Raw genomic sequence first — 57,671 nt, 5'->3', positions numbered from 1 at the left:
CGCTCATTTGAGTGGTACTGTTGGTATAACCGATTACAGAGTGCGTTAATACACCGGCCAGATATTTTTTATAAAGTAATACTTCTTTGTTTCCGGCCAGATCCATTGAACTGTAAATACTTCTGTAATCCGCATTAAGGAGATATTTACCAGTCATTAATTTTTCGCAGGCATCTTTACCCTGTGTTAAAAATTTATCTGCATCTGGCAATGCTAATTCGGTATGATAAACCCTGTAAGAACCTTCAAAAAGACAGATCCTGGCTTTCAAAGCCAAGGCAACATCGCGGTTTACAACGTTATCGCCGTCGTTAACACGGATATTTTCTACAGCATAATTAATATCACTTAAAACACTGTCCATTACCAATTGACGGCTATCGCGGGGTTTGTAAATTACATCGGTTTGAGAAATATCCAACGATTTACCGATGTAAGGCACACCACCAAAAGTTTTAACTTTACTGAAGTAATCCATCGCCCTAAAAAATTTAGCAATCCCGTTCCAGTGTTTTTTCGCTTCATCGCTCATCGGCACCTTGCTGGTACGTTCTAGCATAATATTGGCTTTGCGCACGTAGGTCCAGTCCCAATCGGCTGAAGTAGTTGGTGCTGTTAATGCAAAATTTTGAAAGGTTGCCGCATCCTGATCATCCGTTAAGGTAGAAAAATAAAAATCGGCGGTTGTACCTGTTCCAAAACCGGTAAACAGGGCATAAAAACCCCAGTTATAGGTACGCACATTATTTTCACTTGTCCAGAAGTTATCATCAGAAAACTGATCTGGTGTATCTATATTTAAGTCTTTAGAACAGCTAATGCCCAGAATTGCAATAAATGATAGATATAGTATTGATTTAGTTAATTTCATCGTTCTTATTATAATGTTAAGTTAACACCGAAAGAATATTGTCTGTTAAACGGAAAGGTACGGCCTGTGTAGCCAGCTTCTCCATCTGTCATTTCAGGATCTATTGGTGCACCCACGTTTGAAATTGTTGCCAGATTTTGTCCACTCACGTAAATTCTAAATTTCTCTACACCATATTTTTTCAACCAGTTATTTGGTAAGGTATAGCCTATGGTTACATTCTTTAAACGGGCATAAGCCAGGTTTAATAAATATTTAGATTGGGGGTAGAAGTTGTTTCCACTTGCAGGAAATTGAGCAATTTTGGTTGCACTATTGCCAATATATGGACGTGGATAAAATGCGTTTGGATTTGAAGGTGTCCAGAAGTCTAGTTGGTTAGCATACATAATATCGGCATTGCCATAAGCAGGGATAATCATGGTACCCAGACCCCAATAATCGCGCTTTCCTACGCCCTGAATATATACATCGATATCAAAGCCTTTAAAAGTTCCACCTAAACGGGCACTGTACTGATACCTGGGCTGACTATTGCCAATCACTTTTAAATCACCATGATCATCAGCTGTTCCCTTACCTTGGTTAATTACGCCATCGCCATTTAAATCTTTGTACTTAACATCACCCACCCCGTAAACAAAGTTTCCATTTTGCAAAGCCACCTGACTAGCAGAGTTTTTCACTTCGTCTGCAGATTGAAAAAAACCTTCTGTTTCGAATCCCCAGATTTCACCATATTGCTGCCCTACATAAAAACCAGCGTTCTGATAGTTTGGATTATTCTGATAAATTAAATTAGATGGGTTGTTCCATTTTGTAAATACTGTTTTATTATCTGCCAGGGTTAGGGTAGCATATAGGTTAAGATCCTGGCTAACCGGATAATTTAAATCTAAACTGATTTCGTAACCACGGTTTCTAAAATTTCCTGCATTAATTCTGGGGCCTGCAGATCCAAAAGTAGCCGGAACAGAAGACTGCTGCAACATGCCTTTGGTATCGCGTTGATAATAATCAACCGATAAACCAACAAGGTTTTTCAGTAAACGGATGTCGGTACCAAAATCAAGTGTTTGAATTTTCTCCCAGGTTAACGACTGGGCAACCGGAATGGGTGCTGCAATACCCGTAGTTAATGTTGTTCCAGTAGGCGTGATCCAATTAACACCTGATGCAGCCATTGACGGGATATAATACTGGCCACCAACATTTTGGTTACCAACCGAACCATAAGAGGCCCTAAATTTAACCTCATCAACATATGGCTTGATAAAGCTCATAAATTTTTCTTCGGTTAAACGGTAACCCGCAGAAGCAGAAGGGAAAAAGCCCCATCTATCCAATTTGGAAAATGCAGAAGAACCGTCGTATCTTCCATTTAACTCCAACAGGTATTTCCCTTTGTAATCGTAATTAAAACGGCCAAAATAACCTGCATATGCTCCAACAGGGTATGGAACACCATTAATTGTGCTGCCATGTATACCACTGGCCAGTTGCGTACCTACTGCTAAAGAAAGTTCTGGTCTTGTAGGGTCTAAAATGGTGTTTCTTGCCGCTGTAAACTGGACGTTGTCATAATTTTCGGAGTTTACACCAGCGGTAATTTTAATATTATGATCGGTAGCAAGAGTTTTTTGATAAGTGGCATAAGCATTTAGCGTATTCACCATATTTCTGGTTTCACCGTAACTCACCACATCCTGCGCTGCTGTTGCAATATTTGCCAGAAGCGGTGGTGTACCTGCTGTCCAAAAATCAATTGCATTAATTGGTCCACCAACTTCATGCCTTAATGCATTTGTTCTACCCAAGGTGTAATCAGCACGAATACTTAAATCTTTGGTAATTTTAATGGTTGCACCCAAATCTACCCGGCTATAATTTTCGGTAACACTAGATGTTTGCGCATTTGCCAGATAGGCAGGAGTATGCCTGAAATAGTTTCCGTTATATTTACCATAAGGAAAATAAGAACCCCAACGCCAAAAGTAATACCAGTAATTTTGGTATTGATATGGATAATCATATTTAAAGTTCCTGTATAAGAATTTAGCATCAACATCCAACCATTTGGTTGCCGCCACATTTATCGAACCGCTGATGTTGTATTTAGTAAGCTCATCAGGATTTAATTTGAAGATACCACCCTCATTTGCATAACCGCCAGATAAATAATAGCCGATTTTATCGCTTCCACCCTGTAAGCTTAAATTATGATTTGATTGAGCGGTATAATCTTTCAGCATTTCCTTTTTAGGATGCCACACCTTGTAGAAATAAACACGCCCATCTACGTAATCAAAATCCTGACCCAATATCATATCATTTCCAGTATTCGTAGCAGCATATTTATTTTGCCAGTTTGCAATACCATCCCTGAGCTTGGTTAACTGCATACCAAAAGTTTCGGGCGAAGTTGTACCTGCCCTAACCGATGCATCATAAAGGGCCTGCAATTCGTCAACAGGGTTGGCAAAATCGGCCAGTATCGTTGGTTTGTTCCACGAGAAGTTGTTGGTGTAAACTATTTTTGTCGGCTGGTTTTTCTTACCCGATTTGGTCTTGATTAAGACCACGCCAAATGCGGCCCTTGCTCCATAAATTGAAGTTGATGCCGCATCTTTTAATACAGAAACACTTTCAATGTCGGCCGGGTTAATAATCGAAAGATCAGGTGTTTCCACATTGTCTACAATAATCAATGGTTTGCTGGTTCCGTTTATTGATCCAACTCCCCTGATGTTGATGTTCGGTGAAGAGGTTAACCCACCGTTTCCATAAGTAATGGTTAAACCAGGAACGATACCCTGTAAGGCTTTTGTAGGATCGTTTAAGGGTTTACTGCCAAAAGTTTTGGTAACATCAACCGTTGTTACCGCCCCTGTTAAGTTTGCTTTTTTCTGCGTACCAAAAGCCACAACTACAACCTCTTGTAGTCCTTTCGACTCGGAAGCCAATGCCACATTAATGGTATTGCTGTCACTCACGGTTTTCTCCTGACTTACATAACCAATAAAAGAAAATACGAGGGTTTCGCCTTTGCTGGCTTTTATGGAATAAACTCCATTGCCATCAGTTTGTACTACTGTGGTTCCTGTTTTTATTTTAACAGAAACCCCTGGTATTGGTCCATCTTCTGATGTAACCTTACCCGTAATGGTGCTTTGTTGCGCAATGGCGTGAGCCACCAGCAAAAACACACCAAAAAAGATTGATAGTAATTTTTTTTTCATAAACACTAGTTAATGATGTTTGTTGTTAGTTCGGATTCATAAACACGCAGAATACCGCATATTCCTGAATTTTAAGTAAATATCATAATTGTTTTCCACTTATTTACAAATATTCAGAGGCTTTATATTGTAATTAGTTTGATATTATTGCAAAAAACCGCATAAAGGCGCAATTAAATAGGTTCTGATATCTTTAATAAAATTATTTTTAACAAAAAAAGCCACCGCTAAAATTTAGCGGTGGCTTAAACTAAATGAAAGAGAGAAAATTATCTTATCAAAAAGAAGGATACATAAGGCCTCCGCGGTGCAGTACTAATGCCATTGTAGCCACTCGCAAAAATGGTATAAACCCTTTGGTTTAAAAAGGTACTCGCACTGGTATAATTCGCCAGAACCGTTGCTGTGGTTACGGCTGCCCCTGCCGGCCTGATTTTCCAGGTTTTTGATTGCGCAGACCTTAGTTTAATCTCATTGGTAATGTTCAGATAATTTACATTCCCAGCAATCAGCGAGTCTTTTGTGTTATCAGTGGCACTGGTTCCATAATACAGATCTACCGATGGAACATTAGGCATCAGGTTGATAAACCTGTATTTACAATATGCCGTATCAGGCCTAACGAAACTTTCTTCTGTTAATACATTTTTAGTAAAAGCAGCTGTATCTGTGATGTGGGCAACATAGTTTTTGCCTGCCTGGATCTGAAACGTGGTGCTGTACAGTACCAGTGAATCTGTTCCGTCGTCTTTCTTTTTTGGAAGGATAATGGAGAGTTTCAAATTGCCTGGGTTTACCGCAAGAAAATCGGCAGTAGAACTCCCCCCTGTGTTGTACCCACCACCAGGAAATGGTGTACGGGCAGTAATTACGCTACTTACCCTTTTATCGTTAATTTTAATGGCTATGGCCCTGTTATTATAATAATAGGAGGCGTAATTTACCTTTAACAGTGCCTGATCGCTGGTCAACTTTTCGGTTTCGCCATAATCGAGTACATTTTTAGTACAACCTGTTAAAGCCATAGCAATAAACAGGCAGGCGAATAAATTAGAAAATATCTTCATGTTAATATGCTTTAAAATAAAACTTTACGGCTGACTAAACCAGGTTTCTTTAGTCATATAATCAATATCCAATCCACCCCACTTACGCAACTCTTCGGTATTCCATACATACTCGGAATTATAACGTGGCCTGAAACGGTAGGCATATTTGCCACCCAACAAAAGATCTGCTGCCGGAATCTGATAAAACTGCCTGAAAACATTGGCATCGTAATGATATTTCCGGAGGTCATTCCACTGCTCCAAACCTGCCCATCCCCATTGTGCAATGTATTTTTGTCCCATAATATCGGCTAGCGTTAATGTTGCAGCACTTTGCGCAACTTCAGTAGAAGTTAAATAGGTATTAATCTCTGCATCGGTAATTAGGGGATCAGGCGTTTTGGAAGAACGGCCATAGGTATTGCAAAAAACCATGTGCCCCGAAATCCCCTCTTTATATGCGGTATAGGCATCTGCGGTTTTCCCCTGTAAAAATAACGCCTCTGCTTTAGCAAAGCGCAATTGCGAATAAGTCATGATGGGATACCTTGCAGCATCGGCAAAAATATATTTTCCGTTATAAATCGTGGCACCTGCTGGGATTGATCCAAAAACAATTGGCAGCGCAGATGTACTGCTACCCTGGGTTGGAACACCGGCAATGTACCTGCCCAAAGTAGTGGCAGCTGTACTTGCAGGCAACATTCTGCTTAAACGCGGATCAAGCGAGCTTGTTGGGTTCACCGTAGGCGTTCCCTTCACTCCACCGGCAAGATAATTTAAGATGGTGGTGGAAATCCTTCCATAATAAGCTGAAGTTGTTCCGGCGGTGTTAATATAGCCCAATGTTGGACCAAAAGGATTGGTATCATCCTGACTGGCAGCCGAAAAATAAACCGTTGCTGATTCGGCCTCGTTGGCGAAAGATAAGTTAGTGTACTTAACCACGCTATCGGCATACATGGCTTTAAACTCAGGCTTGTTAATCAAATGGCTATACTGCAATGCATAAATGGCATATACAAATTTTCGCCATTTCGCCATGTCTCCTTTATAAATCCCATCTCCGGTAACACTGGCCAATTGCGTAGCATAGTTTAACGGACTTTTCATCACAGAATATTTTAGCGACTGCTCACAATAGAAACGCACTTTTGCATAAACTTCCGGTTGATCATGGTAAGGAAATTTTAACATCCCGGGCGTAAAAGCTTCATCTAAAATAATCGGGCCATGCAGATCCGTGGTTTGCTGATAGGCCCAGGCTTTAATGGCATAACCGATTGCCGCATATTCATATTTTTGATTAGCGACAGCATCATTAATTAAATTCTCGAGATTCAAGCCCAGATCGACATAGGTCATTCTCCAGATTACCCCTCCGTTATCGCTTGAACGGATGTAAGTGTGTTTTTCAAAAGCAATAGATCCATCATCAGTTGATGCCCCAATAAGATTTTGTGTAATTTTCCAAATAAAACGGTAATCCTGCGAGGTTCCGTTTGTCATCTGGAATAGAATCGGCGGAAGCAACAACTCTGCTTTACTGGTTTGTGGTACTGCAGGATTGGTATTGATATCGAGGTATTTTTTACATCCTCCGGCCATTAACAATATTGCCGCAGCAATATATAATTTATATAATCTTTTCATGTTATTCGCTATAATTTAACCCTAAATCCTACGTTGAAACCGATCGGCTTACCCACGTTACCATAATCAATACCGTAACCACCAATACCGCCCACACCCGGCGAATTTGAATTACTCTCCGGATCTCCACCAGAATAATTGGTAATCAAAATAGAATCGGTCACCGTAAAAAAGGCGCCAAAGCTTTGGATAAACCCGATACGCTTAACTAATGACGGCGGAAAATCGTAAGCCAAAGTAACATCCCTTAAACGGAGTGTTTTTATGTTTCTTTCCACAAACATCTCTGGTGCAACATTTGTAGAATAATAGTTAGAAGCATAATATGGTGTTACAGAAATGGTATTAACCGTTGGGTTTGCGGTATTCTGCAAACCATCGTTCAATACGCCTGTAATAATCCTGGGCACTTCCCTATCCAATGTCTTAATACTGATCCCTTTAATGTAAGAAGCATATTCGGTGCCGTTAACCACATCGCCACCATACCTGAAATCCCATAAGAAAGAGAGATTAAAGCCTTTATAGCTAAACCTGTTTACGAAACCCAAAGTAAATTTTGGATTCCTGTCGCCGATAGGATAAAACTGGGTATCAGTAACCGATGGTAAACCTGATGATGGATTGATCAGGATATCGCCCCTATCATTACGGGCAAACCTGGTACCGCTGATGGCACCTGTGCTGTAACCCGGATGCACTGCACTTCTAATGTCGCCAACCACCCAGGTATCAGACTCGTAAAGCTCAGGAAGTTCATTTGCCAATGATAATACCACACCACGGTTGCGGGTAAAATTTAAAGTAGTATTCCAGTTAAAGTCTTTTCCCTTGATCGGATTACCGGTTAGCTGCACCTCGATACCGCGGTTACGTACGGTCCCACCGTTCATCATCTCTAAAACGAAACCCGTACCATAACTTAAACGGGGATTAATGATTTGGTCTTTGCTCAGCAGATTGTAATAGTTAAAATCCAATCCGATGCGGTTTTTCAGGAACTGCATTTCAGTACCGATCTCGAAATTTTCTGACACCTCTGGCTTTAAGTTCGGGTTACCGCCATAGTAAGAATAGGCATAACCTCCTCCTGTAAACCTTTTGGCCTCATAGTTCGTACCAGTAGAATATTCCCTCCATGGCTCCTTACCCGTTAAGGCGTAAGAAGCTCTTAATTTACCATTATCCAACCAGGGCAGAGCTGTTTTAATACTGGCCAGATCAGTAAAATTAAAGGCTAAACTTGCAGATGGATAGGCAAAATATGGATTGTTCGGCATCAAGCGCGAAGCACCATCAACCCTGCCCGACAAGGTTAGATACAGTAATGTTTTATAACCCATAATGGCTTGTGCAAAAGCACCTACGGTACGGTAGCGGTTTACATAGGTTAATGTACGCTGTGTAGTTGGCAATGTATTGTTAATACTGTAAAAATTGGGATCGTACATGTTCGTACCACGCTGAGAATCGGTGGTAGAATTGTAATCGTTAAAAGTAGCACCAATTACATAAGTATTGTTAAAATCGCCGAATTTATGTTTGGCTGTAGCGGTTAACGATCCGTTAAATACTTTGGCCAGTTGATCATAAGTCATTACCGTACCGCCTGTTGGAGCTGAAGACGAACCCGAACCCCGGTAAGATTGCGCATGATATACCGATAAGCCTTTAGTATTGGCAATATCGGCACCAATGATCCCATTGATACGCAGCCATTTTAAAGGCGTCAGCTCTACATTGGTATTGGCAATCAAACGGTTAACTTTATCATTATTTACGTTTTTAATCACATCCCAAAGGGGATTATCAAACTCCGAATAAATGCTGGCCAGGTGCAAAAGCCGGTTTCCGTTAGCATCCTGATAATCCTGAACGTTATAAGCCGAACTAAAACGCATCAACTGCAATAGCGAACCATTAGCGCCTTTGTTAGCCTTATCATTATTGGAATTGATGTAATTGAAGGTAGTGGTTAGTTTTAAAACCGGCGAAATGGTACCAACAGCTGTTACTCTTGAGGAAATTCTGGTGTAACTTGTTGTGGGGATTGTTCCCTTCGAATCGGTATATTCATTAGACCAGCGATAAGAGAATTTATCGGTTCCACCTTCAAATGATAAATTGTGTTTTTGCGTAAATCCCGTCTCGAAAAAATTGTGGATGTTATCGTAAAGCGGTGTATTAGGCAAAAATGCAGGGCCAAAAAAGTTAGATGAACCACCATCGTAAACGCCGTTAGAAACCCCAGTGTTGTACTTGGTCTGTATTTCCGGAAATTTATTCAGTTGCTCTATCCTAAACGAGTTGCTGTAATTGATGCTTCCACGCCCCGCTTTGCCTTTTTTTGTAGTGATTAAAATCGCGCCGCTGGCACCCGCACTCCCGTATAATGCAGTAGCTTCGGGACCTTTCATAATCACATAACTTTCGATGTCGTTGGGATTGATATCCATCCCTCTGTTCGAATAATCCTGATCTCTGTTTGCTGCGCCCGAAACGAGTTCGCGGGTTTGGTTCAATGTACTGTTATTAATTGGTACCCCATCTACTACGATAAGCGCATTGTTATCGCCACTAATTGATACGAAACCACGCAGTACAATTTGCGCAGAAGCACCGGGGTTTCCATTGGTACTATTGATCGATAAACCCGGTACACGCCCCTGTAATCCACCAAAAAAATCGTTCCGCTGGGTTTCAGCTACTTCCGCTCCAGAAACTTTTGGGGTAGAATAACCCAGCGATTTAACATCGCGGTCAATCCCATAAGCCGTAACAACTACTTCATTCAGGTTGCCGGCATCGGCTAAAAGGGTAACATTAATGGCTGTGTTGGCGCCTACAGTACGCTCTACAGTTTTATACCCAACATAGGAGAACACCAATACATCGGTTTTTGATGCTTTAATGGAATAATTTCCGGTGTTGCTGGTTTGCGAAACGGTGCTGCCTCCTTTTACCCGGATGGAGACACCGGGAATTGGCCCGTCAGCAGAGCTGACTTTACCGGTAATAATTATCTGCTGCGCAAAAATTTGGGCAGACAGCATGATACCGATAAAACTAAAAAGTAGTTTTTTCATCATAATTAGTCAGTAAGAATTTAGTTACAGGTTGTTGTTTGTTTTCCGGCTAGTCAAAACACGCAAATTCACGCAGTTTTGATGTTAGTTAAGTAAATATGCTGAATGTTTTTGACAATAAGAACAAATGAAAAAGATTTATTGCGTTAACGCACAATATTTTATTGCAACAAAACGCAAAAACACGCAATATTTAAAAAATCTAAAAATCTTTTATACATTCGTTTAAAACCAAACACCTACTTATGCTGAAAAAAGAACGTCACGACTTCATCATGCGTCAGATTAATTTGCACAACCGCGTATTAACCTCTGATCTGGTCCAATTACTCAATGTTTCAGAAGATACCATCAGAAGAGATTTACAGGAACTTGTTGATGAAAACCTGCTTTATAAGGTACATGGAGGTGCTTTATCCAAATCGTACCACAGTTCTTTTGATGATAGTACGGTATACGCCAGAGACAGCAAAATAGCAATCGGTAAAAAAGCAGTTCAGCTAATAAAGGATGGCATGGTGGTTTTAACGGGTGGCGGAACAACGATTTTAGAGTTTGTAAAACTACTTCCACAGGGCTTAACGGCTACGTTTTTCACCATTAGTCCGCTGGTTGCGGTAGAGCTGGCTAAATACAATAATATTGAAGTGATTTTGATCGGCGGCCTGTTTTCTAAAAATTCGCAGGTTACTTACGGCGGACAGGTTATTACGCAGTTAGCAGAAATAAAGGCCGATTTATGTTTAATGGGCACCAGTGCCATCCACCCTGATGAAGGTTTAACAGATACTTACTGGGAAATTAACCAGCTTAAAAAAGCCATGCTGGCTTGTGCAAAAAGAACAGCCGTACTTTGTATTTCCGAGAAACTGGATATTGCGCTGAGGTTAAGGGTTTGCCCGATAGAAAGTATTAGCCATTTGATTACAGAGCTGGATTTAGGCCACGAATCGCTTTCGCGCTACCGCGAAAAAGAGCTGAATATTTTATAAAAAAAGGTCCCGAAATATCGGAACCTTTTTGGTTAATTTATTAAAAAGCAGGATCAGCAGGGGTATTGGTATTGTTATCCCGCTCCTGGAAAGGATAAGGGAAAAAATTCCGTTTACGATCTGTTAATGGCTGATTAAATCTTCTCATATCTTCGATTTTTAAGCCTGATGCATACAATTCAATCGAACGGTGTTTGTAAATCAGATCGAGCAATTGTTGTTGCGTGTAAGGCCCAACCAACGGAGGTAATGCAGCGGCCACCCCAAAAAGATCAGAGGTTTTGGTTACTACCTTATTCAGTTCAATTAATGAATTAATTAAATCCGGCTGCCTGGCAAGTGCTTCGGCTTTTATTAAAATAATCTCGCCTGGCAAATAAATCGGGAAGGGGCTTGCTGTTGCGGTCGCGAAACCACTCATACGCAAGGTTGCAGGCGATCCGGCCATTAAGGTATAAAAAGGAATTCTTTTATCGGTTGCGTCAGGAACATTTGCTCCGGTAAGGCCCAGGTTTGCATTTAAAGGCTGAAAAACATTATTGGAAGAAACAACGCTGAACAATGCATTTGGAGATGTAGCATCAAACTTAAAAAATGATGCTTTTGTTAAATCAACAGCTGTTGCTTCAGTTAATGCAAGTGTGTAATTCCCCGCAAATAATGCATACCTGGCCTTTAATGCATGTATCGTATTTACAATATTTACGTCAGTGGGTGCATTGCTTAAAAAACCGGCAGAAATTGGGTTTGCGGCAATAACAGTTAAAGCATTATCCAAAACGGCAATTGCTTTTACGAATCCGGCAGAACGGGTGATGTATGCTACATTTTTGCCCGTGCCATCAGGGATTTTTTCCCAGTATTGTGCCATATTGCCAATGGCCAGGGCTTTAAATATACTCGAATAGGCAATTAACCCTGAGGCATATCCCTTATCTCCCAAATTGCCGGCGTTAGCAATCACTAAATCAGCATCGTACACAATTTTATTGGCGCTTGCCCAAAGGTTAAACAAAATGGTATTTGTTCCATCTACAGCGCTTCCCCCGGTACTCAACTGCAATTCGGGAATATTCCCGGTGTTAAGCAACCTAAGCTCATTGGTTACAAAGCCATTTGCGGCAACAGAATTAAACACTACACCAGTTCTGCTTAAGGTATAAACACGTTGCAAACCAATGGCTACCGCAGTTAATCCTTGTTGAGAACCTAAAGCTACATCGGTTTTTGCCCTTGATGGATCCTGATATTCTTTTGTACACGAGGCTAAGCACAACGCTAACGAAAGTGTTAAACAGGTTATATTTGTCGAAATATTATTTTTTAAAATTTTCATAAAAATTCCTTTAACGATTATAATTTAACTTGTAAACCCAAACTGAAAGTGCGGGGAATGGGCACCGAACCAAAATCTATATTTCTCAATATAGTCGATTGTCCGCCCGAATTTAACTCCGGATCATAACCTTTGTAATTATCCCATGAGATCAAGTTTCTTCCGCTTACCGTTACGGTAAGGTCTCTTAAAAATTTCAGCTTACCAACGTTATAGCTTAATGAAATTTCTCTTAACTTAACAAAAGATCCATCATCAATCCTCCATTCTTCAATGGCATAAACACCGGCAACATATCCCCTTGGCAATTGCCCCATCTGTTCTTGCTCGGCTACTTTACCGTTTCCAACACCCTGGCGGGTTCTCCAGTCAGCATTCCAAACATCGCCTCCCTGTACCGCATCAAACTGCACATGTAAATTCAATCTTTTATAGGTAAAATCGTTCACAAATGACATGTTATAATCCGGATTTGGATTACCAATTACTTTACGCAGCGTGGTTCCTGTTGGCAGGCCATTCGCATCCCGCTGAGGGGTAAATGTGGTGGCCGTATTTTGAATTCCTTTTTCAATCTGAGGGATGCCCGCAGCATTGGTTAACAAACTGCCATCGGGGTTACGGGCAAAAAAAGTTCCATAGAAAACACCAATTGCTTCATCATTTATAATGGCTACCGGAGCACCCGGATTTGTGCTGAATAACCTTAAACCACCAACATTAAGTGCTGTATTTCTATTTCTGTTAAACACAACTGAAGTATTCCATTTAAAATCCTTTCCATTAACAGGTGTTCCGTTCAATACCAGCTCAATTCCTTTATTTCTTAACGAACCGATATTATCTAACAGGCTGGAAAATCCGGTTGAAGGAGCCTGTACGCTGGCAATTAATAAATCGCTTACTTTTTTATTGTACCAGTTAAACTGTATTCCAAACCTGTTTTTAAAAAATGATAAATCTGTTCCCAGTTCGAGTTCGCGCTGACGCTCTGGCTTAACATTTTCGTTTGCCAGAGTTGCGCTCGAAAACAGGGAGGCCCTGCCCAGGAAAGATTGTGTAGAATAAGCGTTTATCCTGTCATAAGCCCCAATACCGGTTAAATTACCCGATTCGCCATAAGCTGCCCTGATTTTAAAGGTATCCCACCAGCCGGAAACACCAAAACTTTTCCAGTAATCGGCCGACGAAAGCACATAACTTAAACTTCCTTTTAAATATTCCTGTGTACGGTTAGCAGATCCAAAAACAGAAGACTGATCTACCCTTAGGGCACCGGTAACAAATAAATGATCTTTGTACTTAAAGTTCTGTTGAACATAACCGCCACTAACCGAAAGTTCGGTTCTTCCATCAACACTTGGCAATTGTGTTGCCGCAGCATTTACCGTTTCGATTAATGGAGCCAAACCTCTGCCGTTTACCAGCTGATATTTGGTTTTTTCGTATTGAAACGAATAACCAACCTGAGTGGTTGATGAAATCAGATCGGATAATTTGGCCTGATAGGTTGCATTAAATTCATTATTAAATTGAAAGGCATTATTGGTTGCCGCACTTGCATAACCATTAAGGGTACCATCTAAGGCAGCACCTCCACCATAAAAATCGGGGTTTACGTTGTATGCAAACGGAGGAATATATGTTGAGCCGCTTTGTCCGGAGTTATCAACCCCCAAAGTAAAATCTAATGTCAGGTTTTTTACCGGATATAATTTTAAGTTCGCATTGGCAATAATGCGGTTGGTTTCCTGGCGTTGCTTAATATCTTCGATTACCGAAACAGGGTTTACCCTGCCGCGCTCGCCAACAGCAAGTAAATTGCCATTCGCATCTCTTGCAAAAATATCATGAAAATTACCAATAATGGTGACCGAATTCATGGGCGAAAAGAACGAGTTTCCGTCTGGCTTTTCGTTGGCTGAGCTGCGGATATAATTTAAACCAGCACTTAGTTTTGCCCATTCAGTAATTTTCTGATCGATGTTTGCCCTGAAATTATAGCGTGTAAAATCGGTATTTTTAATAATCCCCTGGTTACTAAAATAAGCAGCAGAAGTGTAATATTTGGTGTTTTCGTTACCACCAGAAACAGAAATTGTATTATCGGTACCTGTGGCCGATTGAAAAATATAATCCTGATAATTGTAACGGGTTACAGGGATGGTATTGGGCTGCAGAAATGGCGGATCGCCAACGGTTTGGATCACATCTTGTGTGGGCGCGTTTGTTGGCGTACCAAACCTTACCGGCGATTGGTTTACATCAATCTGTTTACGTAAATGGCTTAATGTTAAACTTGTACTAAAATTAACCTGAGCCGCACCGCTTACTCCTTTTTTGGTAAAAATCTGAATCACGCCTGAGTTTGCCCTCGATCCGTAAATGGCAGCAGCGGCAGCGCCGTTAAGTACTTCGATCCGCTCAATATCTGCCGGGTTAATATCAACCATTCTGTTTTGTCCGATACTGCCAACAAAGTTTCCACCGTCATAGTTGCTTGAAGTATTGGTAACCCTGGTTGTTGAATTGTTAACAATTACCCCATCAATAATGTAAAGCGGCTCTGATGAAGAGTTTACAGAGCTGATTCCTCTTAAACGAACCGATAATCCACCGGCAGGATCACCTGAGTTTTGGCTGATTTGTGCACCTGCCGTTTTTCCCTGCAGTGATGACAACACGTTTCCGCTAGGTGCTTTGTTCAGGTCATCGCCTTTAACAGTACTTACATAGCTTCCCAATTCTTTTCGGGTGGTTCCCTGTGATGTTCCGGTTACAATTACTTCATCCAAACCAACAGCATCGGCACTTAGGGCAGCACTTAACTGAACCTGATCGCTTGTACCAAGATCTACTGCCTGAACTTTACTTTTGTAACCTACGTAAGAAAACTGAACCTGGTATTTGCCGGGAGCTAAATCTACCGCAAAAGCATAGCCTCCGTTAGCATTGGTACTGGTTGCTAAACTTGTATTGAGGATTTTAACCACAACGCCAGGGATGGCTTCGTTATTTGAGGCATCACTTACTTTACCATTAATGGTATAGCGCTTATTCTGTGCCTGAGCCGTTTCTGTAAACAGAAGCAGCATAAATGGGATCAACAAAATCGCAAAAAATCCTGTTGACCATTTTAGGTAACTTTTTTCCATAAAATTTGGTTTTGTGTTAGAAGATTAGTGTTAAAACAAATTTAACAAAATACCACACAAAGAATGTTGAAAGGTTAGAATGTTGAAAAGTTCGAAGGTTGTAATGTTAAAAGTTGAAAAGCTGTAATGTTGAAAAGTAAATCTGGACTCAAAACTTGGGACTTTAGACTATGAACTATAGACTCAACTTTTACTCAGGCAAACTAATCTTACCCATACAAACAGAAGGCACCCCTTGCCTATCGCCAAAGTTGATCGGTTTGCCACAAAGCGTTTCATTGGCCAGTATAGCAAATAAAACAGCCTCTTTAGCATCGGGATTAATGTTTAAATCATCAGTAGTTAAGAAATTACAAAATGGCAATTTAGTTTGAAGCAATTTTACCAGTAAAGGATTATGCATCCCGCCTCCGCTCATAAAAACCTGCACACGGGCATCCATACCAAAACAGCGTTTTATGGCATTGGCAATGGTTTCTGCAGAAAAGTGACATAAGGTAGCCATTACATCTTCTTCACTCAAATTTGTCGTTAAAGATGCTTTCTGGGCTTTTATTAAATATTCAAGGTTAAATAATTCTGGTCCTGTGGTTTTAGGAAAATCAAGACCAAAGAAATTACAATCCAGCAAAGAGGATAAAAGTTGAGGATTTGCTTTGCCCGTTAAGGCCACAGCTGCATTTTTATCATAAAACAGATTAAAATGCTTTTGCATGTACTGATCCATCAAGGTATTACCCGGACCAACATCTGTCGAAAAAACCGCACTGGCATCCATACTGCCTGGCAGGTAAGTAAAATTTGCAATGCCCCCTATGTTCAGCATTACGCGGTCTTCACCAGCTTTCGAAAACATCAGGTAATCGCCATAAACTGCCAAAGGCGCACCTTCTCCTCCTGCTGCCAAATGTTTCTGCCTGAAATCAGAAAGGGTAATAATTCCTGTTTTTATGGCAATATGATCACCATCGCCTATCTGTAGCGTGCCGTTAGGATAATCGGCCAGTTGATGTAAAGATTTTGGCGCATGGAAAATGGTCTGTCCGTGACTGGCAATAAAGTCAACATCCTCATTTCGGATACCCCACACTAAAAGGGCTTCGTTTATGAGCGCAGCGTGTGTATTTGCAATATGTTCATTCATCAGGCAAACCAGCTGTAAATCAACTTCCTTTTTTGAAAAAACAGCCTTTATCTTTGCCCTGAAATCATCAGTATATTCGCCCGTTTTAAATTTCAGCAACTGGATATTTGTATCTGGTCCACTTCCTTTAACCGAACAGAGTGCAATATCCAATCCATCCATAGAAGTTCCGCTCATTAACCCAATAATAAAACGTTCTGGTTTTGCTGCTTTGCTATACAACTTTTGAATCTGTGCGTTCATATTGATTTTATGTTAAAAAGATCAAACGTTTGTCTGCCCCTTTAATCGAATTTTATGTAAATACTTCCAATAAAAGTAAATATCCTTTGTTACAAATCGCGTATAACTGTCTATATTTACTGCTCCGTACATTAAAATCCATATAAAAAACATGGCTAGATTAAATTTACTGGAGGAGACACGTTTCGAAAAATTACCCGTAAGCGTGTTCGAAAATCCAAAAATTGCTTCCATTAATGTAGCACACCGCATTGCCGGGCTCATTAAAACAAAACAAGCAAACAACGCACCTGCAGTACTGGGCTTAGCAACAGGTGTTACCCCAATTGCCGTTTATGCCGAACTGGTTAGACTGCACAAAGAAGAGGGTTTAAGTTTTAAAAACGTAATTACTTTCAACCTGGATGAATACTATCCAATGGCACCTACGGCCGTACAGAGTTACGTTACTTTTATGAACGAAAATCTTTTCGATCATATCGACATTGACAGAAAAAACGTTCACATTCCTGACGGAACACTTGCACTTGAGGATATCCCTGCATTTTGTTTGGAGTATGAAAAGAAAATCGGTGATCTTGGCGGACTTGATATCCAGATTTTGGGTATAGGACGTACCGGTCACATCGGATTTAACGAGCCGGGTTCTGCACCAAACTCGGGCACCCGTTTAGTTACTTTAGATGACCTTACCCGCCGTGATGCCGCACGCGATTTCGGTGGAAAAAGCTTTGTACCAACCAAAGCCATCACCATGGGTATTGGTACCATTTTTAAAGCAAGGGAAATTATATTAATGGCCTGGAGCCGTAAAAAAGCTTCGATCATTAAAAAAGCCGTTGAAGGCGAAATTTCGGGCGAAGTACCAGCAACTTACCTACAGCTTTCTGAAAATGTAGAATTTATCCTAGATGCTCCTGCAGCTTCAGAACTGACCCGTTTTGATACACCATGGCTGGTTAAAGATTGTGTTTGGACAGATGCATTGATCCGCAAAGCGGTAATCTGGTTGGCCAATACCCTTAAAAAACCGATCTTAAAATTAACGGAAGACGATTATAACAACAATGGTATGGCGCAACTGGCTACCGAAAAAGGGCCGGTTTACAACATCAACATTCATATTTTTAATAAATTACAGCACACCATTACGGGTTGGCCAGGTGGTAAACCAAATGCCGACGACTCTCAACGTCCGGAAAGAGCCGAACCAGCAAAAAAACGTGTAATTATCTTCTCTCCACACCCTGATGATGATGTAATTTCAATGGGCGGTACATTCTTGCGCCTGGTTGACCAGAAACATGATGTACACGTGGCTTACCAAACTTCGGGCAATACGGCAGTTTGGGATGATGATGCGCTGCGTTTTGTTGAATTCAACGTAGATTTTACCGAGAAAATGGGCATGGACAATACTCATTTAAAGGATCTGTACAATAAAATGAGAACCTTTATTGAGCACAAAAAGCCAAACCAGGTAGATACGCCAGAGATCCAAACGGTTAAAGGACTGATTAGAAAAGGAGAAGCTATTGCTGGGGCACGTTATTGCGGCTTAGAGGATGACCATATCCATTTCCAGGCACTTCCGTTTTACGAAAGTGGCAAAGTGCAGAAAAACCCGGTAACGGATGCTGATGTCGAACTTACGATAGAACTTTTACAAAAAGTTAAACCACATCAGATTTACGCAGCGGGCGATTTCGAAGATCCACACGGCACGCACATCGTTTGTTTCAATATTATACTTGCCGCATTAAAACGTTTACGCAAAACTGAAGCCTGGGCACAGGACTGTTGGTTATGGATGTACCGTGGTGCATGGCAAGAGTTCGAAACCTACGAAATCGAAATGGCTGTTCCAATTTCACCGCAGGAACTGGAACGCAAGAAATATGCAATTTTTAAACACCAAAGTCAAAAAGACAGAGCCGTTTTCCCAGGTGATGATGCAAGGGAATTCTGGCAACGTGCTGAAGACCGTAACCGTGATACGGCAAAGGCTTATGATGAACTTGGCCTTGCAGAGTACGAAGCGATGGAAGCTTTTGTACGCTGGAAGTTTGAAGACTAGTTTAAAATAAATATTAAACCTGCTTTGTTAACGCAAAGCAGGTTTTTTTTTGCCCACAAAGTTATCATGCTGAGCGTAGCACCCTCCCATTGGTTGGTTTCACACCAACCAACATAATTAAAGTCTAATTATCCAAAATCTCTTTTTTTGGAAAGCAGTGTCCGTGGTGCTTCGGTCCTTTTAGCCCTGCCCTTTGCTTAATCCTGATAAAAAACCGGTAAAACAAATTAATCTTAAATCGGGATAACGCTGTCGGTCAGGTTTATTGAACATAAGCCTTTGCCGTTGTGATCCAGGCCTTTCTTCAGGAAAATAATCTGGCTTAATCAAATCTCTTCGTGTTTTTGAGCATCCGTGGCAAAAAATAAAAATCTATACCCAGGCTGTCATGCTGAGGGGTAATTATTTATAAAAATCAATATAAATGACAGTAGAATATAATGGAAATAAATCTCCCAAGGGATCGTCATTGCTGAGAAGGCTTTTTCAGCGAACGAAGCAATCTTTATAGCAAGGATCACTAGCATGATAGATTGCTTCGTCGTTCCTCCTCGCAATGACGACCTTTTTTTGAATTCTGTCTATGGTAGCACAGCCTGTTAACGAAGAATCACTAACCACACTTAAAAAATATCATTCACGTTGTTCAGGATGACAGATCATTTGCGCCCCAACTTCTTATTTATTTCTCTTTCTAAAAACAATACTCTAAATTAGTTAGCTCAATCCAAACCAACTCACCATGACCGAACCTAAACAACGATTGCTATCTCTTGATTTTTTTAGGGGATTAACAGTAGCCGCAATGATTTTAGTGAACAATCCGGGCAGTTGGGGCCACATTTACGCACCTTTAGAGCATGCTGAATGGAACGGCTGCACCCCTACCGATTTGATCTTCCCTTTCTTTTTATGGATAGTGGGTGTATCAATCGCTTTTGCCATGAGCAGTAGCAAAGCAGATCCGGCTACACATCAAAAAACGATTATCAAAGCGGTTAAGCGGAGCATTATTTTATATCTGCTTGGTTTTTTCCTGGCTATTTTCGGTAAAATCATCAGCGCCATTATAGACGATAAATCCATTTGGGAAGCTTTCCAAACCGTCAGGCTATTGGGCGTTTTACAAAGAATAGGTATTGTATTTATCATCAGCAGCATTATTTTCATTAAAGTTTCTACCAAAAACATTTTTAGAGCATTAATTATAATACTTGCCGTTTATTGGGCATTAATGACGTTCATCCCAGTTCCAGGCGTAGGTTATCCCAACCTGGAAAAAGAAACCAATTTGGCCGCCTGGATTGACCGTGGAATTTTAACCGAAGCACATACCTGGGCATCTTCAAAAACATGGGACCCGGAAGGCATTTTAAGTACATTACCTGCAATAGGCACCTGCCTTTTTGGTATCCTGGTAGGGGTTTGGATGCGCAGAAAAGATGTAGACAATCCAACTAAGGTAGCCTGGCTTTTTACCACGGGAATTGCAGCAGTTATTTTAGGCTTGTTATGGGATTTACAATTTCCGATTAATAAGGCCCTGTGGACCAGTTCTTATGTATTGTACGCAGGTGGATTTGCTTCCATCGCGCTGGCGCTTTGTTATTGGATTATTGATGTTCAGGGTTATAAAAAATTTACCACTCCATTTGTGGTTTATGGGGTAAATGCCATCACGGTGTTCTTTCTGGCAGGATTGGCCCCCAGAGTACTCAACCTGATCCAGCTAACTAAACCAGATGGCACCAAAACCGGGTTACTGGTTAGGTTTTACGAAACTTGCTATACCCCATTTTTCAGCCCGATAAATGCTTCTTTGGTTTGGGCAATTACTTATGTACTGGGATTTTATATTTTACTGTATTTCATGTATAAAAAGAACATTATTATTAAGGTTTAGTAATTTTACCTGTTAATTTTGATGAATTTACCGACTAATTGAAAAAGAAAACCACTATATATGATATTGCTAATGCGCTTAACATTACGGTATCAACTGTTTCGAGGGCATTAAGTGGCTTCCCCGCAATAAGCGATACCACAAGAAAGGCCGTAGTAGAAATGGCCAAAAAGCTAAACTACAGCCCAAATAAACTTGCTTCTGCATTAAAATCCGGAAAAACCCACATTATCGGCGTAATTGTACCTAGTGTACAGGCCCATTTTTTTGCTTCCATTATTCATTGTATAGAAGATGGCCTGAAAGACAGCGGCTACAGGGTAATTATTTATCAATCAAATGAATCTGTAGAAAACGAAGTTAATGGCGTAAGAACGCTATTGGAGGCACAGGTAGATGGCATTATGGCCTCATTATCGTTAGAAACAAAAGATGTTTCCCACTTTGCCGAAATTATTGAACAGAATAAACCCCTTATCCTTTTCGACCGTGTAAATGCCGGTTTAAAAGTACCCACCATCACACTTGATGATTTTAAGGCAGGTTATATTGCCACTAAACATTTAATTGATAAAGGCTTTAAAAAAATTGCCTTTGTAACTACAGCACATCAGGTTAAAATCTTTAACGACCGTTTAGAGGGATACAAGGCAGCACTTGCGGACCATAAACTACCAGTTATAACGGATCATTTAATTTTTGGGGGACTGTCTATAAAAGATGGCCGTTTTGGCGCAGGTAAACTGATGCGCAACCATAAACCCGATGCCATTATAGCGGGAGACGATTTTACGGCCCTGGGTGTAATCCAAAAACTTAAAGAGATTGGTGAAACACCACCAGAAATTGGCGTAATCGGTTTTGCCAACGAGGCCTTTTCAGCCTACATCACACCCAGCTTATCAACCATTGATCAGCATGCTTCGCAAATGGGTAAAGAATGCGCCAAAATGTTCCTCAAAATGATCAGTCAGGAGAATCCTTATGCCAAAATGGAACATATTATACTTAACCCAAGTATTATAGAAAGAGAATCTACTGATAAAAAAGGTTGAAATGAGGCGACGTCATCTCGACTGAAACGCAGTGGAATGGAGAGAGCTATCAAGGCAGATTTCTCGACTACGTTGCGCTCCGCTCGAAATGATGGCCTCTAAGGGTAGTAAACCCGAGGTTCTTCTATTCTTTTGCCAAAGGCACTTCTACACCAACAGGTCCACTGGGTTCACCTTCATTTTTTAGACGATCAAGCGCAGTTACCAGATAGCTGTATCGCTTTCCACTTTCTACATTCGTATCGATAAAGGAGAGGTAATCTTCAAAGCTTATTTTGATGATATTTTTAGGGTCGAGTACCGAAATTTTCTCTCCTTCGCTAAACCGGTAAATTACAAAACCCGAAGCCGTTTCTCCGTCTTTAGCTTTTAATGGAAGTTGCCATTTTAAATGTACGCCATCCTTTAAAGCATCCGCAGTTAAGGCCTGCGGCTCGTTTGGTGGCACTTCATCCAACCAAGGCATCTGCGGCGGTAAAGCCGGATATTTATATAAATCGTTCTTTAACGAATCGCCAACTGCTTTGGCAACGGTACTTAAGGATTTAGAACTAAAAAATACGCTTCCCTGAATCCTGTTATTATCTCTGAGGTACCTGATCTGGTTGGGAATTTCACTCAGGTTTTTCCAGGCTGCTTCAGCTCTTGAGTTAACCAGGTAAGCACCCTGCCCAATGTACACGTGCCTGCCATAAGTATTATTGCTCCACCAATCAACCAAAACACCATATGGTGCCACTCTTCTGGTGAACGTAAAATAAATCTGCGGATTGATATAATCTACCCACCCTTCTCTTACCCATTTACGGCTATCGGCAAAAAGTTCGGCATAATTAGATAATCCACTGGTTGCAGAACCTTCGGGATCTTCGTATTTATTTTTCCAGATACCAAATGGGCTAATCCCGAATTTTACCCATTTCTTATAATGGTGGATGCTATCATCCAGTTCTTTAATCAACAAGTCGACATTATTACGTCTCCAGTCTTTAATATCCGAGAAGTTATTGGGGTATTTATAAAAGGTATTTCCATCGTTAATCGTCTGTCCTTCTACCTTATAGGGATAAAAATAATCATCGAAATGGATACCATCTACATCATATCCCTTTACCACATCTAAAATAACCTGCACAATGTACTCCCTCACCTCCGGAATGCCCGGATCGAACTGCTTTTTGCCTCCATAGGTAAAAAACCAATCAGGATGTTTGCGGTAAGCATGATCTTCACTTAATACAGCAGAGCTGCTCATACTTGCCCGGTATGGGTTAAACCAGGCATGCAGCTCCATACCCCTAAAATGGGCTTCTTTAATGGCAAAAGCCAATGGATCGTAACCAGGAGCAGGCGCTAAACCCTGCTTCCCCATCAACCACTGACTCCAGGGCTCGCGCGATTTTGCATAAAAAGCATCAGCTGCAGGTCTTACCTGCAAAATAATAGCATTCATGCCCTGGCTTTTATGTCGTTCTAAAATCCCGATGAGTTCTTGTTTTTGCTGATCAATGCTTAAACCGGGCTTGGATGGCCAGTCGATATTGGTAACCGTAGCTACCCATACACCTCTAAACTCCCTTTTTGGTGCAATTTTTGATAAAGGTTGTGCATTTAATATATAAGGTACTATAGTTAAAGATAAAAGTGCGTATAGGAAGTTTTTAAGCATTATTTCTGTCTTATTTTTTATTCAGGTTGTGTGTTTGTGTTAATTTGAATACAAATGAACATTAGCAAGTAAACGATTTTTTTTAAAAACTCTTATAAGTTTATTAAAAATTTTAATTTGCGCCCCTGCTAATTTAATTGTGTACCCCCATTTACCTATGGAAGAACAAAAGTATATTAATTTAAAGAAGATACAGCGTTATTAAAAATGGAACCACAAAAGATTAATAAGGGTGACAGAAACAAAATTTACTTCCTCGTCATCGTTATAGCGGCTTTAATCGGCACAAATGCTTACCTGTTTTTTAAAGACCGAAAGCAGAGCGAAAGATCTGTAAGCATTAGCGCAGAAAAGGATAAGCTGCGGCTTGAGGTAGAAAAGATTGAGGTTGAGCTAGATAAGGTAAACGCTTTAAACCTCGACCTGAACGATAAACTTGTTGATGAACAGAAACTGGCCCGTGTTAAAATTGAAGAGCTTAAGGCCGCTTTAGAAAAAGGCCAGCTTACACAAGTTGAACTCGACAAAGCCAATGCACAGATTAATGAGCTGAAAACATTTGTAAAAAAGTACAACGAGCAAATTATCCAGCTGCAAAAAGACAATATTTTTTTAAAGAATAGTCGCGATAGTTTACAAAATACCCTCAGGAATATTAGCAATAAGGCTTCGAACCTGGAGAACGAAAACTCGAATCTCAATGCAAAGGTTAAAACCGCAGCAGCATTAAAACTTCAAACGGCAGAAATTATCGCCTTCAGAACAAAATCGAGCGGCAAAAAAGTTGAAGTAACAAAATCGTCTACCGCCGAAAAATTAAGTGTCCGTTTCACCATCATCCCCAATCAACTGGCAGAAAAAGGTCACCACAACATCTATTTAAGAGTATTTGATCCTGCCGGAAACTTATTAGCCGATGAGGGCAACCGTTTTGAAGCCGATGGGCAGGACATGCAATACAGTCACTCTATCTTTATCAATTACAATAACGATGACAGCACCTATGTTATCGATTGGGCAAACCCAAAGCCTTTTATCAAAGGCATCTATACCGTAATTTTATATGCTGATGGGAATACCATGGGCAAGGCTCAGGTTGAACTGAGATAAAATTAAACGAATCCTGATTAAACGCCAACCTCATTTATTTCTTTATTAAGCCAGTGGAAAACTTAAATAGAAAGTAGTTCCAAAGCCATTTATTGAGGTAAATTTCACCGTTCCACCTGCATTTTCTACCGCCTGCTTTACAAAGGCAAGGCCTAAGCCTGTTCCCGATGTTTTGGTGGTAAAGTTAGGCACAAAGATCTTATCGTGCAGCGATGGAGGAATACCTTTTCCATTATCTTTAATTTCGATAAATGCATTTTGAGGATCTACATAAATAACAATGGTGATGCAGCACAAAGTTTCCTCGTCAATAGCTTCTATCGCATTTTTGAGCAGGTTATTAAAAGTTCTTAGCAACTGATCGTGATCGGCCATAATTTCAATATCACCAGTACTTTTGTTGATGATATCGATCGTAACATTTTCTGTACTTTTAAAAACCTCCCTTGCCCGCTCGATAACCGGAAGCAATGCAAGGCGCTCCAAATTGGTATCGGGCATTTTAGCAAAATTTGAGAACTCAGAAGCAATTTTTGAAAGACTATCAATCTGCTCAATAAATGATTTACTGAATTTATTAAACTTCAGTTCAAAGTTCGGATCTTTCTCTCGCCACGATTTTTCCAGCAACTGCACCCCAAGTTTTAAAGGAGTTAAAGGATTTTTAATTTCATGGGCAACCTGCTTGGCCATTTCTCGCCAGGCACTTTCCCGTTCCGATCTGGCCAGTTTAAGCGCACTGGCTTCTAAAGCCGAAATCATACTATTATACTCCTTAACCAGAGAGCCAATTTCATCGTGCCTCCGCCACACAATAGGTTCGTTCTTTTGCCCGATTTTGGTTTTACTAATACTCTCCTGAATAAAGGTTAACGGACTGGTGATCTGGTTGGCTAAAAAGACGGCCAGTACCCCAATTGCCACAAAAACAAGCGCATAAATATTGATCAGGTTACTCACAAAAAGCGCAATCTTATCGGTATATTCTTCTTCGTTCGAATAATTGGGCAAGCCGATATAGGCGATTGTTTTATTCTGGGCATTCCTGATTGGCGCATAAGCAGCTGCATAGGTTAAATTCCCAATTTTTTCTTTAGGATTAATGTATTCTGACCGGTGAAGGCTATTTAACGATACATAAGCCAAAGGCCCCATTTTCTTACCTATAATTTTATAATTATAAAGCTTAGGGTAAGTGGTCATAATCAGGTTGCCGCTTAAATCATATAAATTCAGATCGGCATTGTTAATATCTGCAAAATTGTTAAAATCAGCCACGGCATTTTCATCGTTCGAAATAATTCCATTACTGAACACCTGTTTTTCAAAATTCTGCTGAACTTTTCTGATCTTATCCTTTAGTATTGCGTCTTGCTGGCCCCGGTATTCGAGATTCATGTAATAATAGGTTACCCAGCCTACAATTACCAGTGTAGCCACTACAGAGAGCACAATAGAAACCTGGATCCTTGTTTTATACAAGATTTTATTGGCATTGATCATTAATGAACGGTTGATGCTAAACCAACCCACCTTATCGTCGTCGAGGTTTTTGATCAACCAGATTAAACCATAAAGCACTAAAGAGAAGATGATAAATACCAGAAAAAAGAAAGATAGTGCTGCTAAACGCTCTACGTAATCAACCTTCGCCTTACTGATAATGACCATTTTGCTATCAGAAGGCTTATAAATCATGTGGCTGTAATGCAGTTTGTCGTCATTATCAATTACAAAATCATCTTTTTTGCCTTTATATACACTGCCATCAAGCGGATAGGTATAATTTCCTGACTGGTTAAGCAGCTTGTTATTACTGTAAAAGGCAATAGAATAACCTTTAAAATCTTCATCTTTAGCCAGTTTCTGATCACCTAGAAGATCGGGCAAACGGTTATTATAATTGTATGGCTTAGAGCGCAGCTCGATTACTAGGGTACCAAGAAGATTACCCTGATCCACCACCGAAATAATCCCAAAATAATCCTGATAACCAAAAGTATTGTTAACCTGATAGAAAAAGTTAGATCCATCTATTTTAACTGAACCGGATTCTACCAGGTTTTTATATTTATCAATAGGCGGACTATCTGAATTGCCCATAACCATCCCCGATCTATCGTAAGGATAAATCTGGTAGTCGTATCTACTTAAATAACCGTCCAGATAATCCTTCAGGTGGTTTTTAAGAACCGCATAATTTGCCGTTTTATTTTGTTTAAAATATCTCGACAGAAAATCATCTTTAACAATTTCATTCCCTAAGGTACCCAGGGCGATAATGGCATTTAAATCTTCTGATGATTGTATCTTACGCGCCAATGGTTCGCGCAGGCTACGCTCCTTAATATCTTTATACCGTGTGTACTTAATGGAAGTGTTAAAGGCCAGGCAGAAAAAAACAATGGCAAACAAACCGATAGAAAAGTGTTTCTCTTTGAGATACACAGCCCTTGCAACAATAAACAATACAAGTGCAAAAACAATAAAAAATGCATTAAAATCGACAAAAAGCTTATAAACAAAAACACCAGTAAAGCCAATCAGGAAAATAATAAGCCTTTCTTTATTGGTTACATTGAGCTGGCGGCTTACCGTGGCCGAAATCACTGTAATCAGGTAAATCTGAAACCAGGCCAGGCACAAAATTACAATCCCCACCCAACTTGTACCGCTTAGTTTTAGGATGTTTACAATGTCGAAATTAATCTTGGAGTTAAAAATCAATCCGAAAAATATATCGTCGGTATCCCACACAATCTGACCGATAAGCACCATTAGAGCTGCCTGAATAATCAGGCCTACAAACTTATTGCGCTTAATCCAATCAGGAAATTTGTATTGTTCTTTATGGTTGTACATAAAAAGCAGCAACCAGGTGAGGACGATAACATTCAACAGGAAATCGCCCAACGAGGGCATCAGAAAACTGTCTGCGTATATCTTTGGATCAAAAAGATCCAGAATAAACCGGTGGTTAAACCATCCATAATATAAATCGGATAACCGAAAAGCAAGAAAGAAAAAGAGTAGCAGGAAGGTGCCCCAGGCAATATGCCCACGGCGGGCAATAAGTGAGCTAAGGGAATTAAAAAACATACAGATACACAATATCCCTGCAATAAACAACCATAACTGGGTACCGGAATAATAGGTTTCTGCATAGCCCTGCTTTACCTTAAGCCCAAACAAAAATTTATTATCCAGACTTTTTATTACATATACATCCTTATCTGTGAAAGAAGCAAAAGTTAATAATTTGGTAGTGGATAAAATCGGGTCAATATCATTTTTAAAGTATTGTGTTTCTTTAAAAGGATACTGCGACTGGATGGAAATCAGGAAAATAAGGCTAAAATTGCCTTGAGTACTTTTAATTACCTCGTACCAGCCATTGGCAAAAAACAATACCGAACTCCCCTCTTTAATATTATTGGGGTCTATATCAGAAACCTTAATGGTACTCCAGTACTTAAGCTCATTATTTTCGAAGGTTAAAAGATTTACGCCGTTAATGTCACGATAGCTATTGATAAAATCAATCCCGTTTTTAGGATTGAAGTGAAATCGCTTGGCTTTAGCCACTTCCTTTTTATTAGCCAAAAAAGCCTGTACCAATCTTTCTTTGGCCAAAAGGTTCTGCTGAATCTGTTCGGCATCGTGTTCCAGTAATTCACTTTTGGTAGTAAAACGGCTCAACGAAATAGACGTTACCATAAGGCAACAGCCCAAAACGAGCAATAGAAACCTAATTTTTACACCAAAGCTCATTTTCATCCGGACAGTTGTATTTTCAGAAATAACGAAATCATCATTATATCATGTATTATTAAAATGATGATGAATCTATTTCCTGATAAAGATATTAAATATTGATAAAAAGCAACGCCATAAACTTTGGGCTTATGGCGTTGGCATTTTATATTTATTACATTAAATTAAGCTATAACAGCGCTGCTGGTTTGCACTTCGCGGCTTACTTTTTTAACCAGGCCCTGTAATACATTGCCAGGACCAACTTCAACAAATTCAGTTGCACCATCAGCAAGCATATTGCCCACTGTTTGTGTCCAACGTACCGCACCCGTTAATTGTTTAATTAAATTTGCTTTAATTTCGGCTGGATCTGTATATGGTTTTGCATCAACATTTTGATAAACCGGGCAGATTGGAGCTGAAATATCGGTAGCCTCAATAGCTGCCTGAAGTTCGATTTTTGCTGGCTCCATTAAAGGTGAGTGAAATGCACCACCAACGTTTAATTTTAAGGCCCTTTTAGCACCTGCTTCGGTTAATTTGGCACAGGCAAGGTCGATACCTTCAATGCTACCCGAAATAACCAATTGTCCCGGGCAGTTATAATTGGCAGGTACTACTATTGCATCAATTTCGGCACAGATTTTTTCTACAACATCATCTGCAAGGCCCAAAATAGCCGCCATGGTTGATGGCTCTGCCTCGCAGGCTTTCTGCATGGCATTTGCACGTGCAATTACCAATCTTAAGCCATCTTCAAAACTTAAGGCATTTGCCGCTACGAGAGCAGAAAATTCGCCTAAAGAGTGACCAGCAACCATATCAGGTTTAAAATCATCACCTAAAACCTTTGCTAAAATAACCGAATGCAAAAAGATAGCAGGTTGGGTTACATTGGTTTGTTTAAGTTCTTCATCAGTTCCGCCGAACATGATATCGCTGATGCGGAAACCGATAATTTCGTTAGCCTGTTCAAATAAGGCTGCAGCTTTTGGGTTTTCGTAAAGATCCTTACCCATGCCTACAAACTGTGCTCCCTGTCCGGGAAAAATATATGCTTTCATTATAATTAGTTTGGCGTATCGTGTTTGGCGCTTAGCGTTTTTATCTAGATGCCTATCTTGATACTTTATTCTTTTTTACCTGACCTTGATACTAAATACTTGATACTACCTAGTCTAAACTCGCTGTAATTAACCTTAAAAACTCGGCTCTTGTTTTATCGTTGCTTAAAAAAGTTCCGGTAAATGCCGACGTCGTGGTAACCGAGTTTTGTTTTTGCACGCCGCGCATAGACATGCATAAGTGCCTGCACTCCATTACCACCGCAACTCCCATTGGGTTAAGCGTATTCTGGATACAATCCCTGATTTCGTTGGTTAAACGCTCCTGCACCTGTAAACGGCGGGCAAAAGCATCAACAACGCGTGGAATTTTACTTAAACCAACAATATGCCCGTTAGGAATATATGCAATATGTGCTTTACCAAAAAACGGCAACATGTGGTGTTCGCACATCGAATATACCTCGATATCTTTTACCACCACCATTTGACTATAATCTTCCTGAAACATGGCCGATTTAAGGATTTCATCTGGTTTTATGTCATAACCATGCGTTAAATACTGCAAAGCTTTGGCTACGCGTTCCGGCGTTTTCAACAAACCTTCACGCTCAGGGTTTTCGCCCAGTTGTCCTAATATATCTTTATAATGTGTAGCTACAGCTTCAATTTTTTCTTCGTTGTAACGGTCTACTTTTACATAACCGCGCTCCGATTCGCCATTCAATATGTCTTTATCGCTCATTAATTCAGGTGTTTAACCAAAGTATTCAACAAAATTATTTTCGGTTTCGTAGATTTTTACGCAATGTAGAATGGCGCCGCTTTCTGCAATCGGGGCTTCTAACTGCTTCCAGATTTCGATAGCCAGGTTTTCGGTAGAAGCCAGTTTACCTTTCATAAAATCAACGTCGAGGTTTAAATTTTTATGATCAACTTTATCTACCACGTAATCGTTCATTACCTCTTTAAGCCATTTTAGGTCAACAAGAAAGCCTGTTTCCGGGTTAACCTCGCCTTTAACTGTAACATACAGCCAATAGTTATGGCCATGCCAGTTGGGGTTGGCACATTTACCATAAACTTCACTATTTTTATCATCATCCCAATCAGTACGCGCCAATTTGTGCGCCGCATTAAATGATGCTTTTCTCGTTATGTAAATCATTACTATTAAATAAAACGCAAATATACGGATAAAGGTTTAAGCTTAAAGACTAAAGACCAAAGCTTAAAGAAAACCTAAAATATAATCTACTAACTTTACCATATGAAAACTTTAGTTGTTGCCGCTACAAAAGCCGAACTCAGCTTTTTTTACCAGCATTTTAACCTGCCAGAAGGAGATTTCGTAGAGAGTAAAAATTTCGACCTGTTAATTACCGGCGTTGGAATGGTAGCAACGGCTTTTGCATTGGGCAAACATCTTTCTCATCAATACGATCTGGTGATAAATTTTGGCATCGCAGGTTCTTTTGACCGGAATATCGCCCTGGGCACGGTGCTGAATATTACTGAAGATACCTTTGCCGAGCTTGGAGCAGAAAATGGCGACGAGTTTTTAACCATAACCGATTTAGGTTTCGGGGAGAACCATTACTCCGCCAAAACCCAACGAAAGGTAGGTTTGCCACTGGCAAAAGGCATTACCATGAATTGCGTAACCGGAAGCGACAAAAGCATTAAAAGCCTGATAGAAAGGTTAAATCCAACCACCGAAAGCATGGAAGGCGCTGCTGTTTTTTATGCTGCTAAACAATTGAATATAGATTGTTTACAGATCAGAAGCGTATCTAATTATGTGGAGCCGAGGAATAAAGACAATTGGAAAATTGGTTTGGCCGTGAAAAATTTAAACGATTGGGCCATTGCATTTATTGGAGAAATGAACTGATTATGACCGATTACTGTGGTACAGTAGTTAATTTTGATTTATGAACCCGACACAATTAAAATAATTATTTTAATTGTCAAAGGCTCCATCTAACACCTGAAAACAAAAAATAAATAGATGAAACTTACACTTGGATTTTCACCCTGCCCTAACGATACTTTTATTTTTGACGCGCTAATTCATCATAAAATTGATACCGAAGGATTAGAATTTGAGGTTTTTTATGATGATGTAGAAACCTTGAATCAAAAAGCGATGAAGGGCGAGCTGGATATTACCAAATTAAGTTTTCATGCTTTTGCTTATGTAGCCAACCAATATGCATTATTGGATGCCGGAAGCGCGCTTGGCTTTGGTGTTGGTCCGTTATTGATTAGTAAAAATCATTTCGACGAATCCGAACTCCAAACTCCGAACTCCGAGCTTAAGGTTGGTATCCCTGGAAAATACACGACTGCAAATTTCTTGCTGGGCATTGCCTACCCGCATTTACTAAACAAACAGGAACTGGTTTTCTCTGAAATTGAATCTGCCTTATTAAACGATCAGATTGATTTGGGTTTGATTATCCACGAGAACAGATTTACTTATCAGGATAAAGGGTTAAATAAAATTGTTGATCTGGGCGATTACTGGGAGAAACTAACCGGCTGTGCCATTCCATTAGGAGGCATTGTAATTAACCGAAATTTAGACCGTGAAGTGCAGTTAAAAGTAAATCGTTTGATCCGCCAGTCGGTTGAGTTTGCTTTCGCGCATCCAAAATCGGGTATCGATTTTATCCGTCAGCACGCACAAGCCATGGAAGAAAGCGTAATGTATAAACACATTGAGCTTTACGTAAATAAATATAGTATTAACCTTGGCGAAGAAGGCCGCAAAGCGGTTGATACTTTATTCAAACTTGCACAGGAAAGGAATATTATTCCTGCTATTAAAGAGAACCTGTATATATAGATAGTTGTAATGTTGAAAAGTTAAAGGTTGGAAGGTTGATTTAATACGCCCAGAACATTTCAACATTATAACATGCAACCTTTAACAGCTAGGGAAAATTATATGTTTAAGAATGATACTCCGGAATATTCCTACCTTAAAACGTTAGCTCACCAACAACTTATAACCTTTCCCGTGTACATTGATAATCTCCACTGCCGGATCAGCACGTAAATATTTACGCAGTTTACTTAAAAATACATCCATACTTCTTCCGTTAAAATAGTTATCATCATGCCAGATGCTTAACAATGCCTCTTCGCGGGTTAAAACAGTATTCTTTTTTAAACATAACAGACGCAATAACTCAGCCTCTTTTGTAGAAAGTTTTTGTTGCTGCTCGTCGCTGGTAATAATCTGAGTCGTATAATCAAAATGATATTTACCGATTGAGAACTGCGTTTCTGCGGCTTCATCATTGTTATCAGTTTTGTTGGCAACACGCTTAAACATCGCATTAATGCGCAACAAAAGTTCCTCTATACGGAAAGGTTTGGTAATGTAATCATCACCGCCTAAATCGTAAGCAGCAGATTTATCTTCCAGCATGGTTTTAGCCGTTGCAAAAATGATCGGAACCTGTGTATTTACCTTTCTAATGTCTTTACCCAAGGTAAAACCATCTTTTTTGGGCATCATTACGTCCAAAATACAAAGATCGAAGTTTTGCTTATTAAAGGTCCTTAATCCGTCTTCACCATCAGTACATAACACCACATCAAACTTGCCTTTAAGCTGCAAATAGTCTTGTAATAATAAACCTAAATTTGGGTCGTCTTCTACCAGAAGTATTTTTTTCATTTTATTAATTTTATTCACGTATGTATATGTAGCATTACCTACAGTGAAAGTTTGATTCTGAGTATGCATAACGGTTTAATTTATATTGTAGATTAAATTAATACGCTACTATATTAGGCAAATTAAACCTGTTATATTTAAATGTATCGACAAAGCAAGCTTTTGTGCCGACGGTTATCCGGTATATAAAGGTAAAGATATTTCGAACGTGGTTCCCCTATCTTTTTCGCTACTTACCCTAACCGTCCCCTTCAGTTTTTTAATAATATCCTGAACGTAGTTTAAGCCCAGGCCAAAACCTTTAACATCATGCAAATTACCTGTAGGCACCCTGTAAAACTGATCGAAAATTCGTTTAGATTGCTCCCTGGTCATTCCGATGCCTTTATCCTCAATCTCGATAATTATATTTTTATGTGTATTACGCGTAGTAATGGTAATCTCAGGCGTATCGGCACTGTATTTATTAGCATTATCGATGAGGTTATATATTACGTTTGATAAATGCAGTTCATCGCCAAAAACCACTGCATTTTCGGCATCGGTATTTACATGAATAACTGCATTTCTTTTTTGTAACTGTAAATCCATACTATCCAGTACAATTACGATCAAATCGTTCATATCTACCTCGGTATTCTCTAGCTTAAGCTCACCTTTTTCTAAACGGGCAATACTTAAAACGCGTTCAATATGACTGCCCAAACGCACGTTTTCATCATAAATGATTCCGGCCAAACGTTTCAAACGTGCTTTATCTTCTGTAACCTCAGGATCCCTTAAGGCTTCGCTGGCAATCATAATCGTAGCTACAGGAGTTTTAAACTCATGCGTCATGTTATTGATAAAATCCGTCTTCATTTCTGTTAATTTCTTCTGCTTTAAAATGGCATAAAGGGTGTAAGAAAAAATGAAAACAAGTACCAGCAATAAACCGATAGATGAAGCCAGCGTAACACTCAGGTTGGCAACAATGGCCGAATTTTTATTCGGGAAACTCACAAAAAGCATCCCCGGATCGCGGAACAGGTCATTGCCAAAAAGGGGTGTTTTATAGGTATTCTCTGGTAAAAATTCGCCCTTTACATTGGAAGCCATCATAAAAATAGTCGAATCTTTTTGGGCTAAAGAGATGCGGTAAGCGGGCTCTAAGGTAATATTATGCGCCAAAAGCTCATCCTTTAATAAATGGCCAAGGGCATCAAAATTGATGCGTTTATATATCGGTATTTTAGTTTCCTGCAGCTCTTTTGACACGTCTTCAACCACACTCAATCTTGTATATGAAAAAGTATCTTTGCCCAGCGCTGCAATTTTTAATTCTAGCTGCTTTTTAGCAATTTCATCTTCCCGTTTAAACTTTTTCTGTAAGTCGCTTGGTATTTTCGGAACATTGGCAAAACCTGGGCTGCCATCCCTAGGGTCGAAAACCAGATACCTTAAAGTATCGGGCAAACTTTGCAAACTTTTAAATTCGAATGCTTTTGGTGGTGTAGAAAAAGGCTTGGTACGCATACTGTAACCTTTAATAATCAGGCTTTTCATATCCACGAAAGCATCCATCTGCAGATCAAGCTTATCGCCGTTTTTAGAGGTTAAAGAACTGTATTCCTTTTCCGAAATTACATCAGGTGCACGGTAAGCGTTACGTATAATACTGTCTTGCTGGTTCAGGTAATTTTCGATCTGATTTTCGCGTTCAACCTGGCGAAGTTCAGCTTCCTGTACATATTGCTGTCTTAAATCCTTAATATCCAGTGTCCGCTGTCTGGAATCCTGAAGCTGTTTTAACTTATTTTCAGCGTCTTTCCGGTTGAGGTGATCCGCAACATTTCTGCGTTGGATTTTATTTACAACGGTAGTTAAGGTTTGGTTTACCTGTTCATCAAAAAGCTGAGATTTTAGCTTATAGGATTCCCTGATGTAATACAACTGCATTACAAAAACACCCAGCAAAGCTACCGTCATCAAAACAGTAATTAACCAAAAACTCTTTTTCTTCATGAACCAGAAAGGTTTTAAGATTAAAAAAACCGGAACACCATCTTTTTAAATCTAACCAGATATCAAAAATACTGAATAGCAAAGCTAACTGTTTGTTTTTAACATATTTTAACAGCGCTCAGAAGGCTTCCGCGTTTTGCTGGGGCCCGGGCCTGGTAAACTCCGGAAGTTTGGCGGGCAGGCAAAAAAAATGCCGGGGCAAAAGCCCCGGCATGGTTCAAAATTGTTTGCTTAAAAAAGATTCTTTATTTAAAAAGGCAAATCATCGTCTTCGCCTGGTGCATTGCTTACATCAACCGGAGCTGCATAAGCTGGGGCTGCTGCCGGAGCGCCTGCTGCAACGGCATTAATACGCCAGATTACCAAACTGTTAAAATATGATGTTTTACCTTGTTTATCTGTCCAAGGGCGACCACGTAAATTAAAGAACACCTCAACTTCATCACCTGCTTTAAAAGTATCTAATAATGCAGTTTTATCTTGTAAAGCCTCAAAACGGATATATTCTGGGTATGTTGGATTTTCTGCGTATTCTATTATTAAATCACGCTTTTTAAACGTCTCACTTACTTGTTGTGTGGCACCTACTTCGTGCACCTTTCCTTTAATTTCCATATCTAATACTACTTAATGTACTATAAACATCAAATCTCTATAATTTTATTGATAACTTCGCATATATTATGATGCAAGTTTTCCACAATAAAAGCAAGGTAATTATTACCTGCAACAAGCGCCTTTCTCCATATCTTCAAGATGAAGTTACGGCTTTAGGCTATACAATAGTACGGGCTTTCACCACGGGTGTTGAGCTCAATATTACCCTTACAGAGTGTATTAAGCTGAATTTAAACCTGCGTTGCGCCAGTCAGATCCTCTATTCAATCAAAAGTTTTAAGGCCATTACACCTGATGATCTATATAAAGAAATTTCGGCCATTGAGTGGGAAGAACTGATCGATTTTTCGGGCTATTTCTCGGTTACCTCAAATGTGGATAACCCAAATATTACCACCCCGCTTTTTGCAAATTTAAAAGTTAAAGATGCCATTGTTGACCGCATGAAAGAGAAAAAAGGCATCCGCCCCAATTCAGGATCAGATGCCAACAAAGCGGTGGTACATTTATACTGGAAAGATGCCGATGCCGATGTTTTTATGGATACCTCCGGCGAAACCCTTGCCAAACACGGTTACCGTAAAATACCCGGAAAAGCACCAATGTTAGAGGCTTTAGCTTCTAGTGTTATCCTTGCTTCTAACTGGGACAGAAAATCGCCATTTATTAACCCTATGTGCGGTTCAGGAACATTGGCTATCGAAGCGGCCCTTATCGCCACCAACCGCGCACCCGGCTTGTACCGCATGAATTATGGTTTTATGCACATTTTGGGCTATAATGAAGAAGATTTTTTTACAGAGCGCAGAATTTTAAAAGATCAGGTGATTAAAAATGTAGATCTTAAAATTATAGCTTCCGATCTTTCTGAAGATGCAGTGGAAGTAACCCGTAGAAATGCCAAAACAGCAGGTGTAGATACACTGATTGAATTTGAAGTTTGCGATTTTGAATTAACACCTGTTCCGGAAGATGGTAAAGGCGTTGTGGTTTTTAATCCAGAATATGGTGAGCGTTTAGGTGTACATAGTAAGTTAGAGTTAACTTATAAGCGCATGGGCGATTTTATGAAAACCAAATGCAAAGGTTATTCTGGTTATATTTTCACCGGAAATCCTGATCTTGCAAAGAAAATAGGTTTAAAAGCATCTAAAAAAATTGAATTTTATAATGGTAAATTAGATTGTCGTTTATTGGAATACGAATTATATGATGGCTCGCGCAGGGCACCATTAATTGAGGCATAGTCTTTTTGATTGAAAATTAATATATTACGCTCTCTTACGTACCATAACGTAGAAAATTTTGAAGAATATGGAATTTGATGACATGGATCATATGCCCGAATGGGAGCATTTTAGCCGTTTTGGCCGCGATGATGAGGATGAAGAAAACCTATCGAGTGATGACGCGGAAAAGGTTAGGCTAAAGGCAACCAGGGCAAAAAGCCTTTATAACCAGGCAAGGGCTGTGTATAAATATGCTGCCCTGTTCTGCGAAACGCTTGAAGGAGAAATGGCCGAAATGACTGCTAACCTAATTATGCAGAATGCACTAATGCTCTGCCCTAAAATTGTTGGGGCAGAAGGTGCCGACATGTATATTTTAAGGATGGAAAACGCTTCCATTATCCGAACCAATTGCCGCGAACTCGAAACCCAGGTAAGGGCTGCAGATATGTTCGAAATCTGTACACCAGAATATAAGGACATCGTTTTAGACGAAATGGAAAAATTCCGTTTACTGTTTATCGAATGGGTTAAATATTTCGAAAAAGACGAATTTGAAGATGACTGGGGATTATATTAATCCTTAGCATCTGATTTTCTATAGTTTTTCGCTTAACATTTACCAGAATTTATAAGCATTACTTTTGCCTTAAGAAATAATTTCCCAACACCTTTCACACAGCTCAAATCAATCCTCTATCCGAGATCCCGCTGGTTTAACAAGTCAGAACCCGTAAGTACACCACCAAAGACTGATAATTAAACATTTGGCCTGTTTTTTTGTTACATCATTAGTTCTGTGTAACACCTGCTTAATTCCTAATAGTGCTAAAAATTTGCATTTTGGAAATCTGCCCGACTGAAAGTTTCGTACATAGCGAAAGAACATTTAAAAATTTATCCCTTTTTTATGGAAGATGTATTGGCGTTAAAGACGAAGAATGTTGCCGGGAATATTAGAAAAATTAGAGAATACAGAGATTATACTCAAGATTATCTGGCAGCAAAGTTAAAAATATCCCAAAATGCTTACAGCAAAATTGAGCTCGGCTATAGTAAATTAACTATCGACCGATTATTTCAGATTGCAGCAATTTTAGAGGTTGAGGTATCACATTTATTAACCCTTAATCACAGCGATTTAATTAAAATCATTGCTGATGACGAGAACAGGGCAGCGGCGGCCATCTAGCCGGCGCTGTTGATATCATTTTTTTATACCTGCAGATAATTCCGATACCTTTGAAAAAAATTCAGAGTTATGCAGCCCACCATTCAGAAAACCATTGATTTTGTAAAAAAAACCTTAGCGCATGCGGAGGCCGGACATGATTGGTTCCATATTGAGCGCGTTTTTAAAATTGCTCAAACCATTAATCAGCAAGAAAATGGCGACGAACTTGTGGTTGCCTTTGCGGCGTTACTGCACGATATTGCTGATCCTAAATTTAACAATGGCGATGAAGAATTAGGCCCGAATATGGCGGCGGCATTCTTAACATCCATTTCAATAGATGCAGATACTATTGAGCATGTTAAATTGATTATTCAGCACATGTCTTTCAAAAATAGTTTTGATGGCGCAGGTTTTACTTCAAAAGAAATGCAGATTGTTCAGGATGCCGACCGCTTAGATGCGATTGGAGCAATTGGTATTGCGAGGGCTTTTACATACGGTGGCTTTAAAAACAGGGTGCTTTATGATCCATCCATCCTGCCAGAAGAGCATCTAAACAAAGAAAGTTATAAAAACACCACGGCGCCAACCATTAACCACTTTTACGAAAAATTACTGCTGCTAAAAGATATGATGAATACCGAAGCAGGTAAGGTGATCGCAACAGAGCGTCATAACTTTATGCTATTATACCTGGAGCAGTTCTATAAAGAATGGGAAGGTAAATAAAGCTACGCAGGGTCTATTAAAAATTACCCACAACCAAGTATTCCGGCGCATTTTTTCAGCACTTACCTTTATCGGATAAACGATTATTCCAAAAAAGAATAGATTAAATAAATCTATTTACTAATATTTTTAGTTATTAAGCTATATTTGTTAGTAAATAATTTCCCTATGTCTGATCGAATTCGTGAAAAACTAAATATTCTTGCTGACGCCGCTAAATACGATGTTTCTTGTTCATCAAGCGGCGGCACAAGAAAAAACACCAATAAAGGGTTGGGTGACAGTCACTCTTCCGGCATTTGCCATACCTATACTGAAGATGGACGTTGCGTTTCGCTTTTAAAAATCCTCTTAACCAACCATTGTATATACGATTGCCTGTTTTGCGTTTCGCGGAAAAGTAACGACATCAAACGTGCAGCCTTTACGGTAGATGAAGTGGTAGAATTAACCATGAATTTTTATCGCCGTAATTATATTGAAGGTTTGTTTTTAAGTTCGGGGATTTTCAAAAATGCCGATTTTACCATGGAACGCTTGCTGCTGGTGGTTAAAAAACTACGGCTGGAGCAAAATTACAATGGTTATATTCACCTTAAAACCATTCCTGGTGCCAGCGATGAACTGATTAAAGAAGCAGGCCTTTACGCCGACCGGATGAGTATTAATTTAGAAATGCCTACCGAAGCAGGCTTAAAACTTTTAGCGCCAGAAAAAAGCCACAAAGATGTAATTAAGCCGCTTGAGTTTGTACAGCAACAGATTACCCAATTTACCGCAGATAAAAAACTGATTAAACATGTGCCGAAGTTTGTGCCGGCAGGCCAAAGTACCCAAATGGTAATCGGCGCTACACCAGAAAGCGATAAAGACATTATGTACACGGCCAATGCTTTTTACAAAAATTTCGCTTTAAAAAGAGTTTATTACTCGGGTTATGTACCCATTAGTAACGACACCAGGATGCCTATTTTGGGCACACAGCCGCCTTTATTAAGAGAAAACCGCCTGTACCAAACCGATTGGCTGATGCGCTTTTACGGTTTTAAGGTGCAGGAAATTTTAAACGATGCCAACCCAAACCTTGATGTAGATATTGACCCTAAATTAAGCTGGGCCATCCGCAACATGCAGCATTTTCCGGTTGATATTAACACTGCCGATTATAAAATGATTCTCCGCATACCAGGTATTGGCGTAATGTCTGCTCAAAAAATTGTGCAGGCCCGGAAGTTTGGCAAATTGAGGATTGATCAGCTAAAAAAAATTGGCGTGGCTTATAATCGTGCTAAACATTTTATAACCTGTTTGGATAGTCCTTATCAGTTAAAAGATTATCAGGGAACGCAGATTAAGGCTTTTATTTTGGCTGAAAGTCAGAGTAAGTATCTTAAAACAGATAGTAATCAAATGATTTTGTTTTAAAAGCGCTGGCCGTTTAAGGAGACGCGTCATTCCCAACTTGATCCGATAGCTATCGGATGGGAATCTTAAAGTTACTGCATTAAGATTCCCGCTTCCACGGGAATGACGACCTACATAAAACCTTTCAATATAAGTATGACCTACATTTTCGATGGCTCCCTGCAAGGCCTTTTAACAGCGGTTTTCGAATGGTTTGAGCGCAAACCGGGCAAAGCTGTGCTAAAATCGACCGAAATTTTCCAGCCTGAAGCTTTTGTAGAAAGTTTTACGGTAGCCACAGATGCAGAAAAAGCCGATCGGGTTTGGGCGGGATTACAAAAGAAACTGAAAAAGGATTCACTGCGCAAATTCTACTGCAGCTATTTATCAGAAATTCCGGAAGCTTATCATCACCTTTTTCAATTTTGCATTTATATTTTTCAAAACCAGGCGGGTTCTGAAAGCAATTATGGCAATGAACATGTCATTGCAATTTCTAAATATGCCAAAAGTGTAGAGCGCGAAAAACACCGTATGGAAGCCTTTATCCGTTTTCAAAAAACAGGAGATGGGATTTTTTATGCAGGTATCGATCCGGATTTTAATGTATTGCCCTTAATATCCAATCATTTTAAAAACCGATATGCCGATCAGCAATGGGTGATTTATGATTTGAAACGCAAATATGGTTTGCATTATAATTTAAATACGGTCGAAGAAATTACCATCAGCTTTAGCCATGGTATAAATAAGCAAAACCCTGCTCCGGTTTTAATGGACGAAAGCGAAGCATTGTACGCAACGCTTTGGAAAGATTATTTTAAAAGTGCCAATATTGTTGCCCGCAAAAACACCAAACTGCACCTGCAGCACGTACCCAAAAGGTACTGGAAGTATTTGACAGAAAAAGCACCGGTTTAGCGTTGACAACTTAATGGGAAATAAGGCCGGTAAAGTTGTCAACGCTGGAGTACGAACAAAAACAACAATAAATCTGGCTAAAAAATTGAAAACTTACTGCCATGCTGACACCCACATTCTGAATTAGTGTGAAAAGATTGACAGTTTGGTGAAAATTTGTCCCTCCAAACCACTTGGCACAAAAAGTGTTAAATGTATGCATAGTTAAAAAACTTAAAATCAAAATAAAAAATAATAAAAGTTATGGCGTTAAACCTTAAACCAATTGCTGGCAGTTCGAACAGAGTAATAGTTGAACCGGCTGCGGCAGAAGAAAAAACTGCATCGGGTTTGTATATCCCTGATACTGCAAAAGAAAAACCATCTAAAGGAACTGTTGTTTCTGTTTCTGAAGAAGATTCTGAAGGTAAAAAAGCGAGCGTAAAAGTTGGCGATGTTGTAATTTATGGTAAATACGGTGGTACCGAATTCCCTTACGAAGGTAAAGATTACCTCATTATGCGTGAAACCGATATTTACGCTGTTGTAGGGTAAATAAAATTGAAATATTGCAACGTTAAAACGTTGTAATGTTATTGTTATAAAGCGAGGAATTGAAACTTTTCAACCTCCAACATTAAAACTTTAAAAACAAAACTTAAAATGTCAAAACAAGTAAAATATAACGTAGAAGCACGCGACGCCCTGAAAAGAGGTGTTGATATTCTTGCAAATGCAGTAAAAGTAACTTTAGGTCCAAAAGGCCGTAACGTAATCATCGATAAAAAATTCGGTTCGCCAGCAATCACTAAAGATGGTGTTACAGTTGCAAAAGAAATCGAATTAAAAGATGCAGTTGAGAACATGGGCGCTCAAATGGTTAAGGAAGTAGCTTCAAAAACAGCTGATATTGCTGGTGATGGTACTACTACTGCTACTGTATTGGCTCAGGCTATTATTACAACCGGTATTAAAAACGTTGCTGCAGGTGCAAACCCAATGGATTTAAAACGTGGTATTGATAAAGCGGTTGCTGCTGTTGTAGAAAACTTAAAATCTCAATCACAAGCGGTTGGTGATGATAACAATAAAATTAAACAAGTTGCATCTATCTCGGCAAATAACGACGAGGTGATCGGTTCGTTAATTGCTGAAGCAATGAGCAAAGTTGGTAAAGATGGTGTAATTACTGTTGAAGAAGCAAAAGGTACTGAAACTGAAGTAAAAACAGTTGAAGGTATGCAATTTGACAGGGGTTATTTATCTCCATACTTTGTAACCAATGCAGATAAAATGGAAGCAGAATTAGAAAATCCTTACATTTTAATCTACGACAAAAAAATCAGCAACATGAAAGAATTGTTGCCTGTTTTAGAAAAAACGGTTCAAACTGGTAAACCATTGGTAATCATTTCTGAAGATTTAGATGGCGAAGCTTTAGCTACTTTGGTAGTAAATAAAATCCGTGGTTCGTTAAAAGTTGTTGCTGTTAAGGCTCCAGGTTTTGGCGACAGAAGAAAAGCAATGTTAGAAGACATCGCAATCTTAACTGGCGGTATTGTTGTTTCAGAAGAAAGAGGTTACAAATTAGAAAATGCTGATTTAACTTATTTAGGTTCTGCTGAGAAAGTTGTTGTTGATAAAGACAATACAACTGTAATTAATGGTGCTGGTAATTCAGAAGACATTAAATCTCGCGTAAGTCAGATTAAATCTCAAATCGAAACTACTACATCTGATTACGATAAAGAAAAATTACAAGAGCGTTTGGCTAAATTAGCTGGCGGTGTTGCAGTTCTTTATGTAGGTGCAGCCAGTGAGGTTGAAATGAAAGAGAAAAAAGACCGTGTTGATGATGCTTTACATGCAACCCGCGCGGCTGTAGAAGAAGGTATTGTTGCTGGTGGTGGTGTTGCTTTTATCCGTGCAGTTGAAGCTTTAGCTAACCTAAAAGGTGCCAACGAAGATGAAAACACAGGTATCCAGATCATCCGTCGTGCTATTGAAGAGCCATTACGTCAAATTTGCGAAAACGCAGGTATTGAAGGTTCTATCGTAGTTCAGAAAGTTAAAGAAGGTACTGCCGATTTCGGTTACAATGCACGTACTGATGTTTACGAAAACTTAATTGGTGCAGGTGTTATCGATCCAACTAAGGTAAGTCGTGTAGCATTAGAAAACGCAGCTTCAATCGCAGCGATGTTATTAACTACAGAAGTTGTTTTAGCAGACGAACCTGAAGAAGGTGGTGCTTCAATGCCTCCAATGGGCGGCGGCGGTATGGGTGGTATGATGTAATATCAGTTCATAGCGAAATTATTTCGTGTAAAAATATGCCCTCAGAACATTATGCTCTGAGGGTTTTTTTGTGCCTTTTCACTACAAAAACGACCACCCTTCCCCTTATAACCTGCTCATTTAGTTGGTATTGGTGTAAAATTTTATAAAATGTACTGCGAAAATTACGTTCTTTGTAATGAATATTTATTGACGCGTCTTAGGCCCGGTACTCATTTCTGAGGATAGGTTAGAGCAGGTTCAAAACAACGCTTCCAGAACGCAATAAAATCATTCCCTAGTGTTAGAGATTTATGAAGATTCGTTGTAAAAGGAAATGGCTTTTTCTTGTCCTATTTTTTGGGGCATTTTTATGTACGTCAAATGTTTTTGCCCAGGTAACTATTGGTACAGTAGATCCTGGTCCATTTACCCCGGGAAGCACTATCGCCGTTCCCTTTACTGTTCCTACGAGCTGTGCATCGCAGGGAAATCAATTCCAGCTGTATCTATCCGATCAAAATGGGAATTTCGCAGCTGAAACGCTTATTGGAACCTACACGGGTTTTTATAGTACATACATTAACGGATTACTTCCTAATGGCCTTACACCCGGCACTGGTTATCGTGTAAGGGTAAAAACAACTACACCAACCACAGCAAGCACACCCTCTACCCCTTTCGAAGTTAAAGACGGAACAGCAGTTGAAGCCAAACTCACCTCAAATTATTTAAACAATAATAATAAAGAAACCTTTGGTACCTGTACCAGTAAGCCAAATAATAGTTTTTTAATCAGCAACGAATCTACCGCAAACAGTACCGTTACGGCCACTGTAACCAATGAAGGAAGCGGAGGAGGTACAACTGCCATTAGTTTCGCTACACCAATACAAAGTTTTACTGCTCAACAATCACACTATACCATTTACACCAAAGCCGTTATGCCTGATGGTACAGTTGCCACAAAAGCTTATCTGCTCATTAATAATAAAACGGTAACGGCTTTCGCCAATACAGGAAACACAGTGGTTTGTTTGCCATTAGGGGCATTAACTTTTAATGTGGATGTGACTTCAGCCTCTGGTATTCAAAACAACTTTCCGGGTGATATCTATACCATTACATGGGGAGATCAGACAACGACCACTTACACCCTTTGCGAGATCATCAACAATGGAGGTATTGTAGCACATTCGTACATCAAATCTTCATGCGGAAGTGTTTCTACCTCAAGTGCGGGCACAATTTTTAATGCTTTTGATGTTTCCATCAATGTATCGAATGCCTTTTGTGGCATCATCGGTACTCCGGTTTCATCATCTGCCAAGGTTGTGGTAAAGCCGGTAAACTCTTTTGTTTATAACAATCCTGGATGTACGAATACAGATATTACCTTTGTAAACACCTCTACCCTTGGCGAAAATCCAAATACCAACACATTGGGCTGTACACCCAATGAGGTAACTTATAACTGGTATGTTGATGGAGTGCCCGTTAAAGCAAACCAGCCGAGATCTTATAACCTGGTGTATAAATTCCCAACTAATGGTGAGCATACGATCCGGCTGGAATCCAATAGCTCGGGTTCTTGTAATGCTGATCCGGTAGAAATGAAAATATGTATCCAGGATCCCCCAAAGCCTGCTTTTAGTTTACCATCAACTACCATCTGCTCTGGAACAACCTTAAAGCCTACAGATCTTTCCGTTTTGGATAATATCTGCAACGCGGCCAATAGCTATTTTTGGTCGGTTACCCCTACAGTAGGTTATGTTGGTGGCACAAGTGCAACCAGTAAAGAACCGCAGTTCAGCTTTACTAACCCCGGCACTTATACCATTACGCTAAGCATCTCTACCCCATCATGCGGTCCGGTGGTAAGCTTGCCGCAAACTGTTGTGGTAAACGAAAGTCCAAAGGCTACCCTTTCTCCTGACATTACACTTTGCAACCTCTCTACTTACGATTTTAACAATACCACAACAGGGCCAACGAAAACCACCATTAGCGGAACATCGAAAGATTTACCTGATACTTATACATGGACAGTTGTTCCGTCGGGTGCCGGGACTTATAGTTTTGCAGGTGGAACAACGGCAAATTCAAAATACCCATCCATTAAGTTTGATAGCTACGATACTTATACCATAACGGTTATACACAAAAATAACTGCGGTTCTGCAACTGATACCCAGGTTTTGACTTTCAGCACGGCTCCTGTGGTTAATGCAGGACCGGACCAAAGCATTTGTTTCAATGATCCAAGTTTTACTTTAAGCGGCACGGTTACGGGCACAACCGCCACACAAGCCTGGGTAGGCGGCGCGGGAATTTTTAACCTTGGCAGAAACGATTTAAACGCTGTTTATACCCCTACCGCAGCTGAAAAAACAGCTGGAATAGTTACTTTAAAATTAAGAGTAACCACAACCTTAGCCGCCCCATGTAACCAGATAGATGATGATATTATCTTAAAAATTAAACCCGACATCAGTTTAACAAGTTTAGGTACCAAATCCATCTGTACTGGAAATAGTGTTGCTTATATGCCAACTTCTGCAGCGGCCGGTGTTACTTATACCTGGACCGCTACAGGAACAGCCTCTGCTACCGGCTATACCACAAACGGAACCGGGAATATTAATGATATATTAACCAATACCGATCTTAGTGCTGATGCCACTGTAACCTATACCATCACCCCACATTTAGATGGTTGTGATGGCACCCCCTTTAATTTGGTGGTTACGGTTAAACCAAACCCAATTGTAACAGCTACGGCTGCTAACTCAACCATTTGTAATAAAACATCATCAGCCATTACCCTATCGGCTAATTTAACGGCCGTAAATTATACCTATAACAGCACGGTAACGGGTAATATAACCGGAAATACGAATAGAACTGTTGCATCGGCAGGTACACAGATCAATGATATTTTAACCAATTCGGGCACTGCATCGGGAACAGTAACCTATACCGTTACGCCAGTATCTTCAAACGGCTGCCCGGGTGTGCCAACAACTGTTACCATTACCGTATTACCAAGCGCAACGTTGGCCAATGCAGGTCCGGATGAAGCCATTTGTAATGCAACCACTTATACACTAAAAGGAAACGCTCCGATAGTGGGTACAGGTAAATGGGGCATTGTTTCTGCCCCAACCGCGATAACCTTTGCTGATGATACACAGGCCACCACGGATATTACTGGTTTACAACCGGGCAACACTTATGTGTTAAGGTGGACCATTAAAGATGCCAGCTGTTCTACCTCGGGCGATGATGTGCAGATCATTGTTAATCCACTAAGTATTGGCGGAACTACTGCCGGAGATGTAGATGTATGTGCAGGAGCCAATGGCGGCAACATCACGTTAACCGGGCAGGTTGGGAATATTACCCGCTGGGAACGCTCTGTCGATAATGGTGTAACATGGTCTACCATTACCTCAACAGCCAATCCGCTTGTTTTTTCTAACCTGGCCATTACCACCAAATACCTTGCGGTAGTACAAAGTGGTAGTTGTGCCGAAGCTATATCTACCGTAACCACCATTACGGTAAACCCCGGAACCGTTGCCGCAAATGCAGGCTCAGATCAAAATTTGTGTAGTGGAAATGGCATTACCCTAAACGGGAATAATCCTGCTCCAAACAGCGGTACATGGACTTTAGTATCCGCACAAACCGGTGTTTCCATCACCGACCCCACTTTATACAATACTACTGTAACGGGTCTGGTTCCTGGCCAAACTTATACATTCAGGTGGACTATCTCGGGTTTCAATGGTTGTCCTCCTTCTGTTGACGAGGTAACCGTTACCTATTATTCGCCTGTTACTAACAATATTTCAGCATCAACAGTTCCAATTTGTGCAGGTCAAAGCATTACCATTACGGGCGATACCCCAACAGGCGGTACTGGCACTTTTAGTTACCAATGGCAGAGCAGTGCTGATGGAAATACCTGGGCCAATGTTCCAACGGCAACCAATAAAGATTTAACCTTAAGTGTAAGTTCATCAACTTATTTTAGAAGATTGGTAAATAGTACTATCTGTACCTCGATCAGTAATTCGATACAGGTTACCGTATTACCGGGATTAACCAATAATACCATTTCTGCCGATCAAACGATTTGTATAGGTACAGCTGCAGCCCCGCTTACAGGGACCATACCAAGTGGAGGCAGTGGTACTTATACCTACCAATGGCAATCGAGCACGAATGGAACTACCTGGACAGATGTACTGGGTGCAACGGGTATTGGCTTTACCCCGCCAGCACCCAACGCAACCATCTATTACAGGCGCTCTGTAACCAGTGGTGCCTGTAGCAACAACTTGAGCAATCAGATTAAAATAACTGTTAATCTTCCTGCAAAAGCAGAATTAGTTTTTAAAACCGACAAAGGTTGTGCACCATTTTCCTTAACTGCTACTAATATATCGGCTACGCCATATCCAGATCGAAACAATATTTATACGTGGTTTGCAAACAATATACAGATTGGTACAGGAATAGCTTTTCCAGGTTATACCATTACAACAGATAATGAAAGTGTGGTTATCAAATTGGTGGTAACAAGCATTTCGGGCTGTAATAGTGATGAAACCAGTCATACTTTTAGTACCATACAAAAGGTAACCGCTGCTTATACACAAGGTACAACATCGGGCTGTGGCCCTTTAAATGTTGTTTTTACCAATACTTCTAATTCATTAACGGCAGCAACTTTTAGTTGGGATTTTGGAAATGGTACCACTTCAAATTTGGCTCAACCGCCGGCAGTTACCTATCAGGCAGATCCAACAGGAAAAGACATTACTTATAGCATTACTTTAAAGGCTACCACTGCCTGCAGCACCACTACGCAAACTTCAACCGTATTGGTCAAAGCCAAGCCAGTATCCGTTTTCTCCCCAGATAAAACAACAGGATGCTCGCCCCTGCCTGTTACCTTTAGTAATACTTCGCCAGGAAATTACACCAGTTACACTTACGATTTTGGGGATGGCTCAGCGCCCTTAACTGTAACCGATAAAAACAGCATAAGCCACACTTATACCACGTTGGCGGTTAGGGATTATGTGGTAAAAATGACCGCTACCAATGAGTGCGGGAGCAATGAATCACAATATTCAATCCGTGTGGCACCTAATGATATTACTCCTGAATTAGTGGTAAACAGCAATCAGCTTAAAGGTTGTGCACCTTTAAAAGTCGATTTCTTTAACAATACCAAAGGCGCCAGCACTTTTGTTTACGATTTTGGCGATGGCAGTACCACGGTTACCCATACCGCTCCCGAAACCATATCGCATACCTTTACCCAACCCGGGAAATATACCATTACTTTATACGCATCGAATAATTGTTCTAATGCTTCAACAACCGAAACCGTCGAAGTTTTGCCACAACCCAGCGTAAGTTTCACCGCAGACAAAACAAGTGGTTGTGACGGAGTTACCGTAAAATTTAAAAATACCAGTACCGGTGCAATAGGTTATGTTTGGGATTTTGGAGATGGTTCGCCAACATCAAACGCCATAGAACCAACGCACACCTTTAATGGTCCGGGGAAAAATTATGCGGTTACCCTAACGGCAACTAATGCCCTCGGCTGTACAAACAGTACTACCATAGCCGATTATATTCGTGTTGTGCCTCCACCGGTAGCTACCTTTACAGTTACTCCAGGTAACGAAATTTCGATTCCAAATTATTCATTTGGCTTTAAAGATATTAGCACCGATGCAGTGAGTTGGCAGTGGACCTTTGGCGATGGTGCCGTGTCTACCTTGCAAAATCCTACCCATACTTATGCAAATGAAGGCACCTACAATGTAACCCTAAAAGTGCTTAATAAAGAAGGTTGTTCTTCCACCACTTTCCAATCCGTGAGGATTATTGGAGTACCAGGGTATCTGAATATCCCAAATTCATTTATGCCCGCCAGTGCTAAAAACGAAATCAAGATTTTTAAGGCGAAAGGCCGTGGTATAAAGGAGTGGCAAATGTCCATTTTTAATAAATGGGGCCAGCTGTTATGGGAAACGACAAAATTAGATGATGGAGGGCCTTTAGAGGGTTGGGATGGCACCTATAACGGGCAAGAGCAACCACAGGGCGTTTATTATTGGAAAGTAGATATAAAATTTATTAATGGCAGCGATTGGAAAGGGATGACCTATGATTCATCTCCTCCAAAGAAAACGGGCGTAATATATTTAATAAGATGATGAGGAGAAGGATAATATTATTTTTGTTTTGGTTGCTGCCAATGGTTTCGTTGGCGCAGGACCATATTTATTCGCAGTTTTACAATGCGCCGATTTACTTAAATCCCGCTTTAACCGGGCAGTTTGAAGGCGACATCAGGTTTAATGCGCTATACCGTAATCAATGGACGGGGTTGGCGAGCGATTTCTCTTACATGACGGCTTCAGGTGATCTTAATCTACGGAGATTAAATAGCGGCATTGGGATTATTTTTAACCGCAGCAGTGAGGGTACCGCTTACCTGGTGAAGAACAATGTTGCCCTAAGTTATTCTTATATTATCGGTGGAGACGATTTTGCTTTATCATTTGGCTTACAGGGAGGCATTACCAACCAAAAGCTAAACTGGGATAAACTTGTTTTTGGCGATCAGATCGATATCAGCACCGGTTATATCCCTGGTAGTGTTTCTGGCGCCGAAAGGCCAAGTATAGATAGCCGTTATTATTTCGATTCCAATGCTGGTGCCAACCTGGTGGTGGGGAAATTCATGATGGGATTAGCCGTACATCACCTTAACCGTCCGGATGAATCCTTATCGGGGTTTCAGGCCAAATTACCCATGCGCATTTCTGGCAATTTAAGTTACAAGTTAACCCTGGTGCCAGATGAGTACGATCGCGATGGGAATTACCTCATCCCTTCTATTGTTGCCTACAAACAGGGCAACGTAAAATCTTTTAGTGTGGGCATGCAATATAAATATGCAGGCATCAATGCAGGTATCTGGTACCGTAATGATGGCAATTCCAACGGAAATGATGCCGTTGTTTTTTCGGTGATCTTTGATATTTTCAACAGACGTACCAATGGTGAAAAATTCAGATTAGGCATCAGTCACGATGCCACAACCTCGAAAATCAACTACAGCAATACAGGCGGAACATCCGAAATTGGCGTAGGTTACGAAAAATATTTTCCAAATAGTTCCAATGGTGGCCGTGCAAATGGCCTAAGATGTTATGATTTTTATTAATTTGCCTCTGATAACTCCAGGCAATGAACGATATCTTAGATCAAAACCATTTCATTACACAAAGTGAAATCAATAAATTTTTATTGGCTACCCTGCTTTGTGGAATCATCGGCGCTGAACGCGAATACAGAAGCAAATCTGCAGGTTTAAAAACCATGATGATGATCGGTTTGGGCGCTACCCTATTCACCATTTTATCCATCAAAATCGGGCCGACCAGTCAGGATCGCATTGCCTCGAACATTGTTACAGGCATTGGTTTTCTTGGTGCTGGCGTAATTTTTAAAGAAGAAAACCGCGTAAAAGGCCTTACAACAGCTTGCATCATCTGGATCGTAGCCGCCATTGGCATGGCTATAGGCTCTGGTTATTACGAACAGGCCGTTGGCGTTACCATAGTAGTGTTATTGGCCCTGATTATTTTTCCATTTTTAGAGGAAATCGGCGACCGCCGCTTTACCAAGCGGGTTTACCGCATTGTTAAAAGACAACATACACATGGCAATTTAGAAAGCTATGAAGAAGTTTTTAGAGAAAGTAAACTCAAACCACAACGCGGCAAACACCAATTGGTTGATAATATCATCACCGGAAACTGGGTAGCGACAGGAACGCCACAAAACCATCAGAAGTTTGTGGAGCGCATGTTAAAAGACGATGATATTATTGAATTTGATTTTTAACAGAATCAAACAGATCTACCCTTTGGGTTTGCAAGGCCATTTTTTTCTCGTCAACCACCATCGTGTCCGACCAGCGATCATGCCAGGGATCACAAGGATTACTGAGCGCACTAATTGCATTAAAAGGAATTACGCGGATCATATTTCGCGTAAATGCTTTTCCAAAATCGATATCGCTACCATCTAAGTTTACAGCTTTTGTTCCTGTTATGAGTTTTCCGATTGATTTTCCACGTGAAACAGCTTCTATCAAACACATAATAAAGCCATAACAAACCATCGCAATCAACCGGTCTAAAAGATCATTAATTCCGTCTAAAATTCCAGGAAGTAAAATTCCGATACAGATATAAATGCCAAAAAGAATGATGTAAAAAACAATTAGGTCGATAATGTAATTTGCGAGTCTTTTGCCCGAACTGGCACGGCAGTAGCTTAAATCAATCTCTTGATAATTATTGTTAAAGTCCATTTTTGGAGCGTTTGGATTAGATCTAACTAAGGTAAAATATTTTGATATTCAGTCAAAATTAATTTACCCAAAATCATAAAACAATCATAGCTTTGTGTAACTACATTCATAAATGATCAAGGAACAAATTTCAGTTTTCGATATTTTTAAAATAGGCATTGGCCCGTCAAGTTCACATACTTTAGGTCCCTGGCGTGCTGCCCAACAATTTACCGCTTCACTTGCACAGCAAAACCTGCTTAACGATGTTGAAGGCATTAAAATATTGCTGTATGGCTCTCTTGCCAAAACAGGCAAGGGACACGGAACTGATGTAGCCATTTTATTAGGTTTAACCGGAGCCGATCCCGTAACTTTTGATGTAGATGCGGTTACACCCACTTTCGAAGGCATCCAACGGGATAAAAAACTGAATCTTGCTGGTCATTTAACCATCAATTTCGATTATAATCAAGATTTACTCTTTCTTTTTGCCGAAAGTTTACCTTTTCACCCTAATGCAGTTACTTTTCAGGCATTTTTAAATAACGGAAAAGCTTTTTCCGAAACCTATTACTCTATTGGTGGTGGTTTTGTGGTGAAAGAAGGAGAAGATAACAGTAAAAAAGCCCAGGTTGATCTCCCATTTCCGGTAGAAAAAGCAAAAGAGCTGTTGCATTGGTGCCTGTCAACCGGTTTAAAGGTGAGCGAAATCGTAATGGAAAACGAATTGGCCTGGCGCACCGAAGCTGAAACCAAAAAGGGTATTTTACAACATTTCGCCGTCATGCGCGATTGTATTTACCGTGGCTGCCATACCACTGGCTTTTTACCGGGTGGTTTAAATGTAGCCAGAAGGGCTTTCCCCTTAAATAAACGCTTAATTAGTAAAAGTGAATATGCCAATTATAATGATTGGGTGGAAGCAATCAGAAAAGGCGGCAACGGTTTCAATTATACTTTAGATTGGGTAAGTTGTTTTGCTTTGGCCGTAAATGAAGAAAACGCATCATTTGGCCGCGTAGTAACTGCACCTACAAATGGTGCTGCAGGGGTAATTCCGGCCGTATTACAATATTTTATTACTTTTTGCGATGGTTACAGCGAAGAAAAAATCATCCAGTTTATTGCCTGCGCTTCAGAGATAGGCAGTATTTTTAAAAAGGGGGCAACTATATCTGCTGCAATGGGCGGCTGCCAGGCCGAAATTGGGGTTTCCTCTGCCATGGCTGCAGCTGCACTTACCGAGTGTTTAGGCGGCTCGCAACGGCAGGTTTTAATGGCCGCAGAAATTGCAATGGAACATCATTTAGGTTTAACCTGCGATCCGATTGGTGGTTTGGTTCAGATCCCTTGTATCGAACGGAATACCATGGGCGCAATTAAAGCCATTACCGCTAGTCAGTTAGCTTTACAGAGCAATCCCGATAAAGCAAAAGTGAGTTTAGACGCGGTGGTTAATACCATGTGGGAAACAGCTTTAGATATGAATGCCAAATACAAAGAAACCTCAGATGGAGGCCTGGCGACCAATATTCCAATCAGTTTGCCAGAATGTTAACTCAACTTTGTTGCAGTTAAATGACTAATGTTATGGATTTATTACAAAATTTCTGAGCCTAAATCAGCCAGGATTTCTACATTCGCTCAATTTTTAATAATATTCATAAAAAATGATCAACTACACAAAAATCAGTGTGATTGGTTTGGCTTTGTCGTTATCTATATCGGCAGTTTATGGTCAAGACAATCTTGTTAATTCTTTAAAAAACAACCAAAGCGAAAACAGTGCGGCTTCTTTCAAATTCACAGAAGTAATTAACCTGGCCAATACACCAGTTCAAAATCAAGGTTCTTCAGGCACTTGCTGGAGCTATTCTACCAATTCATTTTTAGAATCAGAAATGATTAAAGCAGGTAAACAGCCTGTTGCCTTATCACCACTTTTTTCTGCCCGTAATGCTTACGTAGAAAAAGGTAAAAATTATGTGCGCATGCACGGTGCCGTTTCATTAGGTGATGGTGGTGCTTTGCACGATGTAATCAACATGTACAGAAAATACGGTGCAGTTCCTCAAGAGGTATACACTGGTTTAAACTATGGCACAAAAATCAATAAAACTGCAGAGCTTGGCGATATCGAGAAAGGCGTTTTAGAGGCAGTTGTTAAAAATTCGAATGGCGAATTAACACCAAATTGGATAAAAGCTTATACTGGCGTAATCGACGCTTATTTAGGTGCTGTACCAGAAAACTTCACCTATAACGGTAAAAAATATACCCCACAAACTTTTGCTAAGGAAGTTGTAGGTTTAAATCCAGACAACTATGTAGAATTATCTTCATTTAACGATCATCCTTTCTATAGCAAATTTACTTTGCTGGTACCTGATAACTGGTCGTTCGATCAGGTTTACAACGTTAAAGTAACCGAATTGACAGACATTATCGACAATGCTTTAAAAGGTGGTTATACTGTAGCATGGGCGACTGATGTGAGCGAAAAAACCTTTAGCTGGAAAAACGGCGTGGCTTTTGTTCCACAAACACCTTTCGCTGATATGACGATGAAACAAAAAGCTGAATTGTTTAATGGCCCTCAGCCGGAGATGCAAATTACTCAGGAAAACCGTCAGTTAGCATTTGATAATTACCAAACAACTGATGACCATGGGATGCACATCGTTGGATTGGCTAAAGATCAAACCGGTAAAGAGTACTATATCGTGAAAAACTCCTGGGGTGCTACCAACGATTATAAAGGTTACTTATATGTAACAAAAAACTACGTGAAATACAAAACAACAGCCATTTTATTAAATAAAGCAGGTATACCATCTGCGATTTCTAAAAAATTAGCTTTGTAACCGAGTTTAAAATAATTTAAGGAGCCGCAGAAGAAATTTTGCGGCTTTTTTTGTTGGTTGTAACCGCAAAGGGCGCGAAAGTTTTAGCAAAGAGCGCCAAGCGATTGGCGGTCGGCGAAATTCCTCCAATACGTCATTTTACGCTACTCGTCGCGATAAATCAACTCCCCATGTAATCAGTACATCTGTGGCAAAAAAGCCTCTATGTTCTCTGTGCTTTTCTCCGTGGCCTCTGTGGTAAAAAAACGAGGTAAATTAAACCAGTCCCGAATAAGTGAGCACCAACCACCATAAACCCGTAGTAATAAACGAAAGCAATATCCCGATTCCCACCACCAAATTGGAAAGTTTTGGATTAAGGTTATATTGATCGGCCACTACCCCTGCCGTTAATAAGGTTGGCATGGCCATTTCGAAAATGGCTATTTTGGTAATTGTGCCGTTCATCCCTAAAATTATAGCAATCAGCATCAGCACTAAAGGGGCTAAAATCAACTTATATAATAAAGCAAAACTGATATGTTTCAATTCGCTAAACCAGCCCCCAAATTTTAATTGCAAACCAATCGAAAACAAAGCCAACGGACCAACCGTTCCGGCAAGCTTATCAAACAATGGATCAAGAGCAGAAACATCGATAAAACGTGGAATGGTTAAAGCCAATACACAACCAATCAATGGCGGAAAGGTTAATACTTTTTTAAGCACCAGTTTGGCGCTTAATTCCTGGTTCTGTGAAGATCGAATGGCCACAATCACCCCAATAGTCGACAGCAGCGTAAAAGTAACCTGATCGCAGATAATGGCGATTCCCAATTCCTTTTCACTAAAATAGGCCACAATTAAAGGAAAACCCACAAAAGAAGTATTACTTAAGGAGCTTGTTAATTTTAAGCCCCCTGAGCTTGCTTTGCTGATGTTCCTGATACGACTATAAACCGTGATGAATAACCAACCGAACAGCCATACACAAACTGGTGCAAATGCCGGGAAAAGCAAATCATTTGTCCAGGTGATGTGTGGCAGGTACTTAAACGAAACTGCTGGTAAAGCAATGTAAATAATCCAGGCGTTAATGCCTTTGTGTGCATCTTTAGGCAGCGATTTGCTCTTTCTAAAAACAATGCCCGCCAAAATGCATAAACCGATAAGAATGAAATTTGCCATTGAATGGTGCAAAGTTAATCTATAAAAGAAAAACGCCAATAAGAACTAACTTATGGCGTTTTAAATATTTTAAGCAGAAGGCTTTGGTTTTTTCTTTTTGTTCCAAACCTTTTTCTTGCCATTGTGCTGAGGTCTTTTTTCTTCCACATGTGTGATTTCCATTGCGGCTATACTTTCTGGTAACGGCATGCGGGGAACAGGCTTTTCAATCAGTTTCTCTATGTTATCGAACCTGCGCTTATCCCTTCCGTTAACCAGTGTAATGGCTGTACCTTTTGTGGCTGCCCTTGCGGTACGACCAATGCGGTGTACGTAATCGGCAGGATCGCCTGGAACATCATAATTGATTACTAAGTCAATACCTTCCACATCAATTCCTCGTGATAAAACATCGGTACCGATTAAAATAGGCAATCTTCTGTTTTTAAAAGCCAATAAAATATCTTCACGTTCTTTTTGTCCCAAATCTGAATGGAAGGCTTCGGCTTTAATACCCAAACCTTTAAAAGTCTTGTATAAAGCTTTTACTTTTTCTTTGGTAGAAACAAAAATGATACTGCTTTTATATTGTCCGCTTTTGAAAATCTCACTCAACAAAGCCTGTTTCTGCTGATCGTGGATATTGTAAGCCTGTTGATCAATACCTTCGGCAGGTTTTGCAATCGAAATGGTAATCTGCTTAGGCTCGTGCAAGATTTTGCCGGCCATTGTCCTTATTTTGGGCGCCATGGTAGCCGAAAATAAAAGTGTTTGCCTTTTCTTTGGCAGGTAGCTGATGATCCGGATAATGTCGTCATAAAAACCCATATCCAACATCCTGTCCGCTTCATCAAGGATTAAATGCTGTAAATGCTCCAGTTTTAGCACGCCTGACGATAAATGAGCCATTAATCTACCCGGAGTAGCGATAATGATATCTACACCTTCGCGCATCGAGCGTTTCTGCTGCTCGTAAGCAATACCATCTCCTCCACCATATACCGCTAAAGAGCTGATATTGGTAAAGTAGGCCAATGCTTCCACCTGTAAATCGATCTGTTGGGCAAGCTCACGTGTTGGGGCCAGAATTAAGGTATTGTTATGCCTGTCGGTAGCTTTGCTTATCTTATCCATTACGGGTAAAAGATAGCTGGCCGTTTTCCCTGTACCTGTTTGGGCGCAGGCAATCAGATCGTGGTTATCTAAAATTACCGGTATGGCTTGTTCTTGTATTGGAGTAGCGCTTTTATACCCCATGGCCATCAAGCCTTCGTATAAATCGGGGTTAAAGTTAAAGTCGTTAAAATTCAATCTATTGTATTTATGTCTTTTAGCAAAAGTACCTTAAAATACCGCCAATAGCAAACGGCATTTCAATATCGCTTCAACAAATACTTTCTACAGGCTAATACCAAAATAAAATAGCCCCAACTGCATTAATCAATTGAGGCTTGGAAATTATAATAGACGAAACTTAGTGTACCTGAATATCTTTTTCCGGTGTATTCGTTTCGGGGTTTTTAGGTAGGGTAACCATTAAAATTCCATCAGCGTAGTGTGCTGAAATATTTTCTAATAAAACCTTTCCGTTTAAGGCAAAAGCCCTTTCAAAAGTTCCATTACTATATTCTCTCCTGCTGTATTTTTTAGCTGAATCCGTTTCTTCTTCAGGCTGGTAAGAAATGGTTAATACATCATCTTTGGTCACTACTTTTAAGTGTTCTTTAACCAATGCTGGTGCATAAAGCTCTATGATGAAACTGTTTTCTGTTTCTTCGATGTTAACCGGTACTTTTCTAAATCCCTGGTTAAACATCCCGAATTTGTGG

At 40.1% G+C, this 57,671-nt stretch carries 40 protein-coding genes (2 of these 40 only partly in view); 20 read left to right on the top strand and 20 right to left on the bottom strand.

What is annotated here, in order from left to right:
• From U859_RS0102300 to U859_RS0102280, 5 genes are all read right to left on the bottom strand, one after another.
• Positions 1–871: the 5' portion of a RagB/SusD family nutrient uptake outer membrane protein gene (locus tag U859_RS0102300; RefSeq protein ID WP_025141827.1), read on the bottom strand. 782 nt of this gene lie to the left of the window's left edge; only the first 871 of its 1,653 coding nucleotides appear in the window; its start codon is at positions 869–871; its stop codon lies beyond the left edge, outside the window.
• Between the two features lie 8 nt (positions 872–879).
• Complete coding sequence (locus U859_RS0102295) at positions 880–4,110, bottom strand: SusC/RagA family TonB-linked outer membrane protein (protein WP_025141826.1); 3,231 nt, start codon at positions 4,108–4,110, stop codon at positions 880–882.
• A 269-nt stretch (positions 4,111–4,379) separates the two neighbouring features.
• Positions 4,380–5,177, bottom strand: coding sequence for a DUF4397 domain-containing protein (locus U859_RS0102290; RefSeq protein WP_025141825.1), 798 nt, complete (start codon positions 5,175–5,177; stop codon positions 4,380–4,382).
• A 24-nt stretch (positions 5,178–5,201) separates the two neighbouring features.
• Positions 5,202–6,812: a SusD/RagB family nutrient-binding outer membrane lipoprotein gene (locus U859_RS0102285; RefSeq protein ID WP_025141824.1), complete on the bottom strand. Its 1,611-nt coding sequence runs from the start codon at positions 6,810–6,812 to the stop codon at positions 5,202–5,204.
• A gap of 8 nt (positions 6,813–6,820) precedes the next feature.
• Positions 6,821–9,901, bottom strand: coding sequence for a SusC/RagA family TonB-linked outer membrane protein (locus U859_RS0102280; protein ID WP_025141823.1), 3,081 nt, complete (start codon positions 9,899–9,901; stop codon positions 6,821–6,823).
• 242 nt (positions 9,902–10,143) lie between these two features.
• Between U859_RS0102280 and U859_RS0102275 the strand changes: the two genes are divergently transcribed.
• Positions 10,144–10,890 (top strand): DeoR/GlpR family DNA-binding transcription regulator, encoded by a 747-nt coding sequence (locus U859_RS0102275; RefSeq protein ID WP_025141822.1) that lies wholly within the window; start codon positions 10,144–10,146, stop codon positions 10,888–10,890.
• Between the two features lie 40 nt (positions 10,891–10,930).
• On the opposite strand, the gene U859_RS0102270 is transcribed toward U859_RS0102275, so the two are convergent.
• The 3 genes from U859_RS0102270 to U859_RS0102260 all read right to left on the bottom strand — a co-directional run bounded on the left by U859_RS0102270 (position 10,931) and on the right by U859_RS0102260 (position 16,768).
• Positions 10,931–12,226 carry a RagB/SusD family nutrient uptake outer membrane protein gene (locus tag U859_RS0102270; RefSeq protein ID WP_025141821.1) on the bottom strand — a complete coding sequence of 432 codons (1,296 nt, stop codon included), beginning with the start codon at positions 12,224–12,226 and terminating at the stop codon, positions 10,931–10,933.
• Positions 12,227–12,243: 17 nt separating this feature from the next.
• Positions 12,244–15,381, bottom strand: coding sequence for a SusC/RagA family TonB-linked outer membrane protein (locus U859_RS0102265; protein WP_025141820.1), 3,138 nt, complete (start codon positions 15,379–15,381; stop codon positions 12,244–12,246).
• A 190-nt stretch (positions 15,382–15,571) separates the two neighbouring features.
• A complete protein-coding gene (locus U859_RS0102260) occupies positions 15,572–16,768 on the bottom strand; it encodes an anhydro-N-acetylmuramic acid kinase (protein ID WP_025141819.1) in 1,197 nt (398 codons plus the stop codon).
• Between the two features lie 151 nt (positions 16,769–16,919).
• Between U859_RS0102260 and nagB the strand changes: the two genes are divergently transcribed.
• The 3 genes from nagB (at position 16,920) to U859_RS0102240 (ending at position 21,803) form a co-directional block, all read left to right on the top strand.
• Positions 16,920–18,845: a glucosamine-6-phosphate deaminase gene (gene nagB / locus U859_RS0102255; protein WP_025141818.1), complete on the top strand. Its 1,926-nt coding sequence runs from the start codon at positions 16,920–16,922 to the stop codon at positions 18,843–18,845.
• A 742-nt stretch (positions 18,846–19,587) separates the two neighbouring features.
• The gene (locus tag U859_RS0102245; protein ID WP_025141817.1) at positions 19,588–20,748 is read left to right on the top strand and encodes an acyltransferase family protein; all 1,161 of its coding nucleotides are present in this window, start codon (positions 19,588–19,590) and stop codon (positions 20,746–20,748) included.
• 38 nt (positions 20,749–20,786) lie between these two features.
• Positions 20,787–21,803, top strand: a complete 1,017-nt coding sequence (locus tag U859_RS0102240) for a LacI family DNA-binding transcriptional regulator (RefSeq protein WP_025141816.1) — start codon at positions 20,787–20,789, stop codon at positions 21,801–21,803.
• A gap of 124 nt (positions 21,804–21,927) precedes the next feature.
• Here the strand turns inward: U859_RS0102240 and U859_RS0102235 are convergent, their stop codons facing one another.
• A complete protein-coding gene (locus U859_RS0102235) occupies positions 21,928–23,472 on the bottom strand; it encodes a glycoside hydrolase family 10 protein (protein WP_025141815.1) in 1,545 nt (514 codons plus the stop codon).
• Between the two features lie 207 nt (positions 23,473–23,679).
• Between U859_RS0102235 and U859_RS0102230 the strand changes: the two genes are divergently transcribed.
• A complete protein-coding gene (locus U859_RS0102230; protein ID WP_025141814.1) occupies positions 23,680–24,582 on the top strand; it encodes a hypothetical protein in 903 nt (300 codons plus the stop codon).
• A 45-nt stretch (positions 24,583–24,627) separates the two neighbouring features.
• Here U859_RS0102230 and U859_RS0102225 read toward each other — a convergent pair whose 3' ends face one another.
• The 4 genes from U859_RS0102225 to U859_RS0102210 form a co-directional block, all read right to left on the bottom strand.
• Positions 24,628–28,359, bottom strand: coding sequence for a sensor histidine kinase (locus U859_RS0102225; protein WP_025141813.1), 3,732 nt, complete (start codon positions 28,357–28,359; stop codon positions 24,628–24,630).
• Between the two features lie 161 nt (positions 28,360–28,520).
• Positions 28,521–29,402 (bottom strand): ACP S-malonyltransferase, encoded by an 882-nt coding sequence (gene fabD, locus U859_RS0102220; RefSeq protein WP_025141812.1) that lies wholly within the window; start codon positions 29,400–29,402, stop codon positions 28,521–28,523.
• 109 nt (positions 29,403–29,511) lie between these two features.
• Entirely contained in the window at positions 29,512–30,147 is a 636-nt protein-coding gene (folE, locus tag U859_RS0102215) for a GTP cyclohydrolase I FolE (protein ID WP_025141811.1), read from the bottom strand.
• A gap of 12 nt (positions 30,148–30,159) precedes the next feature.
• Positions 30,160–30,570 carry a 6-pyruvoyl trahydropterin synthase family protein gene (locus U859_RS0102210; RefSeq protein ID WP_025141810.1) on the bottom strand — a complete coding sequence of 137 codons (411 nt, stop codon included), beginning with the start codon at positions 30,568–30,570 and terminating at the stop codon, positions 30,160–30,162.
• A 102-nt stretch (positions 30,571–30,672) separates the two neighbouring features.
• On the opposite strand from U859_RS0102210, the gene mqnB reads away from it, so the two are divergent.
• Both mqnB and U859_RS0102200 read left to right on the top strand, forming a co-directional pair.
• On the top strand, positions 30,673–31,296 hold the full coding sequence (gene mqnB, locus U859_RS0102205; protein ID WP_025141809.1) for a futalosine hydrolase: 624 nt from the start codon (positions 30,673–30,675) through the stop codon (positions 31,294–31,296).
• Between the two features lie 117 nt (positions 31,297–31,413).
• Positions 31,414–32,253 (top strand): menaquinone biosynthesis family protein, encoded by an 840-nt coding sequence (locus U859_RS0102200; RefSeq protein WP_025141808.1) that lies wholly within the window; start codon positions 31,414–31,416, stop codon positions 32,251–32,253.
• A gap of 144 nt (positions 32,254–32,397) precedes the next feature.
• On the opposite strand, the gene U859_RS0102195 is transcribed toward U859_RS0102200, so the two are convergent.
• The 3 genes from U859_RS0102195 to U859_RS0102180 all read right to left on the bottom strand — a co-directional run bounded on the left by U859_RS0102195 (position 32,398) and on the right by U859_RS0102180 (position 35,712).
• On the bottom strand, positions 32,398–33,093 hold the full coding sequence (locus U859_RS0102195) for a response regulator transcription factor (RefSeq protein WP_025141807.1): 696 nt from the start codon (positions 33,091–33,093) through the stop codon (positions 32,398–32,400).
• 174 nt (positions 33,094–33,267) lie between these two features.
• Entirely contained in the window at positions 33,268–35,097 is a 1,830-nt protein-coding gene (locus U859_RS0102190; RefSeq protein WP_025141806.1) for a sensor histidine kinase, read from the bottom strand.
• A 249-nt stretch (positions 35,098–35,346) separates the two neighbouring features.
• Positions 35,347–35,712 carry a DUF3127 domain-containing protein gene (locus U859_RS0102180; RefSeq protein WP_025141805.1) on the bottom strand — a complete coding sequence of 122 codons (366 nt, stop codon included), beginning with the start codon at positions 35,710–35,712 and terminating at the stop codon, positions 35,347–35,349.
• A 71-nt stretch (positions 35,713–35,783) separates the two neighbouring features.
• Here U859_RS0102180 and U859_RS0102175 point away from each other — a divergent pair, with 71 nt between their 5' ends.
• The 11 genes from U859_RS0102175 (at position 35,784) to U859_RS0102120 (ending at position 51,378) form a co-directional block, all read left to right on the top strand.
• Complete coding sequence (locus U859_RS0102175) at positions 35,784–36,962, top strand: class I SAM-dependent RNA methyltransferase (protein WP_025141804.1); 1,179 nt, start codon at positions 35,784–35,786, stop codon at positions 36,960–36,962.
• Between the two features lie 67 nt (positions 36,963–37,029).
• The gene (locus U859_RS30850) at positions 37,030–37,524 is read left to right on the top strand and encodes a hypothetical protein (protein ID WP_025141803.1); all 495 of its coding nucleotides are present in this window, start codon (positions 37,030–37,032) and stop codon (positions 37,522–37,524) included.
• Between the two features lie 330 nt (positions 37,525–37,854).
• A complete protein-coding gene (locus U859_RS0102165; protein ID WP_025141802.1) occupies positions 37,855–38,136 on the top strand; it encodes a helix-turn-helix domain-containing protein in 282 nt (93 codons plus the stop codon).
• Positions 38,137–38,205: 69 nt separating this feature from the next.
• Complete coding sequence (locus U859_RS0102160) at positions 38,206–38,850, top strand: HD domain-containing protein (RefSeq protein WP_025141801.1); 645 nt, start codon at positions 38,206–38,208, stop codon at positions 38,848–38,850.
• A gap of 168 nt (positions 38,851–39,018) precedes the next feature.
• On the top strand, positions 39,019–40,275 hold the full coding sequence (locus U859_RS0102155; protein WP_025141800.1) for a putative DNA modification/repair radical SAM protein: 1,257 nt from the start codon (positions 39,019–39,021) through the stop codon (positions 40,273–40,275).
• Between the two features lie 135 nt (positions 40,276–40,410).
• A complete protein-coding gene (locus tag U859_RS0102150; protein ID WP_025141799.1) occupies positions 40,411–41,175 on the top strand; it encodes a TIGR03915 family putative DNA repair protein in 765 nt (254 codons plus the stop codon).
• A gap of 243 nt (positions 41,176–41,418) precedes the next feature.
• A complete protein-coding gene (groES, locus tag U859_RS0102140; RefSeq protein ID WP_025141798.1) occupies positions 41,419–41,709 on the top strand; it encodes a co-chaperone GroES in 291 nt (96 codons plus the stop codon).
• Positions 41,710–41,817: 108 nt separating this feature from the next.
• Positions 41,818–43,452: a chaperonin GroEL gene (groL, locus tag U859_RS0102135; protein WP_025141797.1), complete on the top strand. Its 1,635-nt coding sequence runs from the start codon at positions 41,818–41,820 to the stop codon at positions 43,450–43,452.
• A gap of 293 nt (positions 43,453–43,745) precedes the next feature.
• Positions 43,746–49,679 (top strand): PKD domain-containing protein, encoded by a 5,934-nt coding sequence (locus U859_RS0102130; protein ID WP_025141796.1) that lies wholly within the window; start codon positions 43,746–43,748, stop codon positions 49,677–49,679.
• Positions 49,676–50,695: a PorP/SprF family type IX secretion system membrane protein gene (locus U859_RS0102125; protein ID WP_029985364.1), complete on the top strand. Its 1,020-nt coding sequence runs from the start codon at positions 49,676–49,678 to the stop codon at positions 50,693–50,695. The genes U859_RS0102130 and U859_RS0102125 overlap by 4 nt, the downstream gene beginning before the upstream one ends.
• A gap of 23 nt (positions 50,696–50,718) precedes the next feature.
• Positions 50,719–51,378, top strand: coding sequence for an MgtC/SapB family protein (locus tag U859_RS0102120; protein ID WP_025141794.1), 660 nt, complete (start codon positions 50,719–50,721; stop codon positions 51,376–51,378).
• On the opposite strand, the gene U859_RS30845 is transcribed toward U859_RS0102120, so the two are convergent.
• The gene (locus U859_RS30845) at positions 51,359–51,850 is read right to left on the bottom strand and encodes an RDD family protein (protein ID WP_025141793.1); all 492 of its coding nucleotides are present in this window, start codon (positions 51,848–51,850) and stop codon (positions 51,359–51,361) included. The genes U859_RS0102120 and U859_RS30845 overlap by 20 nt on opposite strands.
• 112 nt (positions 51,851–51,962) lie before the next feature.
• Between U859_RS30845 and U859_RS0102110 the strand changes: the two genes are divergently transcribed.
• Positions 51,963–53,390: an L-serine ammonia-lyase gene (locus tag U859_RS0102110; protein WP_025141792.1), complete on the top strand. Its 1,428-nt coding sequence runs from the start codon at positions 51,963–51,965 to the stop codon at positions 53,388–53,390.
• 112 nt (positions 53,391–53,502) lie between these two features.
• Entirely contained in the window at positions 53,503–54,696 is a 1,194-nt protein-coding gene (locus tag U859_RS0102105) for an aminopeptidase C (protein WP_025141791.1), read from the top strand.
• Positions 54,697–54,951: 255 nt separating this feature from the next.
• Here the strand turns inward: U859_RS0102105 and U859_RS0102100 are convergent, their stop codons facing one another.
• From U859_RS0102100 to U859_RS0102090, 3 genes are all read right to left on the bottom strand, one after another.
• Entirely contained in the window at positions 54,952–55,863 is a 912-nt protein-coding gene (locus U859_RS0102100; protein ID WP_025141790.1) for an AEC family transporter, read from the bottom strand.
• A gap of 69 nt (positions 55,864–55,932) precedes the next feature.
• Positions 55,933–57,153: a DEAD/DEAH box helicase gene (locus U859_RS0102095; protein WP_025141789.1), complete on the bottom strand. Its 1,221-nt coding sequence runs from the start codon at positions 57,151–57,153 to the stop codon at positions 55,933–55,935.
• 163 nt (positions 57,154–57,316) lie between these two features.
• On the bottom strand, positions 57,317–57,671 hold the 3' portion of the coding sequence (locus U859_RS0102090; protein WP_025141788.1) for an Hsp20/alpha crystallin family protein. It continues 98 nt past the right edge of the window; the window shows 355 of its 453 coding nt (coding positions 99–453); its start codon lies beyond the right edge, outside the window; the stop codon is at positions 57,317–57,319.

Origin of the sequence: Pedobacter jeongneungensis, from assembly GCF_000633455.1 — a bacterium.
GTDB lineage: Bacteria > Bacteroidota > Bacteroidia > Sphingobacteriales > Sphingobacteriaceae > Pedobacter > Pedobacter jeongneungensis_A.
This window is presented reverse-complemented; position numbering and strand designations above follow the sequence as displayed.

Excerpts from the sequence above, each read along its gene's own strand:
- U859_RS0102175 (WP_025141804.1), top strand. The coding sequence starts at position 35,784 with ATGCAAGTTTTCCACAATAAAAGCAAGGTAATTATTACCTGCAACAAG.
- U859_RS0102165 (WP_025141802.1), top strand. The coding sequence starts at position 37,855 with ATGGAAGATGTATTGGCGTTAAAGACGAAGAATGTTGCCGGGAATATT.
- U859_RS0102150 (WP_025141799.1), top strand. The coding sequence starts at position 40,411 with ATGACCTACATTTTCGATGGCTCCCTGCAAGGCCTTTTAACAGCGGTT.
- U859_RS0102130 (WP_025141796.1), top strand. The coding sequence starts at position 43,746 with ATGAAGATTCGTTGTAAAAGGAAATGGCTTTTTCTTGTCCTATTTTTT.
- nagB (WP_025141818.1), top strand. The coding sequence starts at position 16,920 with ATGGCTAGATTAAATTTACTGGAGGAGACACGTTTCGAAAAATTACCC.
- U859_RS0102195 (WP_025141807.1), bottom strand. The coding sequence starts at position 33,093 with ATGAAAAAAATACTTCTGGTAGAAGACGACCCAAATTTAGGTTTATTA.
- U859_RS0102225 (WP_025141813.1), bottom strand. The coding sequence starts at position 28,359 with ATGAAAATGAGCTTTGGTGTAAAAATTAGGTTTCTATTGCTCGTTTTG.
- U859_RS0102155 (WP_025141800.1), top strand. The coding sequence starts at position 39,019 with ATGTCTGATCGAATTCGTGAAAAACTAAATATTCTTGCTGACGCCGCT.
- U859_RS0102290 (WP_025141825.1), bottom strand. The coding sequence starts at position 5,177 with ATGAAGATATTTTCTAATTTATTCGCCTGCCTGTTTATTGCTATGGCT.
- U859_RS0102180 (WP_025141805.1), bottom strand. The coding sequence starts at position 35,712 with ATGGAAATTAAAGGAAAGGTGCACGAAGTAGGTGCCACACAACAAGTA.
- U859_RS0102105 (WP_025141791.1), top strand. The coding sequence starts at position 53,503 with ATGATCAACTACACAAAAATCAGTGTGATTGGTTTGGCTTTGTCGTTA.
- U859_RS0102280 (WP_025141823.1), bottom strand. The coding sequence starts at position 9,901 with ATGATGAAAAAACTACTTTTTAGTTTTATCGGTATCATGCTGTCTGCC.
- U859_RS0102270 (WP_025141821.1), bottom strand. The coding sequence starts at position 12,226 with ATGAAAATTTTAAAAAATAATATTTCGACAAATATAACCTGTTTAACA.
- U859_RS0102260 (WP_025141819.1), bottom strand. The coding sequence starts at position 16,768 with ATGAACGCACAGATTCAAAAGTTGTATAGCAAAGCAGCAAAACCAGAA.
- U859_RS30850 (WP_025141803.1), top strand. The coding sequence starts at position 37,030 with ATGGAATTTGATGACATGGATCATATGCCCGAATGGGAGCATTTTAGC.
- U859_RS0102285 (WP_025141824.1), bottom strand. The coding sequence starts at position 6,812 with ATGAAAAGATTATATAAATTATATATTGCTGCGGCAATATTGTTAATG.
- U859_RS0102190 (WP_025141806.1), bottom strand. The coding sequence starts at position 35,097 with ATGAAGAAAAAGAGTTTTTGGTTAATTACTGTTTTGATGACGGTAGCT.
- U859_RS0102100 (WP_025141790.1), bottom strand. The coding sequence starts at position 55,863 with ATGGCAAATTTCATTCTTATCGGTTTATGCATTTTGGCGGGCATTGTT.
- U859_RS0102125 (WP_029985364.1), top strand. The coding sequence starts at position 49,676 with ATGATGAGGAGAAGGATAATATTATTTTTGTTTTGGTTGCTGCCAATG.
- U859_RS0102265 (WP_025141820.1), bottom strand. The coding sequence starts at position 15,381 with ATGGAAAAAAGTTACCTAAAATGGTCAACAGGATTTTTTGCGATTTTG.
- U859_RS0102110 (WP_025141792.1), top strand. The coding sequence starts at position 51,963 with ATGATCAAGGAACAAATTTCAGTTTTCGATATTTTTAAAATAGGCATT.
- mqnB (WP_025141809.1), top strand. The coding sequence starts at position 30,673 with ATGAAAACTTTAGTTGTTGCCGCTACAAAAGCCGAACTCAGCTTTTTT.
- U859_RS0102160 (WP_025141801.1), top strand. The coding sequence starts at position 38,206 with ATGCAGCCCACCATTCAGAAAACCATTGATTTTGTAAAAAAAACCTTA.
- fabD (WP_025141812.1), bottom strand. The coding sequence starts at position 29,402 with ATGAAAGCATATATTTTTCCCGGACAGGGAGCACAGTTTGTAGGCATG.
- U859_RS0102210 (WP_025141810.1), bottom strand. The coding sequence starts at position 30,570 with ATGATTTACATAACGAGAAAAGCATCATTTAATGCGGCGCACAAATTG.
- U859_RS30845 (WP_025141793.1), bottom strand. The coding sequence starts at position 51,850 with ATGGACTTTAACAATAATTATCAAGAGATTGATTTAAGCTACTGCCGT.
- U859_RS0102295 (WP_025141826.1), bottom strand. The coding sequence starts at position 4,110 with ATGAAAAAAAAATTACTATCAATCTTTTTTGGTGTGTTTTTGCTGGTG.
- U859_RS0102275 (WP_025141822.1), top strand. The coding sequence starts at position 10,144 with ATGCTGAAAAAAGAACGTCACGACTTCATCATGCGTCAGATTAATTTG.
- U859_RS0102200 (WP_025141808.1), top strand. The coding sequence starts at position 31,414 with ATGAAACTTACACTTGGATTTTCACCCTGCCCTAACGATACTTTTATT.
- U859_RS0102230 (WP_025141814.1), top strand. The coding sequence starts at position 23,680 with ATGGAACCACAAAAGATTAATAAGGGTGACAGAAACAAAATTTACTTC.
- groL (WP_025141797.1), top strand. The coding sequence starts at position 41,818 with ATGTCAAAACAAGTAAAATATAACGTAGAAGCACGCGACGCCCTGAAA.
- groES (WP_025141798.1), top strand. The coding sequence starts at position 41,419 with ATGGCGTTAAACCTTAAACCAATTGCTGGCAGTTCGAACAGAGTAATA.
- U859_RS0102235 (WP_025141815.1), bottom strand. The coding sequence starts at position 23,472 with ATGCTTAAAAACTTCCTATACGCACTTTTATCTTTAACTATAGTACCT.
- U859_RS0102120 (WP_025141794.1), top strand. The coding sequence starts at position 50,719 with ATGAACGATATCTTAGATCAAAACCATTTCATTACACAAAGTGAAATC.
- folE (WP_025141811.1), bottom strand. The coding sequence starts at position 30,147 with ATGAGCGATAAAGACATATTGAATGGCGAATCGGAGCGCGGTTATGTA.
- U859_RS0102245 (WP_025141817.1), top strand. The coding sequence starts at position 19,588 with ATGACCGAACCTAAACAACGATTGCTATCTCTTGATTTTTTTAGGGGA.